Here is a 57671-nt window from a genome sequence, read left to right on the forward strand (position 1 = left end):
CCGGTAATATATTCACTGAATCCATTATAGGATGCCAGTCCATATATACCATACTCTGTCTTCTTTAGTATATCAAATGCCTTCGTATTTTGGTAGGCATCCAATACATGATCCGTGGCTTTTACACCTTTCGACATCGTGTAAGCTGTTTTTCCACCTTTCAGTGCTCTTCCTGCCCAACCTACTACAGGGATAAATCCAGCTGCTGCCAATGATCCTGCCGTCACACGTTCGGCAGTCGTTAATTTTTCACCAGTAACCGGATCTACTCCTGTCGATGCACGCTTGGCATCGTAATAACCGGTTATTTCACCTGTAAACGTACAGACTGTATCCCACGCTTTTTCGTACCATGGGCGATTTTCCATTTCCTCTATTTTAGCTTGTAATTCACGATTTTCCTGTAATTCCTCCTGGTACTGCATATAGGATGAAGTAAGCTCCTGTGCATCTTGCCTTGCTTGATGGACTTCACTTTGCTGATAGATGATTTCATTAAAATGAACGGGAGAAATTTCTCCACCCTGAGATGAAGCATGAAGCATTTCTTGTATTAAACCGACAATCACTTGTTCATGGAGAGATGACTGATGATAATGATCCAATAAGAGCTGATCAAATTCCCTTACTTTCTGTTTGGTTTGTTTCCGTTTATCCTCAGCATCTTCCATCCGTTCTTCAAAGTCACTCTTGGAAAAAACGTCTAATGAAACGAGGTCATTGATACGTGAAAAGATCGATTGCAAATTGGATTGCTGGGCATCGACCAGATTGAATGCCTTTGAAGTACTATTGGCAAGTTCTCTTTCCAAAAAGGGGACTTCCACCAATGTTTTTCCACCTAATTCGAAATCATCTGCCATTCCTTCTATTCCTTGAAAAAAAGCTATTTGCATATCAATGAAATCAAGCCAAGCTTCAATGACATCGATTTGCGCACGATAAAATCCTTTAATTGCATTAGCACTCTTCCCAGTAAAATCATTTAAATCAACAATTTGCTGAAAAGCAGTTCTTAATGTTTCTAGTTGTTCACTTAAAGCCTTATATTCCTGTGCCCTAGCTTCTACTGTCTCGACTAGCGATTTAGTTTCCAACGTTTCAGTTGAGCTCATCGCTTCCTCTCCCTTTCCATCTTTCTACCTTCCAATTGCTTCATCTTGTTCTTTTAGTTTTTTCACACTTTCTCTTGTGTCTGCCAGGTTTTTTTCTACCGTTTCAATATATTGAAATAAAAATTCATGAATCATTTCTTCCCGTTCCAACCATTCATTCGTGAATTTTAGTTCATTTTTACCATAAGTGTCAGTAGGCTTCGGTAATTCTAATTGGGATAAGCAATTTCTCGCATTTTCAAGTTGCGCCATAACAGAATGAAAATGGAGCTTGATTTCCGTTCCACCACCAGCAGTACTACTTAATCTTATGTTCATTAGAACAACCATCCTTTTAATTCGTTAATTTTTCGTCCGAATGCTTCCACAGCTTCTTCACCTTGATCCAATAATCGATCCGCCTGATAAGCAATCGAACTGGCAATATCCAGTGTATTTTGTTGAAGCTTTAGTTGACTTATTTCCCAATCTATCCGGTAGATGTAGTGATCATAATTACTAATCTTCGTTTTCATCACTTGATAAGCTTCACGGCGATCCTCGTCAAACTTATTGGCTTCTGTACCCTCCCATGAAAGATCTAAAGAAGGTTTTTCAATTTGTTTAATTTCGATGAATGCTTGATCCTGTTCAGCTTCTATGTCACGTTTCGCTTCTTTTAACCTTTCTATCTTTTGTTCTATATCCGCTGAACGATTAGAAATAATATAAAATGCATTACTTAAAAAATCAGAATCTGACAATCTGTACACCTCCGTAACATATGATAGAGTAAGACTATGATCAGTGGCCGACTGATCATTAGGGGGTTAGCCACGCTTTATTCCTTCAATTCACTTGAACTTTGAAGTGGAAGTTTTACGCACTATTAACACATAATAAACTATTCATCTAATAAATCATTATAAATAAAAAATAGCAGAATAATCCAGAGAATATATGTATTTTTTGGAAAAACAGATATATATTCCTATTTAATTATCATCTTTTTATTTTCTGTTACTTTCGAATCAGTTTTATAACAAAAAAAGCAGAGACGGTAATACCGATCTCTGCTTAAGAGGAAGACTTCCAACAAAACTTCAGGAAGTCATTATTACTCCATAAAGTCATAAGGTGAAAAATCTTCTTGACCTACTTCTACAGCAAGGAGTTGTTCATCTGCTGTTAATTTCTGCTCTCCTTCATTTTCTGCTTTATTTTCTTGTACTTGGAATAATTCATGTAAATAAGTAATAAGTGATGTATAACGTTGATTAGTATCTTCTGTTTGCACCCCTCGTAAAAATGCTGATTTATCACCACACATGACAAGCGATTGTTTAGCACGGGTAATCGCTGTATAAATCAAATTTTTGCGCAGCATCCGATTGTATCCCGGGATAATTGGCAAAATGACAATTTGAAATTCACTACCTTGTGACTTATGAATTGACGTACAGTAAGCATGCATCAGATTCATCAAATCTGCTTTAGCATAAGCAACTTCTTTGTCGTCAAAACTTACAACAACTTGTTCCTCTTGGTCAACATTCTCATCTTTTTCAAAAATGGCGACAACTTCGCCTATATCACCATTAAACACACCATCTTCTGGTTGATTGACAAGTTGGATGACTTTGTCCCCTTTGCGAAAAACAGTATCACCAAAACGCATTTCCCTTCTACCTTGTTGTGGCGGGTTGATCACTGCTTGGAGCTCTGTGTTTAACCGGTGAATACCTGCTTTTGAACGGTACATGGGAGCTAACACCTGAATTTGCCGTAAGTCCACTCCTTTGTCATGAGCTTTTTTCACTACTTGCGTTACAATATCAACGACCTGATAATCCGGGCACGTTAAAAAGTTAAAATCATTTGCTTTGGTTAAGCTATCTGGCTGTACATGATTGTTTTTGATTTCATGAGCAAGCTGAATGATTTTGGAGCCTTCCTTTTGCCGGTACACTTCCTTGAGTGAAACGGAAGAGACGACCTCGCTTTTTAACAGATCTGCAAGCACCTGTCCTGGGCCAACGGATGGCAGTTGGTCTTCATCTCCTACAATTACTACTTGCATATCATCTGGAATCGCACGAAACAATTGATAGGCAAGCCATATATCAACCATCGAAAATTCGTCAATAACGAGAATTTTTCCTTCCAGCTTATTATTTTCATCTTTATCGAAAGTCTCATTGCCATCCCAACCTAATAGACGGTGAATCGTCACACTGTCAATGCCTGTGGACTCTTTCATCCTTTTGGCTGCACGACCAGTTGGCGCAGTTAACACAAATGGATATTCTTCGTCTTCTTTATAATCATCTCGATCCAATGAAAGATCATGAATCTCAGCATAAGCATTGATAATTCCTTTAATAACCGTGGTTTTACCGGTACCTGGTCCACCAGTTAAGATGAATATTTTCTCTGATAATGCGGTTTCTAGTGCCTGATATTGCTCTTTTCCATAACTTAAAACTTCTTCTTCCTCAATAGAACCAACAATTTTTAACAATTCTGCATCCGTAAATGTTCGGTCTATTTTTTTGTCAGCAATTCGTTTTATTTGAGCGCAAAATCCTGTTTCTGAGTAGTATAGGGACGGTAAATAGACTTTTTTGTCCGTTACAATGATTTGTTTTTCTGTATTTAGCTCCACAATTTGAGCAGTCATTTTGTCGACATCGATCTGGTTTGCTTCCCCATCTAATAATTGATCCATTTCATATAATAACTGATCAATCGGTAAATAAACATGACCATCCTGAATACTGTTTTGCAGAATATAAACACACGCTGCTTGTAATCTAGTAGGATGATCAATCGGAATGTTATTCTCTTTAGCCATTTGATCGGCTCGTATGAAACCAAAGCCTTCCACTTCAAATACGAAAGCATACGGATTGGTTTGCAATGTTTCTAAAGTATTTTCTTTAAAAGCTGTATACATTTTCTGAGCCATTTTCAGGCCGAAACCATATTTCGACAATGCAATGACAATATGTTCAAACCCTTGATTTTCTTGCAGGATCTGATAAATTTTTTCCTGTTTGTCTTTCGCTAATCCTTTTACCTGAGCCAGAACAGATTGATCGTTCAGAATCTGGGATAGAGCTGATTCTCCTAATGTATCGACAATCCGTTCTGCTGTTTTTTTTCCGATACCCGGAAATAGATCACTTGATAAATAAGCTATCACGCCTTCCTTCGATTCAGGAAGAAAACGTTGATAGCTTTCCACTTGGAATTGACGACCAAATCGTTTATGATCAACAACCCTGCCATAGAACTCATATGTCTCACCAGGGTCTAAGCGCCGGAAATATCCTTTCACGACGACTTCTGTTTCATCAAATTGTTGATTAGTTTCGAGAATCTTGATCTTTGCAATGGAAAAATGCTCTTGTTTATTTTCGAATATAGTATGAATCATTTCACCTTTTATGAAATTTTTTTGTTCGGCTGGTTGGCTATTCTCCATTACAAAGACCTCCATTTCTTACTGGTTTTCTTCGAGCATTTTTTCAATTTGCTGTTTACCATTTCCTGCTAATAAGTGATCAGGTTGAATTTCAAGTGCTTGATGAAAATGCGCCAATGCCTGTTCAACATCTTCATCATATAAGGCGATAACCCCTAAATTATAGTGAGCATCACTATGTTCTTTTTGTAACTCCAATACTCTTTCAAAAGTTGATTTGGCAAAGTCCAGTTGCTCAGTTTGTGCTAGTGCCAGTCCATATTGAAATTGCACATCCACATCATCAGGGCTTAGTTCGCTTGCTCGTTGTAGATATGGAAGTGATAATTTAAACTGCTCATCGTATAAAAATGTCATTCCTAACATAAAATACGGATCCGCTTCTTCCAAGCCAAGACTAATTGCTCTCTGAAAATATTCTTTTGCCAAGTCATATTTCTCCTGTTCAAACTGAACATTTCCCAATCCATAATAAGCTGTTGCTGCTTTTTCATCGAGCTCTGTTGCCTTTTGATAAAATCGTTCAGCTCGCTCATAATCTTTCATATGTAAAAGTAGATTACCAAAATTGATATAATGAACGGGATCTTGTGGATTTTTTTCAATCGCATCTGTAAAGTATTGTGCTGCATCTTCTAGCTTGCCTTCTTTCATATACTGAATCCCTTGGTCCATTTCAGTCATGTTAAAACCTCCTGTTGTTATTTTAGCTTAATTGTGAATTAGCGTGCAAGCACTGTCTGCGGATTGATCGTATGATGACCAATTCTGTATCTGAATATCGCATTTGTCTTTTATCAGATTGATGAGAGACACTTTTTTGTGATTTGCTCTACTTTTGTCCTTCATCGAGCTTATGATGGACACTTTTTGTTGATTTGTTCCTCTTTTGTCCTTCATCGAGCTTATGATGGACACTTTTTGTTGATTTGTTCCTCTTTTGTCCTTCATCAAGCTTATGATGGACACTTTTTGTTGATTTGCTCTTCTTTTGTCCTTCATCAAGCTTATGATGGACACTTTTTGTTGATTTGCTCTTCTTTTGTCCTTCATCAAGCTTATGATGGACACTTTTGTTTTATCTTTTCACCTTTTTTAAGCGAAAGGGGACAGCACATTAATATGCTGCCCCTCTAAATCATCCTACATAATCTAAATATTTATCATCTTTAATAATCTCATCGATTGTTCCACCACCCAAGCAGATTTCATCTTGGTAAAAGACGACTGCTTGTCCTGGTGTAATCGCACGCTCTGGATTATCGAATATGACTTTAGCAGTACCATCTTCATTTGGATAAACAGTTACTCCATTGTCTTTCTGACGGTAACGGAATTTTGCCGTACAATGGAAAGCTTCTGTGGGTGCTTCATTAATCCAATTAATATCCGTTGCAATTAGTGCGTCGGAATATAATGCATCGTTATGGTAATCTGCTCCAACATAGAGTACATTGTCTTCTAAGTTTTTACCAACGACAAACCATGGACCACCTGGACCACCGATACCAAGACCTTGACGTTGGCCGATCGTATAGTACATCAGACCGTCATGCTCACCTTTTACTTCCCCGTCCAATGTCATGATTTTACCTGGTTGGGCTGGTAAATATTCACTAAGGAATTCTTTGAAGTTTCGTTCGCCGATAAAACAGATTCCAGTACTATCTCTTTTGTTCGCTGTAGCGAGTCCGTTTTCTTTGGCGATACGACGTACTTCCGTTTTTGGTAAGTTTCCTAGTGGGAACATAACTCTTTTTAACACATCTTCAGACAGTTGATTTAAGAAGTATGTTTGATCTTTATTATCATCCACACCACGTAACATTTCTGCACGATCACCAGTCTGTCTTACTTGGGCATAATGTCCTGTTGCGACATAATCAGCACCGAGTGAAAGGGCATGGTCTAAAAATGCTTTAAATTTAATTTCTTTATTACACATTACATCAGGATTCGGAGTTCTACCTGCTTTGTATTCATCTAAAAAGTAAGTAAATACTTTATCCCAGTATTGTTTTTCAAAGTTGACGGCATAGTATGGGATATCAAGTTGATTACATACCCGAACAACATCATCGAAATCTTCCGTTGCCGTACATACACCAAATTCATCGGTATCATCCCAGTTTTTCATAAAGATACCAACAACATCATAGCCTTGTTCCTTTAACAGAAGGGCTGTTACGGATGAATCGACACCACCACTCATACCGACAATTACACGTGTATCTTCATTTTTTTTCATTGTTGTCACCACCTTAGTTTGTGAGTCTTTGGACGATTTTCGCCACTTTCTCTGCTGCCTCTGCTATATTTTCCTGAGTATTCGCTAATCCGAAGCTGAAGCGAATCGAATTAGTCGTACAGCTACTATTTTCCGTATACATCGCGCTTAACACATGAGAAGGTTCAACTGACCCTGCTGTACAAGCACTTCCGCTTGACGCTGCTACACCACTCAAATCAAAATTGGTTAATAGCGCTTCTACATTGGTTCCCGGGAAGCTTACGTTAATAATGTTTGGTACGCGTTCACTTTTTTCACCGTTAAGTGAAAAATTGACATTTTGGTCACGGAGTATTTGCAAAAAGAGATCGCGATAGTCTTGATATTGTTGATATCGTTGTTCTCTTTCTGTCTGGGCAAGCTGAATTGCTTCTGTAAATCCGGCAATCGCTGCAACATTTTCCGTACCTGGACGACGTTTACGCTCTTGTTCTCCACCATGCTGTAAGGCTTGTAACGTTACATCTGGATGAACATATAAAAACCCTAAACCTTTCGGACCGTTTATTTTATGAGAAGAAACAGTTAACAAATCAACTTTAAGTTCCCCAACATCTATCGGTAACATACCATAAGCCTGAACAGCATCTGTATGAAAGTAGGCTTGATGATCCGCTAGCAATTCACCAATTTCTGCAATCGGCTGGATCACACCTGTTTCATTGTTTACCATCATGACGGTCACAAGTATGGTATCGTCACGCAAAGCATTTTTCAATTGTTCAAGATTAATTACACCGTGTTCATTTACATCTAAATACGTTACATCAAACCCTTGTTTTTCAAGATATTCAGCCGTGTGTAATGTTGCATGGTGCTCGATTTTTGTTGTGATAATATGTTTCCCTTTATCTTGATTGGCTAGCGCAACTCCGGTTATAGCGATATTATCTGCTTCAGTTCCACCACTTGTAAAAACAATATCCTTTTCGGTAGCTTTTATAGATTGGGCTGCAACCGATCGTGCTTTATCTAAAACCTGTCTAGCTTTCCGTCCAAATGAATGAATACTAGATGGATTACCAAAATTCTCTTGTAAGCTTTCTGTCATTGCCTCGGCAACTTTCGGGTGTACCGGAGTTGTCGCGGCATGATCTAAATAGATAGCTTTCATTACTTTCAACTCTTTTCTTTAAATGTAGAACATGTAAGGATCCTGTACACCTTTTTCCCCGTAAGTGGACAAGTCCTCTAATGTGGTTGTATCCAGTACATCTTTCACTGCATCACGAATTCTGATCCAAAGTTCCTGTTTGGCTGGCTCTTCCTCTTCAATTCCCTCAACCGGAGTGATTGGTCCTTCTAGAATTCGGATGATATCTCCAGCTGTTATCTCATTCGGTTCTTTTGCCAATACATAACCACCATATGCGCCACGAATACTTTTTACTAAGCTTGCATTTCTCAATGGGGCAACTAGTTGCTCTAAATAGTGTTCTGATAAATTGTTTTCTTTGGCGATACTTTTTAACGACATCGGGCCGTTGCCATTATTTTTGGCCAGCTCGATCATAATCGTAAGTCCATATCTCCCTTTCGTAGATATCTTCATGATTACACCTCATTTTTCCCCTTCAAATTATCTATATACAATGTTCGTCATTAGTTGTTATTATAGCATGAATGATATACTAATTGCAGAACAATTCATAGCAGGTAAAAAGAAACAACGAACGCAATTAGCTAAGTATTTCTCATCATTACATACTTGCCTATATTAAGAAAGCAACTAAAAAATGTCAAGTTGCTTGCTCTAGAAGTAATAGAAAGGATGTTACCATGGCAAATCAACCACTTGCTTTTCGAATGAGACCAAAAAATATAGATGAAGTAATTGGACAACAACACTTAGTAGGAGGTGGCCAAATGATCAGGAGAATGGTTGATGCAAACCGACTCCATTCAATGGTATTCTATGGACCTCCAGGCACAGGGAAAACCTCTATGGCAATCGGTATTGCAAATAGTTTAGGTATTCGCTATAAACTATTGAATGCAGCTATTGATAAGAAAAAAGATATGCAGATTGCTGTAGAAGAAGCAAAAATGTCGGGACAGCTTGTTGTTATATTAGATGAGGTACACCGACTTGATAAGGCAAAACAAGACTTTCTTTTGCCACATGTAGAATCGAATCTAATTACATTAATCGGTTGTACGACATCAAACCCTTATCACTCGATCAATCCTGCGATCCGTAGTCGTTCTCATATTTTTGAACTCTTTCGGCTTGAACCTTCAGATATTATCGAAGCATTAGATCGTGCGATTGCTGATGAAGAAAATGGTTTAGGGAAGTTGCCACTTGTGGTGGAGGAAGAAGCGAAAGAACATTTCGCTAATGCCTGTAATGGTGACTTGCGGGCTGCCTTGAACGGACTAGAACTAGCAGCCTACTCTACGCCTCAAACCGATGATCAGATCGTGATTGATTTAGCGAATGCTGAAGCTTGTATGCAAAAAAAGAGTTTCTCCCATGACAAAGGTGGAGATGCCCATTACGACGTATTATCTGCTTTTCAAAAGTCAATCCGCGGCAGTGATGTTGACGCTGCATTACATTATTTAGGACGACTAATCGAAGCTGGTGACTTAGAAAGTATTGCTCGGAGAATGCTGGTTTGTGCATATGAAGATATTGGACTTGCAAATCCGCAAGCTGGTCCAAGAGCATTAGCTGCAGTCGAGACCGCTGAACGTGTGGGCTTTCCGGAAGCACGTATCCCTTTATCTGTGGCTATTGTCGAGCTATGTTTGTCTCCAAAATCGAATAGTGCTTATTCAGCACTGGACGCAGCACTTGCTGATATTCGTAGTGGTGATACCGGTGAAATACCTGCACACTTAAAAGATGCGCATTATAAAGGAGCATCAGCCCTTGGTCGTGGAGTTGATTATAAATACCCGCACGCCTATGAAGGCGGCTGGGTTAAGCAACAATATTTACCCGACAAAATCAAACATAAACAATACTATCAGCCTAAGGATACGGGGAAGTTTGAAAAAAATTTACAACAAATATATCAAAAAATGAAAAAATAGTGTTTAATTCACTCCTTTTCTGGTCACAATAGCAAATAAGTTAATCTATTCGTACGATTATCAATCTATTAGAAAAGCAAAAAGCGCCCGATCAAAAATGTATGACCTGCGCCCGTTCAACACGGATGGATCGAAGTTGCCACGCAAAGTGGCGCTTTTAATCGATCATACATACGTAGGAGATAAAGGAATCACAGTGACGAAGGAACTGATGATGACTTGTCGCACAAAGCTGAAGGAAGGGCACTAGTTTTTGGGTGCTTGGAGCTAGACATCTCTGTTTGCTTAACTATCTATTAAAAAAATATATCAGAACCAAACAAGGAGTGAACATCCATGGCGAAAGTACGTCAAGATGCATGGTCACATGAAGATGACCTATTATTAGCAGAAACAGTATTACGACATATCCGAGAAGGGAGTACGCAATTAAGGGCTTTTGATGAAGTAGGCGATAAATTAAACCGCACTTCAGCAGCTTGCGGATTCAGATGGAATGCCGAGGTGCGACAAAACTATGAACAAGCTGTACAAATTGCGAAAAAACAACGGAAAGACAGGAAAAGAGCACTTGCCAAACAAAATAATGTTTATACACCTCCTAGTGTACAAACTAGTCAACAAGAAAATGAGACAAATAGAACGATTGAAGAAGAAGTATATTCGATGTTGAATTGGAATTCCAATCGTGAACAAGCTCAACCCGAAACTACTCCGGTTACTGAGTCTTATCAGGAAGAATATAGTATAGATCTAGATCAAGTTATTCGATACTTACAATATTTGAAGAAAGAGCAAAAACTAGCACAATCTTCAAAGGCCAGTAACCAAAAACTAGCGCAAGAAAATGAGCAACTACAAAACCAATTGGAAAATGAACAAAAAAGAGTAAAAGAATTAGAGAAGGAATTACAAACGATGAAGGAAGACTACCAAGCCTTTATGCAAATTGTTGAGCGAGCTAGAAAGATGGTAGTATTTGAAGAAGAAGAAGCACGTCCGATTCCAAAATTCCGCATGGATAAAAACGGAAACTTAGAACAAGTAGCAAAATAATGAAGCAAAGGCAGCTACCTTCAGAAGCTGTCTTTTATTTTTGTACTCGAAAGCTATTCTCGTAGTCACTTTTTCCTTTTTTAGCTTTCTTTTGTCTGTGAGAAACATTGGTTGTACTACAATTTTGTCTGCTATGTAAAATCGACTCTTTTCTAAAAAACTAATAAGAATATCTTCAATTCTAAATCACCACGAACCTTCATATCTGGTTCTATTCTCTTCTACATATAGAAAAGACACACCATGAAAATGGTGTGTCTGTTAATTTTAAATCGACAATCCCAATTGTGCCGTCGTAAGTGATGAAGTTTTGATCCCGCTCCTAGCAGGTGGGTGCCCTGTCCTATACTTCATGCTTCCGCTATTTTTCATATAAGTAAAGCGGCATGCACACCATATAAGAACGCCGGGCTCCCGATGTAATTGGTGTTCGGTCAAAACGTCAATAATCCGACGAACACATCAGGATTTTTGTTATCTTGTTGTTAACTACATAATAGCATATCGAATTTTGGAATTCAAGGGTATTACTTTACAATACCTTAACCATTTCTTTACATTTATTTTAATTTTAAATGTAATTCATTTAACTGTTTACTATCAACAGGACTTGGTGCCTCTGTCATTGGATCTGATGCTGATGCTGTTTTCGGGAATAAAATGGTATCACGTAAATTCGTGCGACCTGCAAGCAACATAATAAAACGATCAAATCCGAAAGCAATACCTCCATGTGGTGGTGCACCGTATTCCAATGCATCAAGTAAGAAACCAAACTGAGATTCTGCTTCTTCTTTCGTGAATCCAAGTTTTTCAAACATTTGATTTTGCATTTCACGTTGATAAATACGAAGTGAACCTCCACCTAGCTCATATCCATTCAATACTAGGTCATACGCTTGTGCACGAACTGCTCCAGGATCTGTATCCAATTTGTCAAAATCAGACTCAAACGGCATTGTGAATGGATGGTGAGCTGCATGGTAGCGCCCTTCCTCTTCATCATATTCTAATAGTGGCCAGTCTGTGACCCAGAGAAATTCAAATTTACTTTTATCAATTAAATCGTGATCTTTAGCCAACTTCAAACGTAATGCACCTAACGTGTCATATACGACTTGTTTTTTGTCAGCTACAAAGAACAGAATGTCCCCTGGATTAGCATCAAGCATGCTGCGGAATTGTGCTTGTTCTTCTTCTGAGAAAAATTTGGCAATAGGTCCTACTAAGGCTTCTTCTTCTACTTTCAGCCAAGCTAACCCTTTTGCACCATAGATTTTTGCGAAGTCTGTCATATTGTCCAAATCTTTACGAGAGTAATGTTCTGCTTTTCCTTTTAAGTTAAGAGCACTTACTTTCCCACCATTTTCAACTGCTTGGCGGAATACTTTAAAGCCAGAATCCTTCACTACTTCGGAAAGTTTCACTAACTCCATATCAAAACGTACATCTGGTTTATCTGAACCAAAACGCTCCATTGCTTCATCATATGGCATACGATGGAATGGCGTTTCAATATCTAAACCTTTCACATCTTTCATTACTTTTTTCATCATGTTTTCTGTCATTTCTAAAATATCGTCCATTGACATGAAAGATGTTTCGATATCAATTTGAGTGAATTCCGGTTGGCGATCAGCACGTAAATCTTCATCACGAAAACAACGAGCAAATTGATAATACTTTTCAAAACCTGCAACCATTAATAATTGTTTAAACAATTGTGGTGATTGTGGCAAAGCGTAAAAGTAACCTTCATGTACACGACTAGGCACTAAATAGTCACGTGCACCTTCTGGTGTACTTTTTGTCAGCATAGGTGTTTCCATTTCTAAAAAGTCTTCACTGTTTAAAAATTCGCGAATGGACTGTGTTGCTTGGTGACGTAACTTAAATGTTTCCTGCATTACTTCACGACGCAGGTCTAAATAACGGTATTTTAATCGAATATCTTCTGATACATCGATGTCATCTGTTAACGTAAATGGAGGTGTTTTTGCCTCATTTAACACATTTATTTCACTTACGATAACTTCAATATCACCTGTATCGATTTTTGGATTAACCGTTTCAGCATCTCTTTCTACCACTTCGCCTTTTACTTCAATTACATATTCACTACGGACACTGTCTCCAACCTCATGTGTTTGTTTACTGTTTTCAGCATTAAAAACGATTTGGACAACGCCAGATCGATCTCGCAAATCAATAAAAATAATTTCGCCAAGGTCACGACGTTTTTGTACCCAGCCTTTGAGTGTAACTTCTTGATTCACGTGATCTTTTCGTAAAGTTCCTGCTAAAGTTCGCATGATTCTCCCCCTTATAAAATCCCTTGCATGTGTTCTGTTAATTGATCTAAAGCAACTGTTTCTTGGTCACCAGTCTCCATGTTTTTTATGGCGATTTGATTATTAGCTAATTCATCATCGCCCAGAACTAGTACATATTTTGCTTGAAGACGATCAGCTGCTTTAAATTGTGCTTTAAATTTTTTTGCTTGATAATCCTTATCTACCTGAATACCTGCTTGACGTAATTCATTAACAATTGCTGCTACTTTTAGATTGGCAGCATCCCCTAATGATACAACATAACAATCCAGCTTGCTGTCAATTGGCAATTCAACACCTTCTGCTTCTAATGCCATCAGTAGACGTTCAATACTTAGCGCAAAGCCAATTCCAGGTGTTTCAGGTCCACCAAGATCTTGAACCAATCCATTGTACCGACCTCCGCCAGATAATGTGGTAATTGCTCCAAACCCTTCTGCATTACTCATAATCTCAAATGCGGTGTGGTTATAGTAATCAAGACCACGTACTAAATTTGGATCCACCTCGTATGTTATATTCATTGCATCTAAGTATGCTTTTACCTTTTCAAAATAAGCTTCTGATTCGTCATTTAAGTATTCTAAAATAGATGGTGCATCTTGCATTTTGGGATGTTCGCGGTCTTTCTTGCAATCTAATACACGTAAAGGATTTTGTTCTAAACGTGTCTGACAGTCCTCGCACAATTCTTCTTTCACTGGTGTAAAGTGATCGATTAACGCTTGACGGTGATTTTCTCTGCTTTCCTGATCACCTAGACTATTTATCACAAGCTTTAATGACTGCAAGCCTAATGTTTGATAAGCATTCATTGCTAATGAAATAACTTCAGCATCGATCGCGGGATCAGCACTTCCTAATGCCTCTACACCATATTGTACAAATTGTCGCATTCTGCCTTGTTGAGGTCTCTCATAGCGAAACATTGGTCCTATATAAAATAGTTTTGTCGGTTGATTAGGAGAACCAAACAACTTATGCTCAACAAATGAGCGAACAACTGAAGCTGTTCCTTCTGGTCTTAAGGTAATACTTCGATCTCCTTTGTCAAAAAAAGTATACATTTCTTTTTGGACAATATCTGTTGTATCACCGACACCACGCTGAAATAATTCAGTATGTTCAAAGATGGGTGTGCGAATTTCTTGGTAATGATAGTTATTGCTTAATTCCTTCAATTTTCCTTCGACATATTGCCATTTTTCCGTCACACCAGGTAACAGATCTTGCGTACCTCTAGGTGCTTTCATTAGATCTCCCCCTCACACATTCTCTAGATTAATGGACATAAAAAAACTCCCACCCCTAAAAAAAGGGACGAGAGATTACCCGTGTTGCCACCCTAGTTGAAGTATAATTACTTCCACTCAAACAGTTAACGCCTGTTACGTTCATACCTACTCTATTCGGTACAAAGCCTCCGGAATGTCTTTCGCGTAAGCCAGTCAGCAAGAATTCTTTCAGCCTCGGGAATTCTCTCTCTTTCCTACTGTTTCTTCGCTACTCTTTCCATCATTAGCTATAGTTATCTTTAGAATTTATTATATCATAATCGTTCGTGATTGTTTTTGTCAAGTTTGTTTTCGGTTTTTCGCTATTTTTTGGGTAGAGTGCAGAGGAATATCAAATTGTGCAGCAATTTCTGTTTGATAGTTCCTTTGCTGGAATTCATGATAATAGTGAGAATTTTTAGTGTATTGCTGATTCGTTGCTGCTTTTCTGTTATGTTTGTAATGCGTATGCATCCGTTGTTCTCATCCTTTTTTTACTTTTTGTTATGATTCCGGTAAGATAATAGTGATCATATGTCGAAGGAGCGGTAGCAATTGTGAAAAGAAAAATCTTTTTCCTGACACTCATTAGTTTTATTTTTATTTTTTCAATATCTTTACTTATTTATGCAAAGGATGCGCAAATTGAAGGAGAAAATTTAAATGTAAGAAGTGGACCTGGTACAGATTACGATGTAATTACAAAAGTAAATCCTCCTGAGCAGTATCCAATTCTCGAGGAATCTGGTGAATGGGCTAAAATCGATTTAGGAGATCAGCAAGGATGGATCCACCAGGATTATTTTTTGATTACAGAAGAGTCTGAATCGCAAAATGACAATGAAAATATGATGGAAGAAGAAAGCTCTGATAACGAAGAACAAGATGAAAAAAGCTCTGATTCCGTTATTAATTCAAAGGAAACTGACAGACAGATGGACAATAGCTTAGCAGGCAAAAAAATCGTCTTAGATCCTGGTCATGGTGGAAGGGATGTTGGTGCTATTGGTGCTTCAGGTGGCTTTGAAAGTAATTACACGTTAAAGACAGCACAAATATTACGTGAGAAGCTAGAAGAACACGGTGCGGATGTATATCTTACTCGTAGTAATAATCAATATGTGCCATTAACGAGCAGAACAACACAAACCAACCTTCTACAAGCTGATGTGTATCTTAGTATTCATTATAATAGTACCCCGGAGTTACCAGAGGTTGAAGGTATTGATACATATTATTTATCTGAACGAGATCAGCAACTTGCCGAGTATGTGCATAGTGGAATTATTAATGAAACTGATATGAATGACCGGGGGATTGAACAGCGGGATCTACATGTATTGCGGGTCAATCATCGCCCGTCACTATTATTGGAGCTTGGTTTTATTTCAAATGAAACAGAGGAAAGAAATATTCAGTCACGAGCATTCCTTGAAGCAATGAGTCGAGGAGTTTCAATAGGTCTAGAACAATATTTCAGATAATAAAAACGAGTTGATTATGCCAACTCGTTTTTTTATTATCCTTATCACTCTACTCCACTTTCAAGAATCATGGTAACAGGTCCATTGTTGGTCAGAGATACGTTCATAGTAGCACCAAATTGCCCCGTTTGAACGTTAATACCTTCTGCTCTTAATTTTTGATTGTATTGTTCATATAGTTTTTCGGCAACATCAGGTTTGGCTGCCTTCATGAAGTTCGGTCTTCTCCCTTTTCTTGCATCTCCATAAAGTGTGAATTGTGAAATTGAGAGCACACTTCCGTCTACGTCTTTAAGAGATAAGTTCATCTTTTGGTTTTCATCTTCAAAAATACGTAAGTTTATCGTTTTGTTAACGAGATAACTAACATCCTCTTCCGTGTCTTCATGAGTGACACCGACTAATGCGACATAGCCATTCTCTATTTGACCAACTACTTGATCATCTACTGTAACAGCAGCTTCCTTAACTCGTTGTAATACTACTTTCATGCTATTTCACTACCTGCCTTTTTACTGAATCGTTCGTTCTACTGTATAAACATCTTTAATTTGCTTTAAACGGTCGACAATCCGACGTAAATGATTAATATTATGAATCAGAATGGTTACATTAATAATCGCGATTTTATTACGATCAGAACGGCCGTTTACCGCAATAATATTTGTCTTTGATTCATTGATAACCTGTAGGACATTATTTAATAATCCACGACGGTCATATCCAGATATTTCTAGGTCAACATGATAGGACTTAGATTCAGATTCTGTATTCTCCCATTCAACAAAGATTAAACGGTCTTTTGCTTCGTTTACCTGCACATTTGGACAGTCCTTACGATGAACAGAAACGCCTCTACCCTTCGTAATATAGCCGACAATATCATCACCAGGTACCGGGTTACAACATTTAGACAAACGAATCAACATGTTGTCGACACCTTCTACCCGTACACCAGAATCTCTTTTTGATTTTTTCTTTATCGATTGGCCACTTGCATTGACTTCCTCAATCGTTTCTTCTATCTTTTTATCCTTTTCTTGCTGCTCACGAATTTTTTCGGTCAGTCTGGTCACGATTTGTGCTGCCGTAATGCCATGATAACCAACGGCTGCAAACATATCCTCTTCTGTACCAAAACTGAATTTTTCTAGGGCCAGATCAATATTTTCCTCTGTTAATACTTCCTTTGGCTCAAATCCTGCTTGTTTTAGCTCCTCTTCAACCATCTCGCGTCCATTGCTCACATTTTCATCACGACGCTGTTTTTTGAAAAACTGCTTTATTTTATTTTTTGCTTGCGATGTTTGCGTCATTTTCAGCCAGTCTTGTGAAGGTCCATAAGAATGCTTGGATGTCATCACTTCCACAATATCACCATTTTTTAATTGGTAATCAAGTGGTTCCATCTTGCCGTTGATTTTGGCACCAATCGTATGATTCCCGACTTCTGTATGAATTTTATAGGCAAAATCAATTGGAACTGAACCTCTTGGTAATTCAATAACATCACCTTTTGGAGTAAATACGTAAACCATGTCTGAAAAAAGATCAACCTTCAATGATTCCATAAATTCCTCAGCATCATTTGCGTCATTTTGCCACTCTAATATTTCACGGAACCATGCAAGACGGTCTTCATTTGACTGTTGAGTGGTATTAACCTTCTTACCTTCTTTATATGCCCAGTGTGCTGCGATCCCGTACTCTGCTATTTCATGCATTTCTTTTGTACGGATTTGTACTTCTAAAGGTGCACCCTTAGGACCGATCACCGTCGTATGCAGAGATTGATACAAATTTGGTTTTGGCATGGCAATATAATCTTTAAATCGTCCCGGCATTGGCTTCCAGCATGTATGAATAATACCTAAAACAGCGTAGCAGTCTTTAATACTGGATACAATAATACGTACTGCTAGCAGATCGTAGATTTCATTAAATTGTTTTTTCTGTAACATCATTTTCCGATAAATACTATATAAGTGTTTCGGTCTGCCAGAAAAGTCAGCTTCGATATTAACATCATTCAATTGTTTTTTTACTTCTTCCATTACTTCATCAATATAATGTTCACGCTCTTCGCGTTTTTGTTTCATTAAGTGAACGATACGATAGTACTGTTGAGGGTTTAAGTAACGAAGTGCCGTATCTTCCAATTCCCATTTAATAGCTGAAATACCTAACCTGTGTGCCAAAGGTGCAAAAATCTCTAACGTTTCATTCGAGATACGACGTTGTTTTTCTGCAGGTAAATGTTTTAATGTCCGCATGTTGTGTAATCTGTCTGCAAGCTTGATTAATATTACACGAATGTCTTTAGCCATCGCAATGAACATTTTGCGGTGGTTCTCAGCCTGTTGAGCCTCTTTTGACATATATTTTATTTTCCCGAGCTTTGTTACCCCATCAACGAGCATTGCAATTTCTTCATTAAATTCCGTTTCCAAGTCTTCTACAGTAATTGATGTATCTTCGACGACATCATGTAAAAAACCACTAGCTATCGTCTCGGGATCTAATTTTAAATCCAGTAAGATTCCAGCAACCTGAACAGGATGAATGATATATGGCTCTCCTGACTTACGAAATTGTCCCTCATGTGCTTTTTCCGCATAATCATACGCACGCTTGATAAAGCGAATATCTTCATCATTTAAATAACTTTTAGCTTCTTCAAATATATCCTCAGGCGCTAAAATTCTATCTTTTGCCATATAATCACCTTTTACTATTAGACTAACTACGTTATAAAACGTGTTTTATCTATCATACCAAAAATAAAGCAAATTTTCCTCCTATACCTTTCATTTCTCGACATTTTACTTCATTTATTTATTATGTACTAATTATTATACTTAACATCACTAACTATAGTGAACATTCGGTGGCAATTTAACACGCATTATCTGATTCGGAATGCATAGAAACTGCGAAGTATGAAAGTTCTGTTTGTTCGAAGTAGCGTAATAACTTTAGGCATAATTTTGATGATAACTACCACTCCGGCTGCTTACTTCCCTTCCCTGGATAATCATTTATCCTTGAAAGAGAAGGTTTTTCCTCGGAGCAGAGGCGGCGCTTCCGGGGATATCCTCTCCTTTTCCCTGGATATAGAAGATTTTCCCCGGAAGGGAAGACTTTTTCCTCGGAACAGGACCGCGCTTCCAGGGATATCTTTTCCCCTTCCCTGGACATAGACGATTATCCTCGGAAGGGAAGACTTTTTCCCCGGAACAGGACCGCGCTTCCGGGGATATATCCTTCCCTTCCCTGGTTATAATCGTTTATCCCCGGAGAGAATACTTTTTCCCCGGAACAGGACCGCGCTTCCGGGGATATATCCTTCCCTTCCCTGGTTATAATCGTTTATCCCCGGAGAGAATACTTTTTCCCCGGAACAGGACCGCGCTTCCGGGGATATATCCTTCTGTAGGGTTGTCTTCTTGCTGTCTATTAAAAAAGCATGAGTCCGATTTGTTGCTGAACTCATGCTCTAATAAGAACCTTATGACGTGACCATATAACTTATCTTCATTTGGCACACGTTATTCTTAGTATTCCATCAATGTTAATACATCATACCCCTCTAGTTTGTCACGTCCGTTTAAGTAGGATAGTTCGATCAAGAATGCACAGCCTACTACAATACCGCCAAGCTGCTCGACTAGATTAATTGTTGCTTCGATCGTTCCACCTGTTGCTAATAAGTCATCTGTTATTAACACGCGTTGACCAGGCTTGATTGCATCTTTATGAATCGTTAAGACATTCTTACCGTATTCTAAACCATAATCAACTTTTATTACTTCACGAGGAAGTTTTCCTTCTTTTCTAACTGGTGCGAATCCGATTTCTAATGCATAGGATACTGGACACCCAACAATAAAGCCTCTTGCTTCAGGACCTACAATGATGTCAACATCTTTACTTTTAGCATATTCGACAATTTCGTTAACTGCTGCTTTATAAGCTGGGCCATTGTCCATTAATGTTGTAATATCTTTAAAGCGAACTCCTTCTTTTGGCCAATCTTCTACAACTGTAATATACTTTTTATAATCCATGAACCATTTCCTCCTCATGTATCTCAGCATTCATTTGCTCAGATATCCATGTTTTTAATTGTGTATACGATGAATAAATTAATATTTCTTCTAGTTCCATCCATTTTTTTCGATCTTGATAAACCTGTGCTTCTGCTAAATCTTTTTTAGACGGTTGATCGGCTGGCACAATCAACCCTTCTTTACGAGTTACAAACTCCAGTTCATGAAAAACCTGGAACATAAATTTAATTTTTTCTAATTTCCAACCTTTATATTGGGCAAGTTTAGGAGCATCTACTTTGTAATCAAAATATTTACGCTTTAACATTAACTGATACAACCACTTAAATTCCTCTCTAGTTGGCAAGGCCCGAAAATAATCACTATCTTTTGTGGAGAAACATACGATCAACCGTTCAAATTCTACTTTTCGAACAAGCTCGCGAATGTCATCTAGTGATTTAGGTAGATCAAGTAAATATAGTGCTTCAATGGTTTGATTAAGACTTAATACTGTATCTTTATCACAGACAGGTATTCGATCGGAGTTATGACCTTGAAAGCTCACAAAGTAGTGGTTTTCCAAAGTATCCTCTAATTTTAGCTGCCAGTTCTTTGTTCCTCTATAGTCAAAAAGCTGCCAACTAGTCACAGCAATATCTTTTATCATCATTTGTGGTTTGCGGATCCCATTCCATTCGTTAACTTGCAGTTCCCCAACCATTTCGATTGGTGTCTGTTTAGCCAGGAATGGTACCTTCTCACCAAAACCAAATCCAATACTATCCATATGCACACCAGCATCGACAAATTTCATCTTTAGGTGATTTTTAGTTGCGCCAATTTGACTTATCTCAGAAGGAGTTGCCTCAATATGAAAAAGAGGTTTTGGATTAGCCATGCCAAACGGTGCTAGCTGGTCGATCGTTTCCAATAACGACATATCAATATCGCTGATCGATAATTTACCACTGACAAGCAACTGCGGTTTATAATCTGCATCTGTCAATTGCTCTTGTGCTAATCGATCTAATTTTTCTTCTAACTCTATAATATTTTCTGTTGGTAATGTCATTCCGGCAGCTTGAGCATGCCCACCAAAATGTGTAAATAAATCTCTGTGTTGCATACAATTTTGGAACATGTCAAAGCCTTCAATACTACGGGCAGATCCTTTTGCCTGATTTGTTTCCGGATCAATGGTAAGTACAATAGCTGGTCGATAGTATTTTTGAACCAGTTTAGATGCAACAATTCCCAGTACGCCTTGATTCCACCCTTCTTTCGCAACGATAATTACCCGCTTTTCCGCATCAGATGATTCGAATATTTCTATCGCTTCTTTTGTAATATCGGCAACAATTTTTTGTCTTTCCGTATTTAGTTCCTGAACATAATTAGCTAATTCTTCTGCTTCTTCAGGATCATCCGTTAACAACAAGTCGACAGCTAAATTTGCATCCTGTAAACGTCCAACTGCATTAAGTCGCGGTCCAATTCGGAATCCGATATCTTCCTCAGTAGCATTTCCTTCTATTTGGCACAGTTTTTTCAATGCTTTGATCCCTTTACGCTCAGAACGGGTTAGTGCTTGTAAACCATCATGCACGAGGATCCGATTTTCATCTTGCAAAGGAACTAAGTCTGCGATCGTTCCAATTACGACCAGATCGAGAAACTGTTTAGGAAAATATCCAAGTAAATGTTCCGCAAATTTAAATGCAACACCTACTCCTGCTAATTCCTTAAAAGGATAACTATCTGAACATTTAGGGTGAATAATGGCATAAGCTTCCGGTAATGATTCTTGCACCTCATGATGATCCGTTATAATAACATCCATACCTAATTCATTAGCAGCGGCGACTTCGTTTATTCCAGCTATTCCATTGTCCACCGTAATAATAAGTTGAAATCCTTGGCGATGTGCTTCACGAAATGCCTCTTCATTGGGACCATAACCTTCTGTAAATCGATTCGGTATATAATAATCACACATCGCGCCACTTTCACGTAATGCCTCGATCATCACTGTAGTTGAAGTCACACCATCGGCATCGTAGTCACCATAGACTAGAATACTTTCGCCTGCATCGATTGCTTGTTTCACTCGGTTCACAGCTTTATCAATTTGAGAGAAACCATTCGTATTATGAAGTAGTTCCAGACTTGGATTTAAAAAATTTTTGGCTTTTTCAGCTGTATCGATTCCTCTTTGTAACAATAGTTGTTTAATTACAGGAGAAACATTTACATCTGCTAAACTGTCCATATTTGCTTCGTCATTATTGTTATATGTAAAAATCCAGTTTGATTGACTCTCTAACATAAATTCACCCCTGACTCACTTATTATACAAAAGTGTATCAAGGGTAGCAAACAGAATTATTTTACTGTATCGTCGTTTTCTGCTATTTCAGTTGACGCTAATTCTTTTGGATCAGCTTCTACGACAGGATTTTCATGGGCTTTTAACTCATTTAGTTCTTTTCTAGCAATTTTTAATTCTTTTTGCAATCGAATCACACGAAACACTCCGACCGCAGCGGTAATAATAGCTCCCATTAAAACAGAAAATAAAATAACAAGAATAAGTGGTGCATGGCCAGTTCCAAACAGATAATTGACCTCAACAGCATCTACATTAATGACAGCAAAAATAGCGATAATAACTGCGAATACTACAGCAAAAATAATATACGTTTGTCCTTTCATATACTTATGCTACCTCCTCCATGTTGTCTCTTACCATAAGTTAAGTATAAAGAAATTAATATACAATGTCGATTTATGTTGTTATTCTAACAACATATCATCGATTCAACTTCGATCGCTTTACTATCCACTAACAACTTCCATCTCTTTCATTTAATTAGTTCTATCGATATATACCCGTCCTTCTTACAAAATAAACTAAGAAAAGCGAACCGATGATGACTTATCGGAGGGCGATTCGTGAAGTCGCCTAGTTTTTGGACGCTCGGAGCTAGACATCTCCGAAAATTTTATACTTTCTTGTCCTATTAAAAAGCTGAGCATCTTGAATAAGATGCTCAGCTTTATATTACACTTGTGGGCCGTCGTTATACTTTTTTTCTTGATAAACGATCGGCTTTTCTTTAATCGATTTACCACGCCATACCAACCAAATTTGTGCTGCAATGAATAGTGATGAGTAAGTCCCCGCAATTAAACCTACAATTAACGCAAATGAGAAGTTGGTAATAGCATTAGCACCGAAAATGAATAGCATTAAAGCAGCAAATATTACCGTTAAAACGGTATTGATACTTCTTGCTAATGTCTGCATTAAACTATGATTGATAATTTTAACAAGCTCGGCAAATGATTTGATTTTCTTCTTTTTCTTCAGATTCTCTCTAATCCTATCAAAGGTTACGATCGTATCATTGATGGAATAACCAACTATGGTTAAAATCGCAGCAATGATTGTAATATCAAATTCCAACCTTGTAATACTAAACAATGCGATAATAAAGAATGCATCGTGCAATAACGCCAGTATTGCCGTTAAAGCAGAATAGAATTCAAATCGAATGGTTACATAAATGATGATCCCGATCGAAGCATACAAGACAGCAAGCACCGCATTCTTGGCTAATTCTTGCCCCACAACATTTGATACAGTGTTAACGGTCGGTGCACTTCCGTATTTGTCTTCAAAATGACTTCTCACTTCGGAAACTTTGTCTTGCGATAACTCATCCGAGAAACGAGCTACAGCAATATTTTCATTATCACCAGATAACACTATTGGTGCACTTACTTCCAAGTCAAGTGCTTCAAACTCTGCTTCAATTTCTTCAGAAGTTAGTGTCTGGTCCGCTAATACTTCTACTCGAGAACCAGCTGTAAAATCTATTCCGAGATTTAATCGGAATATTGCCAAGCAAACAATACCGATTACGACTAAACCAATAGAAATGCTGAAAAATTTCTTACGGTGTTTGACAAAATCAAATTTTTTACCGAAGATTGTTGGTTCCACTTCTTCACCACTATTAATATCAAGAATTTGATCCTGTTTCACACCAAACCATCCAGGGCGTTTATTTAACATGTTGCTGTTAACCCAGAAGCCTAGGAATAATCTGGAGCCAAATACTGCTGTGATAAAGCTTAATACAATACTGACCATTAGTAGTGTCGCAAACCCTTTTACAGAGCTTGTACCAAAGGTAAATAGTACTGCTGCAGCAATCATCGTCGTAATGTTGGCATCAAATATCGTTGACAATGAATGTTGGTTACCTGCTTTAAAGGCTGCTTTAACTGATTTTCCTTCCTTAATTTCTTCCTTAATCCGTTCATACGTGATGATATTAGCATCAACTGCCATACCAACCCCTAGTACTAGGGCCGCAATACCAGGCAAAGTTAAGACACCATTCATTAATTGGAATACCAGTAACACCAGGTATACATATATACTTAATGTTATCGCGGCAATCACACCAGGAAAACGGTAATAGAAAATCATATATATAAAGATTAAAAGAATTCCTAATATACTGGCAAAAACAGTTTTATCTAATGCTTGTTTACCAAACTGTGCACCAACTGAATCTGAATACTTCTCTTCTAATTCAACTGGTAATGAACCTGCATTTAATAAATCAGCAAGTTGTTGAGCTTCTTCAATTGTAAAAGTAGAACTTTCAATCATAATATCGGTAGTTCGTAACACTCCATCAAAGGTTGGAGCAGATATTACCTTTGAATCCTCTTTCTGGATTTCTTCTTCGTATGTATCTCCTTCTTCATAATCCATCCAGATAACCACTTGATCGGAAAGGTCTGGATTTTCCATAATTTCTTTTGTGGTGTCACCGAAGCGATCCGCATCTTTAAATTGGACACTCACAATTGGTTGATTAGTGTCTGGATGAAAATCCTGTTTGGCACTACCTTCTTTTATATCCGAGCCATCTAAATATTTTTTATCGTTCACATCTCGGAATGATAATTGTGCAGTAGTAGCTAACATTTCCCTTGCTTCATCTTGATCTTGAACTCCTGCCAACTGTACACGAATGCGATTCGGTTCTTCAATATCAAAGCTGGGCTCACTAATACCAATCGCATCTACACGCCTTTCAAGAGTGGCAACGGTTGATTCTAATACACTTCTATCTACTTCTTGTTCTTCATCCAAAGGCTTCACATCATACAAGACTTCAAAACCACCTTGCAGATCAAGCCCTAGTTTCATTTTACTTGCTATATCCGTATATGTTGTTCCAATCGTTGCTCCCAATATTAGGACAATCAGAAAAAATGCAACGATTCTCCCTCTTTTTACCATATGTAAAGCCTCCCTAAGTTTTCACAACACTACTATATTACTATAAAAGTAAAACATGAGACAAGTAATGAAGGGAATACTAGTCTTTTTTTTCATTTCCTAATAAAGCATCAAGTGATTCCTGTAAATTATTATCTCTCCATGATTGTTGGGTTAAATATGTCATAAATATGTTGGGATGTAAATGAAAAATATCCTGAACCACTTCATGTAGTGTTTTATCAGGGTTACCTTTCCATACCTTATCTAGTAAACAGTTCCAAATATCTTCTGATGTTGCTTTCGAATAATCCAGTAATTGAAATTCATTGACCTTACTAGCTAGCACATCTTCCAGTTCATGCTTCCATAACGAAACTTGCTTTCTTACTGTCATGAATTTTTCCTCCATCCGTGATTAGAACTATACTATAATCCTTCATCATTTCATGCATGCTTAAACACGAAAAAATCTATCCGAAATTGTCATGCTTGTCCTCACCCCATGCATATACTTCATTGTATATGAAAATTTTCCATTTGAGAAGGTAGGTCGAGCAAAGTGACCAAACAAAATTTTTTACAAGGGACTATTATTTTAATCATAGCTGGAATGATCACAAGATTTTTGGGATTTATTAATCGAATTGTGGTCGCGAGATTAATGGGCGAAGAAGGTATTGGTTTATATAATATGGCGTTGCCAACCCTTTTTTTAATGTATACGATCTCGCAAATCGGACTACCTATTGCCATCGCAAAACGAGTGGCAGAAGCAGATGCTAAAAATGATCAGGCCAAGATCAAGCAAATATTAATTCTTTCCTTAACCATCACCATTTCGTTGAGTATTCTATCTTCTGTGTTGATGTTCTTGCTGATCCCTTATATTTCAAGTTATCTATTAACCGATGAACGTGTCTTTTACCCGATGATGGCGATTATCCCTATTATACCGATTAGTGCTGTCGGCTCGGTAATTCGCGGCTATTTCCAAGGTCGTCAAAACATGAAGCCGCAGAGCTACGCCCAAGTCTTAGAACAAATCGTGAGGATTGGGTTTGTCTTAATATTGGTAAGCTGGTTGGTGCCCTATGGAGTAGAATTAGCAGCATCTGGTGCAATGATAGCTGTTATTATTGGGGAAGCTGTTTCCTTACTGTTCATGCTAAAAATGTTCCAGATCAAGAAACGGATTAAATTACGGAAAAATATCTATCAATACTTAAAAACAGGTAAAGAAACACTACAGCAATTGTTTTCGATAGCAATCCCTAGTACAGCTAGCCGAATGGTCAATTCGATTGCTAATTTTCTGGAACCCATATTAGTTGCGCAAAGTTTAGCCTTGGCTGGTTTTCATGCAACTGTAGCCACCAAACAATATGGAGCGCTAACCGGTTATGCACTCCCATTATTATATCTGCCCACCTTTATCACACATTCACTCGCTGTTGCCCTAGTACCTAACATTAGTGAGGCAGAAGCTAAACAGCACAATAAATTGATTCACTACAGAATACATCAGGCTATTCGGCTTTCTTTCGCATCTGGAGCTATCGCTACCGTCTTATTAACGCTTTTTGCTGATGCCATATTGCAATATATGTACGGTACAAATAGCGCTAGCCTTTTTCTGAAAATAATGGCGCCATGTTTCTTGTTTATGTACATTCAGTTCCCACTGAATGCGTCTTTACAAGCTTTAGATTTAGCAAAACAAGCGATGTGGAATAATATCGCGTCAACAGTGATCAAATTTATTATTTTAATCAGCCTTGCCACCAATCCACAATTTGGGATTTATGGTGCTGCTATTGCCATGTGTGTTGGCGTCATCATTGGTACGGTATTTCATTTGATTACCTTATTCCGAGCCATTCGTTTTTATATACCGCTTAAAATGATAGGGAAGATGATCGTATTAACTGGTTTAACCTTCTGGATGGGTAAATTATTAATCCAAATATTTTCCTTTCAAACAGCTGATATGTTCACCTTTTTCATTATTTTCATTCTATTAATTGTTAGCTACCTTTTCTTTCTATTCTGCTTACAGTTTATTAGTAAAGATGAATTACAACAATTACGAAAAAAATAAGGCTGGGTCAAAAAAGTAATGAGGAAATCCGAACATAAATGTCTGCGTACAGATCCACTTCGGCAAAATAATTCGCTTTCCGTAGGCACGGGCTGAAGAAAAGCACTTCAAACAATGGATCTTCAGCTCGTTTGCTTGTGATAAGGAGTCTGCATATTTTGCTTACGCTTCGTTCAGTTTGTTCGGATTCTCGCTCTACCTATTTAGTTATGGCTTAGCCTCATTTTTTCTCGTTCTTTTCATCAATATACCATTCATCATTCACATCAATCGAACAGAAGGATACCTGCTTTACGTCGTTAAAGCCTCTTTTCTCCAATTCTTGGTGTAACCAGTTCTCACTTTCCCCTAGTTGATCTAAGGCTTGCTCTTGTATTCTACCATCTACGATTAATGGTAATACAAGCCCCTTTATCTTACTCCGTACATTAGCAAAATCTTTTTTTTCAATGATCGAGAGCTTACCGGACGGCTCCAGAATAGCATATGATACATCTTTAATACTTTCTGTTCCGTTTTCGCGAAGTTGTTGCATAAGGTCATCAAAATTGAAGCGATTTTTCTTCATCGCATATTCATCAATTTTTCCTTCCGTAATAATAATAGCTGGTTTCCCTTCAAACCATTGCCGAAATAGCGGACTTTTTAACGAAATCCATGCAGTTAAACGCTGAATGATAAGTAAAATTACCATTGGAATTAAACCATAACCAAAAAATAATTCTAAATCTTCTATTGTCAAAACTGCGATTTCGGCTATCATGATAAAAACTACAATATCTAATAGGCTCAATTCACCTACCTCACGCTTTCCCATTAATCGAAAAATCAGCACAATACTAAAATAATAAAGCAATGTACGAAAGATAATAGTAAAAATTTCTTCCATAGACAAACTAGCCACACCCTTTACAAGCGATGTGGCTAGTTTTCCCAATGCTCTTGGTAATATACTTACAGCGGTTGTTGAAATGGTATCAAATAACGAAAGTAAATATAGATTGTTGCAATGACCAAAGACAGGATAACAACTGGAATCCCGTAAAGCATAAATTTGAGAAATGCAATCGGCTTATTATGCGCATCTGCAAGCCCCGCTACGACAACATTAGAAGATGCACCAATTAGTGTACCGTTTCCGCCAAGACATGCACCAAGTGCCAATGACCACCATAATGGATCTAAATTTGACATTCCGTATGTTTCAAATTCTTTTATGACTGGAATCATAGCTGCAACAAATGGAATATTATCAACGACCCCTGAAAAAATCCCTGAAACCCATAGGATTAATAAAGCCGTATATGTCATATTCCCTTCTGTTAACCACATAATTGATCTGGCAAGCTCATCAATAATCCCTACTTCTTCTAAACCGCCAACAAGCATAAATAGACCAATAAAGAAAAATAATGTGACCCACTCGACTTGTTGAAAGACAGTTTCTGCTTCCACTTCTTTTTCACTAATTATTAAAAGAAGTATGGCACCACACAAAGCAATAATCGTTAAATCAATGTGAAAAACTGGCTGTAATAAAAAACCTGTAATGGTTAGTGTTAATACTGATAACGATTGATATAGCAGTGGAGTTTTAATTAAATAACTTGCTTCATTCATATTCATTAGCTCTTGTATTCTATGGTCATCTATTTTCTTCAGTTGTTTACGGAATAGAAAGCTGAGAATAACCATAATTAAGACAAACAAAAATGCAGCAATCGGTGCTGTGTGCTGTATAAATGAATTGAAAGTTAAGTGAGGAACAGCTTGGCCAATCATAATGTTTGGCGGATCACCAATTAATGTTGCTGTCCCACCAATATTTGCTGTTAATATAATCGTTATTAAATATGGTAATGATGGTATTTTTAGTAATCTTGTGATTGTTAGTATAACCGGAACAAATAATAACACAGTTGTCACATTAGCAAGTAATGCCGAACCTACCGCCGTTAAAAATCCAATTCCTACCATCAAAGGAATTGGCTTACCTTTTACTACTTTTGCTAACCAAATGGCAATGTACGTGAATACACCTGTTTTTTTCGTTATCGCTACTAATACCATCATTGCAAAAAGAAGTGCTACCGTGTTCCAATCAATATAGGATGTTACCGCATCTTCCCAGCCATAGACACCTGTTAATAGTAACAGTACACCACCAGCTAGGGCGACTAACGCTTGATTTATTTTTTCTGACATTATAAATATATAACTAATAATAAAAACGGCAACTGCGATGGTAACTGACATGAAATGTCCCCTCTCTAATCTTCATAGTAAGACAAGTTATATTACCATCTATATTCTTATTTTTTGGAACTATTCAAAAAAGCAGTTCTTCTATTTTGGAGGGACATGCATACATAATTAAAGAGGACTTTTAAATAATCAGGAGGTGTGATCGATGAAAACAGTTGTTGGCGTCTTGTATGGCTGGATCGGAATTTTTGTAGTAATGATTCTTGCCAGTGTTATTCTTACACTATTGTTACGTTTCACTTCTTTAGGCGAATCTACACTCGAAATGGCTACGTTATTTATCAGTTTTATTGCGTTATTTACAGGTGGATTAATCGCAGGATTAAAAGCAAAGCATAAAGGAATTCTTATCGGTACGATTACAAGTCTATTGTTTACGTTTGTCGTCTTTTGTTATCGTTTCCTTGGTTTACAGGCGGGTTTTTCAGTTGTCGAACTAGTAAACCATAGTGCATATTTATTGTTAGCGATAATAGGGGCAATTATTGGTGTCAACCTATCTTCCGAGGAAGAATCAGCCTAAAAAGATTCATTCGTAGTAGATACAAACTGCGAAGGAATGAAAATTTTGTAGAGTGAGGCCTTCTTCCATTCCTTCCATAAGGAGTGCTGGGATACCGCTCCGGCAGAATACTGCGCTTTCCGTGGGCTCGGCTTCAGCTAACTTGGTGAAGAAAGGCACTTCACCAAGTGGATCTTCAGCTCTCGCAGTTCCACAGGAGTCTCCGTATTCTGCCTCCGCTATTTTGGTTCTCTGATTATAGAAAGAAATGAACTCATGGGACTAAAATTTTCTGTTTTATTACAGTACTAATTGGCTGTGAATGCTCCTTTAGCATAGTCGTACCCTACACTACATATGGTGGAGGAATCGACTGGTTGATTTCGGATTAGTGTTGTGGAGCATTTCTTAACGAAGGCCGCCCACTTTCACTCCTGCGGGAATTGTTTGACCTGAAGATCCACTTTTTCGAGCGGTTTTTGCTCGAAAAAGTTAGCTGAAGGGCAAACCCCACGGAAAGGGAAGTGGGCAGCCAGAGTGGTAGTTATCATCACTATATATTTCAAAATTATCTCTTAATGCAGTACGAGTACCGGAGGAGAACAAATCCATGTCCAGTTACTGCGCAGCTTATGTATTTTGTGCAATATTTTAGTTTTGTAGAATAAAAAATACCATGACAGTTTGAAAGGCCATGGTATTTTTCCTTATTTTTAGCTTTGTTCTACTACTTCTCTTACTGCCGAACGATCGTATGTAAGTTTCGTTCCATCCCCAGCTAGAAGTACGATCTGATCTTCATCCAGTGCGTGTACAGTTGCATGGAATCCACCAATTGTGACGATCTTGTCACCTTTTTTCAATTCTTGTTGCATTTGACGGACCTGCTTTTGTTTTTTCTGTTGAGGTCTGATTAACAAGAAATAAAAAATCACAACCATTAAAATCAGTGGTCCAAAAGTTGCTAAAATTTCCACTCACTTCGCCCCCTTTCTAGAAGTTCTTTGCGTTTGGCTTGTTAAAACCATATTGTTCAAAGAATTCCTCTTTAAAATCACCAAGTCGGTCTTGCTTAATCGCTTCACGGACTTGCTCCATTAATTTTAACAGAAAATATAGATTATGATAAGTAGTAAGTCTAAAACCAAATGTTTCATTTGCTTTGACTAGGTGTCGAATGTAAGCCCTTGTGTAATTTTTACATACATGACAATCACAATTTGGATCTAATGGTGAAAAATCTCGAGCAAATTTCGCATTTCGAACAACCAATCGCCCCTCAGATGTCATACATGTTCCATTACGAGCAATCCTTGTCGGTAACACACAGTCAAACATATCTACACCACGAATCGCACCATCAATCAACGAATCAGGTGATCCTACCCCCATTAAATAACGAGGCTTGTCTGATGGTAATAATGGTGTTGTAAATTCAAGCACTCGATTCATCACATCTTTCGGCTCCCCTACTGATAAACCGCCAATTGCATAACCAGGAAAATCTAAGGATGTTAAGTCTTGAGCACTTAATCGACGTAGATCCTCATATTCTCCACCTTGAACAATACCGAATAATCCTTGGACATCTTTTCGCTCATGTGCTGCTAGGCAACGCTCTGCCCAACGGCTAGTACGTTCAACAGACTTTTTCATATAGTCATGTTCTGCCGGATATGGCGGGCATTCATCAAAAGCCATCATAATATCCGAACCTAATGCATTTTGGATCTGCATCGCTTTCTCCGGTGATAAGAACAGTTTCTCACCACTTAAATGATTTCTAAAATGAACCCCTTCCTCTTCAATTTTTCGTAAATCGCTTAAACTGAAGACTTGAAATCCCCCAGAATCAGTGAGAATCGCACCATCCCAGTTCATAAATTGATGCAGTCCACCAGCTTCTTTCACAATATCTTCTCCTGGTCGTAACCATAGGTGATATGTGTTAGATAAAATAATATTCGCACCCATCTCCTCTAATTCCTCTGGACTCATTGTTTTCACTGTCGCCAAAGTACCAACAGGCATAAAAACGGGTGTTTCAAATGTTCCGTGTGGCGTGTGCACTTTCCCAAGCCGAGCACCAGTTTGTTTACAGGTTTTAATATGTTCATATCTTATAGCTGTCATAATGGTTTCCTTTCCTTACAAAATTAGCATGGCGTCACCAAAACTGAAAAATCGGTAACGTTCAGCTACTGCTTTGTTGTAAGCTGCTAAAATAAAATCGCGGTCAGCTAACGCGCTTACTAACATAATCAAAGTTGACTTCGGTAAGTGGAAATTCGTGATTAAGCCATCAATCGCTTTAAATTGATATGGAGGATAAATGAAAATATCGGTCCAACCATTTCTTTCCTCAAAATTTCCACCAGTATCCCGAGCAATTGTTTCTAACGTTCTTGTGGAAGTTGTTCCAACAGAGATAATTCGATCTTCTCTTCTCTTTACTGCATTTAATTGTTCAGCAGTCTCCTGTGTCATTTGATAAAATTCTGCGTGCATTTCATGTTCTTCGATATTATCTACACTTACTGGACGAAATGTTCCCAAACCTACATGCAACGTAATAAAAGCAATTTCCACACCTTTTTGCTTGATTTGCTCTAATAACTCTTCTGTGAAATGCAACCCTGCAGTCGGTGCAGCTGCTGAACCTTTCTCTTTTGCATAAACGGTTTGATAGCGATCGCGCTCATCTAATTGTTCCTTAATATATGGTGGGAGTGGCATTTCTCCTAATTCATCCAATACTTCATAAAAAATACCTTCATATTGAAAACGAAAGACTCTTCCACCATGTTCTTTCGTATCAACACACGTTGCAGTAAGTTTTCCTTCACCAAAACTAATGGTAGTACCTACTTTCACTTTTTTTGCAGGCTTGACGAGCACTTCCCAATTATCACCTTCCAATTGGGTTAATAATAAGACTTCTACTTTTGCACCTGTATCTTCCTTCACACCATACAATCTTGCAGGTAATACTTTTGTATTATTTAATACTAAACAGTCACCTGGTTTTAAAAAATCCAAGATATCGTAAAAATGATGGTGGGTAATTGAACGATTTTCTCGATTTAAAACCATCAAGCGCGAACTTGCGCGATTCTCTAATGGAGTCTGAGCAATTAGCTCATCTGGTAAGTCAAAATCAAAATCTTCTATTTCCATTTTTCTTCTCCTTCTATTTGAATCGTCCGATAATAGCAAAAATCACCGTTAAAATAATACTGATCACAATCGAAGTCATAATCGGGAAATGGAAAGAAAAGTTTCCTTTTTTAAAACTGATATCTCCTGGCAACTTCCCAATCATTCCCCATAACAGACCAACGATAATAAAGACAACCCCTATTACAATAAAGATTTTGCCAAAATCCGTCAAGCTTCAGGCACCTCCCGCTCAAAATGCGCATATGCTTTTGGTGTCACTAATCTTCCTCTTGGTGTACGCTGGATAAAGCCTTGTTGTAATAAGTATGGTTCATAGACGTCTTCAATTGTTTGCGATTCCTCACCGATGGATGCTGCGATCGTATCTAATCCAACAGGACCACCTTTAAAACCATCCATCATCGCTAATAACAACTTATGATCAATATGGTCAAGCCCTTCTTGATCGACTTGTAACATTTGCAGAGCCTTCTGTGTAGTCTCTATTGATATACTAGCTTCTCCTTTAACTTGTGAAATATCGCGAACTCTCTTTAATAATCGATTGGCAATACGTGGTGTACCACGGGATCTCCTCGCTACCTCTAACGCTGCAGCTTTATCAATTTCCACCTGAAAAATATCGGCAGTTCGTTCGACGATGGCACAAAGGTCCACCACTTCATAAAATTCTAATCGTGACAACACACCAAAACGATCACGCAATGGTGCCGACAGTAACCCAGCACGTGTTGTTGCCCCTACTAAAGTAAAAGGAGGTAGATCTAATTGAACAGAACGTGCGCTTGGCCCTTGCCCAATGACGATATCTAAACAAAAGTCTTCCATTGCCGGATATAGAATTTCTTCTACCGCTCGAGGTAAACGATGAATTTCATCGATAAAAAGAACATCGCCAACTTCCAATGAAGACAAAATAGCTGCCAAATCCCCTGATCGTTCAATTGCAGGCCCTGACGTCTGTTTAAACTGTACCCCCATTTCATTTGCGATTATCTGCGCCATTGTAGTTTTTCCTAGCCCGGGAGGTCCATATAATAAGACGTGATCTAAGGCTTCATTCCGCATTTTAGCTGCTTCGATAAAGATCGACAAGTTTTCTTTTGCTTTATGTTGCCCAATATATTGTTTTAAAACTTTCGGCCGGAGACTGAGCTCTTCTGTTATATCTTCTTCTTGAATTTCACCTGAAATGATCCGCTCTTCCATTATGAAGCTCCTTTCTCCTTATTTCATTAATAATGCTAACCCTTTTCGTATATATGTATCCGCAGTATCACTCTGTTCTTTCGTTAATACCGGTTTAATATGATTAATTTCCTTTTCCGAATAGCCTAGTGCTTTTAGCGCTTCAATTGCCTCTGTTAATGCCTGATTACTTTCAGGTGTTCCATCTGTATGTTGTTGCGCCATATTTTCAGCTTGATAGTCAAAAGGAAGTTTTCCTTTCAGATCAAGAATCATCTGTCGCGCTGTTTTCTTTCCGACACCTGGAAAACTTGTTAAAAACTTTTCATCTTCTTGTTCGATTGCAACAACAAAGTCCTGCACAGAAGTTGTGGCCAGAACAGCTAATGCGCCTTTTGGTCCGATTCCGGAAACATTAAGAATCTGTGCAAACAAAGTCTTTTCTTCCTGATTTTGAAACCCGTATAATATTTGAGCATCTTCTCTTACATAATGATACGTATACACCTTTTGCCTTTGACCAACTTGTGCTTGGAAACGATAAGGATTCGGACATATCACTTCATATCCAATACCGTTTGTATCTAATATAATAGTTTGCTCCGTTATTTCCGCTACTTCCCCATTTATATATGCAATCATATCATGAACTCCTCTTTGATCCAATTCTATTTATAATTTACAATCATACGTTCGTATTAATCTTAGCTTATCTCAGGTCGTTTATCAAGGTAAGCAAGAGCAAAATAAATGAAAGCGCTTGTTTGTGTGTGATAAAGTAAGAGAATGACTTTATTATAAAAGGATGGACTACTATGTCAAACAATCGTCAAATGTTATTTTTGAAAGCGTTAACGCTTGTTAACGCCAGTCACAAAGGCCTTATACTACCATTTTTACCATTATTTTTGAGTTTTAGAGGTTTCTCTTCTGTTGAGATTGGAACCATTTTAGGTATTGCTCCCATGGTAAGTATTGTAGCACAACCTTTTTTCGGTTACATCAGTGATAAGTATAAGACCATTAAAGGATTACTTTTAATATTATATTTTGCAGTCATCGCTATTAGTTTCAGTATTTTTTTCAGCACTTCATTTATTATTGTTTTTATTTCTTTTGTTGCCTTTCACTTTGTAATGTCACCTGCTGGCCCGTTACTAGATAGTATGGCCATCAAAAGCTTAGGTTCGAAAAAACGTGATCAGTACGGTAAAATTCGTCTTTGGGGATCTGTCGGATTTGCGTTTACTGCAGTAGTTTCAGGACCTATTCTAGCAATGATTGGTATTGATAACATTTATATTTTATTTTGGATTCTGATTTTGCTATTAATCTCTCTAACCTTGTTTCTAAAAGATAATAACCAGGCAGCCGACAAAGTTTCTTTGCAAGGAGTCAAGCAAGTATTAACGAATAAAGGATTTATAATCTTTTTGTTTTTGTGCTTTCTCGTTATGATTCCGCACCGAATGAACGATACCATGCTTGTTCTTCATTTAGAAGATTTAGGAGCTACTACCTTTTTAGTCGGATCTGCCTGGGCGCTGGCTGCTTTTAGTGAAGTACCTGTCTTTTATTTCTTAACACAGAAGATCCTGCAATTTCACCATTTATTTCTACTTGGTGTTGTTGCTATGTTTTTTACAATCCGTTGGTTATTGTATGGCTTTATTGAATCTGCTGAATGGATTGTGTTTTTCCAAATATCACAAGGACTCACATTTGGTTTGTTCTGGCTCGTTGCTTTACAAACTGCCGTGAGCTTTGTCCCCAACCATTTACGTAGTACTGGCCAAGCATTACTAATGTCGACGTGTTTTGGATTAGGTGGTGCGGTAGGAGGTACTGCTGGGGGAGCTATCCTAGACAACTTTGGTTCTCAAACCATGTATCAATTAATGGCAGCTATGACTTTTTTAGCGATGATTGGTATTTTTACTTCCTATAAATTGAAACAATCATCAGTGGAAGGATGAATAATAGTTAAGCTTATCAGGGTGTTTACTTAAGCGTTGTTGTGGGGGGCATATCAAAAAATAGTTGAACGATGATTTAGCATCGTTCAACTATTTACTGCTTCCACATCTTGATAAGATCGAAATGTTTCTAGCACTTCTAAATAATCTTTCTTAGAATTAATTTTAATACCTTCTTGTAATTCTTCGTACAAGTGTGATTCTAATTCTTCGGTATCAATTTGATAAAAGGATTGCACAGCTGCTTCATGTACTGGAACACCTTCAAAGATTGTCAATTGTCCATCTTTAATACCAAAGTATCCATTTGCTTTCAGGTATGGTGAAATATCATCCACTTCTTTTCGAAAACGAATAAAACCATCGCTCTGCTCCATCACTTGCCACTCTTGGTATTCAGACCAGAAATCTTGCATAGAAGCGATGGTTTCTTGGACATTCTCTGTTTCTATATGTCCATCTATATATTGTTTCTCTAAAGTTAGTTCAATTGTTAGTGGGTCTTGTGACATGACCATTACTTCTTCCTGTAGTTCTTCGGATTTTTCTTGCTCTAAAAATGATTGAAAACTAATGACCCCAATTATTAAGACAACGACAACATTTAATAATAACCATAGTTTGCCCATAATAAATGACCCTCCAATCGAGCTTTGTTATTATTAGGGTGTCCAATTTTAGAAAATATAACCACAATATAAAGGAAAAGGACAGATTGTTTAAATCATTGTATCCGGTAATACAAATCGAGTTTTAAAAAATGTTGTTCGTGCTTATAGTAGGGGAATTTTTTAGTAGCAACTCAACCATGATAACGGATCCTCTTCACTCGAAACTGAGGGTTAATTTATACAAACAAAAAGACTGCCCTTATGGGCAGCCTTTTGTTTATTATATTTGTTCCATAATTGCTTCATCTGCGTCCATATTATGGTGGACTTCTTGGACATCTTCCATATCTTCGAGCATGTGGACCAGCTTGACCATTTTGTTACCGTCACTTTCATCCACTTGTGAAAGTGTTTGAGGTATCATGGTGATTTCTGCTGTTTCCAATGTAAAACCACTTTCTTCCAATGTTGATTTTACATCCTGAAAATCTTCCGGATCAGTGTAGATTTCATAAGCACCTTCCACGGTTTCCATTTCTTCTGCACCAGCTTCAATTGCTTCTAACATTACAGTATCTTCATCTGCATCTGTTTTACTTTGATCAATTACTAGGTAACCTTTACGATTAAACATGAAAGCTACACAACCATTCTCACCAAGATTACCACCATTTTTACTAAACGCATGTCGTACCTCAGATGCAGTCCGATTTTTATTATCTGTTAATACTTCCACCATTACAGCGGTTCCACCAGGACCATATCCTTCATAAGTTAATTCTTCATAATTAGCTCCGTCTAAGTCCCCAGTTGCTTTTTTAATCGCTCGATCTATGTTCTCATTCGGCATGTTGTCAGACTTTGCTTTTTCTACTGCAAGACGTAAGCTTGCATTCATTTCTGGGTCTCCGCCACCTTGTTTAGCAGCTATATAAATATCCTTAGCATGTTTCATAAAAATTTTACCACGTTTTGCATCTTGTGCATTTTTTCTTCTTTGGATATTTTTCCACTTAGAATGTCCTGCCATGCTTTCTCACCTCTCATAATCTATCTCAGTCTCCATTACTTACTTTATCATAACTATCAGAAATTGAAAATAACGATGCAAAACAGATTCATCGGATGCAAGTTTTTTTATTGTGAAATCAAGCTTCATTATTGCGAAATAAGAAAAACCGGGAAAGCCCACCCGGTCCTATCCAAAGTAGTTATTTTGACATGAATAATAGGCGTAATAACCGCTGCGGCTTGCCCACTTCGCTTTCCGTGGGGCGTGTCTTCGGCTAACTTTTGTAAAGAAGATCGTTTTACAAAAGTGGATCTTCAGATCACCCTGATCCAACAGGAGTCGAAGTGGGCGCCTACGCTAATTAATGCTCTACAATGAATGTACTCGCTGACATTCCAATTTTATTACATAGGTTAAGAAAGCTCGAGAAGTTAGCAGTCACAAACGTTGTAGCGATGGTTTCCTGTACAAGCTATTTCAAAATGGCTACTCTGCTTACAAATGCGTTGATACCGCTGATTATATACTTTCCTATATTATAAAAAAGGCTGTTGAGAAAAAATTTCTCAGCAGCCTTGGCAATTATGATTATTATCGATTTCCTCCACATCCACAGTCCTTTTTATTCGGTTGCCCGTAAGGCATTCCTTGTTGAGGATATGGCTGATATGGCATCTGTTGTTGGCCTTGCATTCCATATGGCATTGGCATTAATGGATAATTCGGCGCGCCAGGTTGTGGGATCATTGGTTCCCCTGGCATTGGTACTGGCATATTTGGTTGTTGCTGCATTGGCATTTGTTGCATTGGTTGTTGTTGATTTGGCATCATTTGATTTTGGGGCATTTGTGATGGTCCCCATGGCATTTGCTGTCCTTGGTTATCTGATGGCATTTGTGCTTGATACCATCCTTGATGCGGTTGGGTAGATGGACCAGTTTGTTGTGGTAGCGATTGTTCCCCCATTACTTGTGGCTGGAAACCTTCTGGAAACGGATATTGTGGCATATGCCCTGTATGTCCCGTGTGTCCATAGCCATAAGGGATACCTTCCTTTGAATAACATGGTGCGTGCATTGGCATTGGTTGTGGATGATGATGATGTGGTGCCATCGGTTTGTGCTTTGGTTTCTTATGATCCTCCACTCCTGCTACGTGGTCATCATCTTCAGGCATTTGCGTTGGATGAATATGTGTTTCGAAATTGTTGGTTAGCTGTGTCCACTTTAAGTCTTGTGATGCCTGAGATGGTGCTGGTTGTACAGGTTGTGGTGGTTGCTTATTAAAATGAATTGGTAATGAAGGCATTTCTTTTTTCAATGGTTCCCATTTTTTGTCTTCATCCTCTTCAATCGCAGGTAAAATTTGACTTGGAGCCTCCGGTTTTACCTCCTGTTTGTCTTTTTTGTCCGTTGTACCAGGTTGGACTTGTTGTTTCTTATCAGATGGTGCTGGTTGCTGTTTACTATCAGCTGCAGTTGGAATCTTTATCTTCATTCCTGGCATAATCATATCAGGATTTGAAATTTGCGGGTTCGCTGCTATCACTTCATTTACATTAACACCATATTTTTGCGCAATTTTCCAAAGAGTTTCATCTTTTTGCACAATATGAATTTTCAAAGCAATTTCTCCTTTCTGTATGATAAGTATGGAAGGGCATTTGTCTCGGTCTAATCCATCTTCTTTAACAACATATGCAAAATGCCTAAAATGTTGAATAAAAAAAGAAGGATATCTTTTTTTATAAATATCCTTCGATCAACTTAAATACAATCTTGTCACATTATAAGCTTCCTTGCAGCATTCGGTTTAGAGCTAGTTTGGCGTTTTTAGCTATTTCATTAGGAACGCTGATTCGATTTGTATAATTTCCTTCCCATACTTCTTCTAATGCCCATGTTAAATGAGGCAAATCAATACGATTCATTGTTAAGCAGGGACACATAAATGGATTTAAGGAAATGATTTTTTTATCTTGATGGCTATTTATTAAACGATTTACTAAGTTCATTTCTGTACCGATTGCCCACTCACTTCCAGCAGGCGCTTGTTTGATGGTTTCAATGATATATTTCGTCGAACCAGCAAGATCTGCTTGTTGTACAACTTCATACTTACATTCCGGGTGAACGATAATCGTCATATCGGGATGATTTTTACGAACTTGCTCGATATTTTTCGTAGTAAAATTTTCATGTACGGAACAATGACCTTTCCATAAAATAACACGGATATGCTCTACTGAATCACCTGCAAATTCCAATTTGCTTGCGATCGGATCCCATACTGCCATTTGATCTAACGGAACACCTAACTCTACTGCAGTATTCCTCCCTAAATGCTGATCAGGCAAGAATAACAGCCGTTGTTTTTGCTTAAATGCCCATTGAACCATTTGTTTCGCGTTAGATGAGGTAACTGTAGCACCGCCATGTTGTCCCACAAATGCTTTAATGGCAGCTGTAGAATTGACATAGGTTAAAGGCAAAAGCGTATCACCGAACAAGGCAGTTAATTCTCTCCAAGCTTCCTCAGTCTGCTTATCATCTGCCATATCTGCCATCGAACAACCGGCACGCATATCCGGTAGTATTACCTTTTGATTAGCATTTGTTAAAATATCAGCTGTTTCCGCCATAAAATGAACACCACAAAAAACAATATATTTCGCCTTTTGTTGTGCAGAAACTTGAGCTAGTTGCAAAGAATCTCCACTTGCATCAGCAAATTGGATCACTTCATCCTTTTGATAGTGATGTCCTGGAATAAATAAGTCTTCTCCCATATCTTTTTTTATCATTGTGATTCTTTCTATCATTTCGTCATGACTCATGTGTTGATACTTATCTGGTAACTGTTGATGTGTGGTAAATAGTGTTGCTAGATTCATTTTGCTCCCCCCGTAATGTTAAAGCTGATATCTAAAGCTTGTGCTGAATGAGTAATAAACCCAAGTGAAATCGTGTCCACTCTCGTATCCTTATATAGGTGGATATTATCGACAGTGATATTACCTGAAGCTTCTGTCATGATATCTTTTGGCACTAGTTCAATCAGCTCTCTTATTTGCTCTGGCGACATATTATCGAACATGATCACATCTACACCTGCTGCAATCGCTTCTTCCAACTGCTCCTTGTTTTCGATTTCTACTTCGATTTTGATCACATGACCTGTAAAGGCTCTTATTTTTTCTACAGCTTTAGTAATCGAACCCACTGCTGCAATGTGATTGTCCTTTAACATCACCGCATCATCTAATCCGAAACGATGATTGACTCCACCACCACAACGAACTGCATATTTTTCTAACATACGTAATCCTGGTGTTGTTTTTCGAGTATCGGCAATTTTTATCTGATCATTAGCTAAATGACAAATTGCTTGAGAAGTAACAGTCGCAATACCACTCAATCGTTGCAAAAGGTTTAGAATAACTCTTTCTGACATTAATAATAATGGATACGGACCAGAAACTTGTGCAATTACATCGCCTTTCTTTACTTGTTGACCATCTTTTTTAAACAGATCCAGTTTGATCGTTTCATTAAAAAGATGATAAGCCTCGTCTAATATCACTTCCCCAGCAAAAACACCTTGCTGCTTAGCAATAAATTCACCTACTCCTGTTGGTGATACTTGATCGAAAATACGATCGCTTGTGACATCTCCTCTCCCGATATCTTCTTGAAAAAAATGGTTTAGCTGTTGCTTTACATATAATCGATTCATACCGTTACTCCTTGTTTGGCTAATTGATAGGTTATCCTTTTATTCTCCCATTGTTCACTTTTATATGGATAATCCAGTCGGTAATGAGCGCCTCTGCTTTCCATACGTTTTCTTGCTGCCTTTGTTACGAGCTGGGCAAGCTGTAAATGATGCTGCATTAGAATTTGATCCCGCAATGTAGTATATCTGCTTAAGTAATTGTCTTGGATAAGTGTAAATTTCGCTAACCATTCCAGCATTTCGTTTAACCCTGATTCGCTTCGATTAATGCCCACATGGTTGGTCATTTGTTTACGTAGGGCAAGTAGATCAGGATGATGGAATGTGCGATGTAATGGTTGGACTAGCGATATACTACTGGAAGGCACACTGGATTGTGTCTTTAAATAATCTGCTAATCTCGTTGCAAATACCATGCCCTCTAACAATGAATTACTTGCCAAACGATTAGCACCATGGACGTGTGTACATGCTACTTCCCCAATTGCATACAACCTTGGGATATTCGTCCTTCCTTGCAAGTCAGTTTCTACCCCTCCCATCGTAAAATGTGCTCCTGGTTTTACCGGTATTAGTTCTTGCTGCCAATCTATGTTATTTTTTTCACATACTGATTTAATAAAAGGAAATTTAGTTTGAAAGTTTTTGATTTGATGAATATCCAAATATAGCTGATTTCCTTTCGTTAATTCTGTCATCATAACACGGGCTATAATATCCCGAGGTGCTAGATTTTCCAATGGATGCGCACCTTTCATAATTTCTCGACCATTCTGATCCACCAAAATGGCTCCTTCTCCTCGAACTGCTTCTGAAATCAAGTCATTGTAAGGAGCTTGTGTTGCTAGCATAGTCGGATGAAATTGGACAAACTCCAGATCTGAGACTCTAGCTCCAGCACGATAAGCAATCGCTATACCATCACCGGTAGCACTTGGATCATTAGATGTTGTTTCATAAAGCGCACCAAAGCCTCCAGTTGCCAATACGATATGATCTGCAGTATACGTATGCAATTGATTATCTTGATCCATCGTAATAATTCCTTTACACTCGTCGGCTTCTATAACACAATCAACCGCAAGTTGCCCTTCAATAATCGTTATCTTTCCTTGCAATAATTGCTGATAATAGGAAATAAGATAGTTACCGGTTTGATCCCCTCCTGCATGAATGATTCTTCGCTCACTATGGGCGCCTTCACGACCTAATAAAAGTTCACCATGTTGGTCACGATCTGCTGGAAAACCTTGTTGAAGCAGACTTTTCACTACCTGTTTTCCCTCTTTCACTAATGTTTCTACTGCTTTCTGATGATTATGGAAGACACCTGCTTTTAAAGTGTCTTCTGCATGTAATTGCCATTGATCCTTGGCAGAAACGGCAGCAGCTATTCCTCCTTGGGCGCGTACAGAGTTACTATCGTTTGTTGTATTTTTCGTCAGTATTGTCACATCACTATGCTGCCATAACTCACTCGCAAGTACATATGCAGCAAGACCGGAGCCGACAATAACAATTTTTTGTCGTTGCAAACAAAACACCACACTTTACAGTTGTCTTTACAGATATCTTTACATATAATAAATGATATGACAAGTATTTTTTTACGCGATCATCAATTATTAAATAAGACTGCCATTAGTAAGCGAATGATATCAAGATGTTAGGCCCATTATTCCTGCTTTGCTTCTTTGAATGATGGTAGTCTTATGGAAATTCAGTGACAATTGTTTATAGCACTAAACTTCTAAGGAAAGGACGATAGGATGATTTATTGTGATTATGCCGCTACATCTCCCATGTCAAATCTAGCATTGGATGTATATCAAGAGGTAGCAAAAGATTATTTTGGAAATGCTAGCAGTTTACATGATATAGGTGGGAAAGCAAAAGATATATTAGAAAATTCAAGAACTATGATAGCAAAGCTTTTAAATACAGATGCACGACAAATTGTATTCACGAGCGGGGGAACGGAAAGTAATCTGTTAGCTATCGACACATTACTAAGAACTAGTCATTTAGAAAAGAAAAAACATATCGTTACAACAGAAGTCGAGCATAGTTCTTTATATTACTACATGAAAGAGTTGGCCAATCAAGAGAATGTAGAGGTCACTTTTCTAACAGTAGATCATAACGGGCAAATTCGGCTATCTGATCTAGATAAAGCCATTAAGCCTAACACATGTCTTGTCTCTATCCAACATGTAAATGGCGAAACAGGTGTTATCCAGCCAATAAAGGAGATTGGACAAAGGTTACAAAAACAGGCTATCCCTTTTCATAGCGATATGATTCAATCATTTGGTAAAATAGATATAAAGCACTTGATACCGTTTGTTGATTGTATAACGATTTCAAGTCATAAAATATTCGGTCCTAAAGGAGTTGGAGCAATATATTTCTCTAATACACTCTCACTAAAATCTCACCCTGTTTCAACTAATCATGAACACAACTTAAGACCTGGAACAGTTAATGTGCCTGGAATAGCAGGATTTGCTGCGGCAGCTTCAGAAACAATAAACAATCTCGTACAAAATCAAGATCACATCCAATACATACGAGATCTTTTTATTCAGAACTTGAAAACCGAAGGAATTCCATTACAACCGATTGTATCCATCAAACAATGTCCAAGTATTGTTGGTTGTATCAGTGATTTTGTACAGGGTGATTATGTCATGCTAGAATATAATCGACATAGTATTGCAATTTCGACAGGTAGTGCATGCAGTATTGGAGCAACAGAAGTTCCTAAATCCATTCAACCGTTTATTAGCGATTATGATGAAGGAAAACGGTTTGTACGATTTTCTTTTAGCCATCAGACAACGGAAAAAGATATTCATGAAATCATCAAAGCATCGAATCGAATATTTAATCGAATCAAGGAGGAGAGACAAGGTTATGACAAAGAAATTAACGGGTAAAGCAAGGCGCGAAAGCCTGCTGACTTGGTTACAAAATAGCCAAACACCGCTTACTGGAACAGAACTGGCTGAAAAGGCAAATGTAAGCAGGCAAGCCATCGTACAGGATATTTCCTTATTAAAAGCTCATAATCACCCGATTATTGCTACAAGTAATGGTTATTTATATATGAAAGCTGAAAAAGAAAAAGTAGATTTTCGTCGTGTTATCGCGTGTAAACATGACGGAAAAGATACTAGAGAAGAGTTATATACGATCGTAGACTATGGCGCGACTGTAGAAGATGTCATTATCGAACATCCGATTTACGGTGATTTAAAAGCTTCTTTAATGATAAACAGTCGCATTGATGTTGATCAGTTTGTTCAGAAAATCGAAGAAAAAAATGCTCCATATTTGTTGGAGTTGACCGATGGGATTCATAACCATACCATAGTTGCAAATGAAGAGCGGAAGTTGGATCAAGCATATGAGGCGTTAAAAGAGAAAGGATTTATTGTAGAATAGCAGCTATATTTAATATAGCACATGCAGATGAGTGGATAGTTTGAGTGTTTTTAGCTTAGGTTGTCCGCTCTATTTTTTTGAAAAGTTAGTTGAGGTCGGGCCCACGGTAAGCGAAGTAATTATTCGGAGCGTTGTAAATTACACATCAAACATGTCAAAATAACCACTTCGTTTAACACGGTCATTTCGCTGATTTTATGCTTTCTTTCCATAAAAAAACGCCTGCGATTATACCGCAAGCGTTACACCGTTTCCGCTGTGTAAATAGTAAGGATAACTGCCTAATACTGATACTTTACAGCCTAACGATTCCATTTCTGTTATAGCATTAGGAATCAGAACATCATCCATTTTTTGTTCAATGTCTATTAAGAAGTAATAATTACCAAGACCTGTTTTCATTGGTCGTGATTCAATTTTGGATAAATTCAAGTTGCGCCATGCAAACGCAGATAGGACTTGATGTAATGCCCCAGGCTGGTCTGATGGTAGGGTAACCGTTACGGTTGTTTTAAATCCTTTTTCCTCCATTTTATTAGAAGTTAATTCTGTTTGATTTTTATGCAAGACAACGAATCTCGTATGATTATTATCAAAATCGTGGATGTCTTTTTTCACAATCGATAAACCATATTCTTTCGCTGCAAGATGATTGGCAATTGCAGCTATATTCTGTTCAGGGTGCTCACTGACAAATTCTGCAGCTGCTCCTGTTGAAGTCATCGACTGTGCCGGTACCCTCACTAATTCCTTACGTAAAAAGCTATGGCATTGCGCAATCGCATGAGAGTGAGAATAAATAGCATCCATTTCTGTCCATTTATCAACATTATCAGGGTGTACCATTAAATGCTGACGAATTGGAACAATTACTTCACTTACAATTTTTACATCCTGCGCTTGGATTAAATAGTCCAAAGTTATATTAACCGTACCCTCTATCGCATTTTCCAGTGGTAAAACAGCATAGCTTACTTCATTGTTTACTACAGCGTCGATACATTCAGGAATGGTACTATACCCTTTTTTTACGTCTCCATTAAACATGGAATCTACTGCGATTTTAGTGAAAGTTCCTTTTGGACCTAAATACCCGATAGTTTCCTTCATATAGCTTGCTCCCCCTATGTTATGAAACACCTGAACTTAATATTTCTACTTGATTGACAAAATCAATCTGTTTTAAATCATTTAAGAGCTGATCGATCTCAACTGTCATTCCGTTTGTATTTAAAGATAACGTAACATTTGCTTTTCCTTGAATCGGTATCGTTTGGTGAATCGTTAATATATTGCATCCCGCCTGTGCCACAACAGATAAGAGGTGAGAAAGCACCCCTGTTTGATCTTGCAAATGGAAAAACAACGTAATCATCTGCTCTTTTACCATATGTTGAAACGGAAAGACAGCGTCCCGATATTTATAAAAAACACTACGCGACAATCCGACTTGACGTGTAGCTTCATGAATCGAATCCACTTCATAACTTTCCAACAATTTTTTTGCTTCCAATGTTTTTTTCATTCCTTCTGGTAAAAAATCTTCACTTACCAGATAGAACTTTTCATTTTTCGCAGACATCCACATTCCCCTTTTTTATACCAACGGATGGTCTTGCTACTAAGCATACTATCTATTATTCCATAAACTCGAATTCATAATCAAGCAGGCGAACTGTATCACCGTCTTTTGCTCCACGTTCCCTTAACGCATTGTCTACACCCATTCCGCGCAGTTGTCTGGAGAAACGTTGAACAGATTCATCACGACTGAAATCAGTCATTTTGAATAGCTTCTCAATCTTTTCTCCATATAATACATAAGCACCATCAGGGTCACGAGTTATCGAGAATGCTTTATCTTCTTTTTCAAAACGGTAAACTACGCGATCTTCTTGTTCTTCAACTGGTTTATAATTTTTCGGAATTTCATCTAGTTTGTTCGCTACAGCAAATAATAGATCACGGATTCCTTCCTTAGTAACCGTTGAGATCGGAAAGATTGGATAATCTTCATCTAACTGTTCTTTAAAAAAGGCGAGCTGTTCCTCTGCCTCTGGTAGATCCATCTTATTAGCAGCAATGATCATTGGACGTTCTAATATTGTTGGATCATATTGTTCCAGTTCTTTATTAATCGTAATAAAATCATCGTAAGGATCTCGGCCTTCTGTTGCTGCCATATCTATTACATGTAAAATCACTCGTGTACGTTCCACATGTCGTAAAAATTGGTGACCAAGTCCAACACCCTCGTGTGCCCCTTCAATCAATCCAGGTAGGTCTGCCAAAACAAAACTTCGTTGATCAGCCGTATCGACAACTCCTAAGTTAGGTTGTAATGTCGTAAAATGGTAGTCCGCAATTTTCGGTCTTGCCGCACTAACGGTTGATAATAAGGTCGATTTCCCAACACTTGGAAACCCTACTAAACCAACATCAGCTATCAATTTTAATTCGATCTGAATATCGCGCTCTATACCTGGCTCGCCATTTTCTGCGATTTCCGGGGCAGGATTTCTAGCAGATGCAAAACGAATATTTCCTCGACCACCTCGGCCACCTTGTGCAATGACTGCCCGTTGTTTATGTTCAATTAAATCAGCGAGCACTTCTCCTGTATTAACGTCCCTTACAGTGGTACCTGGTGGTACAGACAATACTAATGGCTCTGCATTTCTTCCATGCATGCCTTTCCCCATTCCGTTCTCGCCACGGTTCGCTTTAAAATGTTTTTGATAGCGAAAGTCCATTAGAGTATTTAAGCCTTCATCAACTTCAAAGATAACATCTCCGCCATCTCCTCCGTCGCCACCAGCAGGACCACCCATCGGTACATATATTTCACGCCTGAAAGCAACAATACCATTGCCACCGTCGCCTGCTTTCACATATACTTTGACCTGATCGACAAACATGCTGTCTCACCTTCTTTCGTTATTCTTGCCACTCTATCCTTAACATCTCTTCTGTTGTCACTTTTTCAATAAAGGATAAAGATTCTAACTCTTGTTTAATTGCATCAATATCGGTCCAATTCTGATCAAATGTTAAGTGAATATGTATAGTATGGTCTACTTTTTTGAAAATAAGCGTACCGATATATTCCTCATATTCTTTTTGATAAGAAGGTAATAATTGAAATATTTTTTGTATTTTAGTTAGTAATGCTTCATCATCAATGATAGCTGGTTGTCCGTCAACAAATGATTGAAAATGAAGCTGAAACGTTTCCGAACGCCAATTTAATTGATACAACCATACCATTGTTTTTGGTATATTTAATCGATCCAAACCGCGTTCCTGATTAGATCTTTCCATTACTTCGGTTATTTTACTTTGTATTTTATCTAATTTCCCCATTTGAGCATAGCCCAAAATTAGTTGCAAATCATTAAGCCAATCATGACGATAATGGCGCAACATTTCGACTACATCTTGTTCCTTCAACGTGTTCACCCCTCACACAATAAGCAAATTATAGCATAGAAATACAGAAGATTCATCTATATAATGGTATATCCTTGACGACGTAGATACAAACTGCGAAGTAGCGAAAACTGTTTGTTGGAAACTAAATGCACAGTCACCTATGAAGTAATTTTGACATATATCGTGATCATAACCGCCACTCCGGCCGCCCACTTCCCTTTCCGTGGGGTTTGCCCTTCAGCTAACTTTTTCGAGCCAAAACCGCTCGAAAAAGTGGATCTTCAGGTCAAACCATTCCCACAGGAGTGAAAGTGGGCGCCTTCGTTAAGGTATGCTTCACAACACTTATCCGCAATCACCAGTCGATTTCTCCACCATCTTTAGCATAGAATACGACTACGCTAAAGAGATATTCACAGCCGATTAGCACTGTAATTAAACAGAAAATTTTAGTTCCATGAGTTCATTTCTTTCTATAATCAGAGAACATAAATAGCGTAGGCAAAATACGGAGACTCCTGTGGGATCAGCACGAGCCGAAGATCCACTTGGTAAAGTGCTTTTCTTTACCAAGTTAGCTGAGGCTGTGCCCACGGAAAGCGCAGTATTCTGCCGGAGCGGTTTGCATGCACTCTCTAAGTCAAGAATGATGGTAGAGAGCAATTCCTTGTCCTCGTTACTGCGTAGTTTATGTATCTTGTGAATTTTTTCTATTTGTAAGTTCAAAATAAAAGGCTCTAACCTTGAAAGATTAGAGCCTTTTTTATTTCCTTATGCAGGATATACACTTACTTTTTTACGATCGCGTCCTTGGCGTTCGAATTTAACCACACCGTCTGTTTTAGCATATAGTGTGTCATCTCCACCACGGCCTACGTTTACACCTGGGTAAACTTTTGTACCGCGTTGACGATAAAGGATTGAACCACCTGAAACGAATTGACCGTCTGCACGTTTAGCACCTAAACGTTTAGACTCAGAGTCACGACCGTTTTTCGTACTACCTACACCTTTTTTCGTTGCGAAAAACTGTAAATCTAGACGTAGCATGTTGTTGCACCTCCTTAATTTTCAAAGATGGATATATATTGACCATATTCCCGCTCAACGGTTTGCAAGGAAACAACCATACCTTCAAAGAGTAATGAAACTTTTTCTAAAAGTTGCTCATCCAATGATTCAGGAATGGTAACTTTCAAATATCCGCCTTCATCACCGGCTTGGTCTATATCCAAATCAATCTCACATAGCGTAAATACTGCATTGACAGAACCAAAAGAGATAGCGGAAACAGCGGCGCAAACTAAATCATGCCCCTCTGGACCACTTCCAGCGTGCCCTGTCAGCGTAAATGATTTTATATACGTTTGTTCACGCTCAATTGTCACGTTAATCATACAAACAAAACCTTATGCATTGATTTTCTCAATGGTAACTTTTGTGTATGGCTGACGGTGACCTTGTTTACGTGAATAGTTTTTCTTTGGCTTGTACTTAAATACAGTGATTTTCTTTTGACGGCCTTGTTTTTCTACTTTCGCAGTTACAGAAGCTCCGTCAACGTATGGAGTACCAAATTTTGCATCGTCTCCACCTACTGCAAGTACTTTGTCAAATGTTACTGATTCACCAGCTTCAGCAGCTAGTTTCTCAACAAAAATTGCTTGACCTTCTTCTACTTTAACTTGTTTTCCACCAGTTTCAATAATAGCGTACATTCTCTTGCACCTCCTCATAGACTCAGACTCGCCATACAGGTAGCTTATCAAGCTTTAAAACCTGTTCTGCGCGGTTGTAGCAACGGGTGCTACATAAACAACAAAACGATCTTACCATATATCAAAGCAACTTGTCAATGACTATTTCCTGATGGTCAGCAATATACAGATTAATTAACTCCTTACTGCCCGAACGAATTATCTGATAATCAGAAATGCTTTCATCCGTATAATAATACACTTCCATTTGCATGTTAGATAAGAGTTCATCAGTTAACTCTTCTTTCCAAAAGGCATACAGGTCTGGGTGAATGATAAGCAATAAACATTCCGTATTTCGATTCCACTCTAACAGTTCACGTTCCAGCTGATAGCCGATCGTTTCCAATGCTAATACAGGTTTCTTATTTAATTCCCAATTAGTCATCAGTTCCAAGAGCCCAGTTCTTTCTCTTTTTCTCGTCATTTCCAACAAACCCAACTTAGTAAATCCGAGCACCTCTGTACGTACCGGATCTTCTCGTAACGCTTGTTTCATCTGTTGTAAAATGACAGCCTCTTCTTTTTTTGCCATTTTCAGAAAGTCAATCAGAATAATTCCCGATATATTACGTTTTCGAATTTCTTCGATACAATATTTTACGGAACGTTGATTTATGTGATAGATGGTATCTTGTTTGTTATGACGACTTGTAAATTTACTGCTGTCAATATCAATCACTGTCAAGGCCTCGGTTTGTTCCACTGTTAATGTAATACCATCCTGTTTATGAACAACTGGCTGAATAGCTTCTGTTAACCAGCTGCTTACATCTTGACCAGCAATTTGATTTGCCTCTTTCCTAATCCTCATTTTATTCGCTAGGTTAGGAAAAGCTGCCTTCGCTTTTTGAAGCGTTTGACGTTCATCGAAAGTAATATCTTGAAAAGATTCATTTTGATATTGATTTATCATTTGATCAGGAATCATTGGATATTGAAAAAGGAAGTATGGTGCTTTATTTTGTGATGCATCACTATCTAATTTCCGCCAGAGATGTCTGCTATTATTTAATTCAGTTAATACTTGCTCTGTTTCAGCATTCGCTATGTCTGTTCGTAATATAACTCCTTCATTCATAGAAAGTTGTTCCATTAAATAACTTTTCCATTTTTCTGATATTGTTTGCGATAATTTTTTAGAACTGGCTACATAGTTACCATGCGGTAAATAAATAATTCGTTGTCCTGTAAGTGTTATATTAGCTGTAAGCCTTGGTCCTTTCTCTTGATAAGCCTCTTTGATAACCTGAACAATAATACTTGCTCCATCTGTTAAATAAGAGGAGAGCTTGTCATTTACGCCCAAAAATGGCACTTCGCTTTTGGGCAGAAAACCAACCTTCTTCTCACCAATATCAATAAATGCGGCATCAATACTTTCGTCAACGTTTCGCACTTTTCCTTTATAGATTGAACCTAGGCGAGCGTTTGTTGACTGTCGGTCAATAAAAATATCGATACATTGCTTTTCTTCAAAAAGCATGCCGATTTTTTCTGAACTACCTGTATAAAAGTGTAATTTCTTCATGTTCAACCTCTTTCTATCCTGTAAGCAACTGGCCTACCACTAAGTGAATATTTTTCTGATCGAAATAACTTTGCAAACAATCTCGTTCTGATAACCAATAAACCTTTCCATCTTGATCATATACTTTGATACGGTGAAAGGTGTCTCTTTTAAACAAACGAAACAAATCCAATAAACTGATCGATGCAGACACTTCTATTTCTCTTTGTTTCCGAAATTTAGTGGTTTCACTATACCTACTCCATAAAAAACGCCACCATTTAAAATACCTTCGTTTCCATTCTAATCGATTTTCCCAAATTAAAAAAATCATAAGTAAGACAAAACTTAAAGAAAGCCATGCCTGACTATATACATAGAAACTTACAAAAACAATCGTCACAACCGATATCATAATCATCCATTTATGAGAAACTTGAAAGGAGAAAAAAGAATCCAAACTAAGCTGGACGAGTTTCCCACCATCAAGCGGCCATATTGGTAACAGATTTCCAACCAATATAAAAGTATTATATTGATATGCTAGTACTAAAGTGGATTCTGGAAGCAAGGAGCCAGCATCAAGCATATAGATAATGAAATAGATCCAAATATGTTGTAATGGTCCGGCAATCGTTACTAGAAATTCTTCACGTATTGGTCTAGTTCCATACTCATCTGTTTCCATCACTCCACCAAAAATCCACAAAAAAATGCGCCGGATTCGCCACTTGAAAACGCGAGCGCATATATAATGTCCTAATTCATGAATAGAAACAATCAAAAAAATAATGAAAAATTCCACTAACATACCAGTAAATATAGCAACAAGTAAGAAAAAAAATAAAATAGGGTGAATATGAATAGGAGGTAGCTTAAGGCTGCTCATCAACATGCATCACCCGAATCGGATCTAAAAATTCCCGGTTCTTTTCAATCGCAAAGTACATTGCTGTATTGGTCTCAGAAGGTTCATAGCTACCTATTTTTTGATTAGCTCTAATCGATTGATAGGAATGAACATCAATATTGGTTAAGTTTCCATAAATGGATTTGCTACGATCAGCATGCTGGACAATCACTGTTTTTCCTGTTTCACGATCATTACCAGCGAATAAAACAGTGCCTTCGTCTACAGCAATCACTTCTGTTTCTTCATCAGATGAAATTAAAATACCTTCACCATTTTCTTGAAATGTCTGGTTAACTTGACCAGAAACAGGTAATGCAGTAGGTGCGGCAGTTTCCGCTTTATCAAGATCTGCTTCAATAGCAAATGGTGCACCAAATCGAGCTTGATACCATGCGTTTACACTTGCAAAAGGAAATTCTTCTGTCATCGCGTAATTTACCCAGTTCCTTGGTTGTTCAAGCCATTGTTGATTGGAAGCCGTTGAAAACACCGTAATAAAAAAGATGATGGCTGCAACAATACTTTTGACAAGAAACGGTTTAAAGTAGGCTTGGTCACTATTGTTTGGATAGCCCCCGAAAGTCGGAGAATACCCATGTCGTTCTTCATCTTCCATGTGAGCCTGATTTACATAACTATTACGCTTGAAATCTGATAAGCGTGTTGAGGTGATTTTCCTTTTAGATTGTTTTCTTTTCGTAATATTTTGGCGTATTTGTGATAGATTATCTTTTTTCATCAGCATCCATTCCTTTTTTCCAACGTTTGTACAATATATGTGGACAACCATCATAATATGAAAAAGGAACAAAAAAACTTTTAAAGGCTTTATCAAAAATCACATTAGTACAAATAGTAAACAAGAAACGTTGATACATACTGCGAACTAGCTTAGTTGCAAAGTTAACAGGACTTCTCTTACAGGGATATCTCTTTCTGTTCCGAGGATACCTCTTTCCCTTCCCTGGATATCCTTTGCTGTTCCGGGGATAGGCCCTTCTCTTCCCTGGATATAGTCGTTTATCCTCGGGAGAGAAGATCTTTTCCCTGGAAGAGAAGCCTTTTTCCTCGGAACAGATCGGCGCTTCCGGGGGATATCTCTTTTCCATATCTTCGTTACTTCGCAGTTTATGTATAATATGTTATAGAACTGACCGGAAAATGATGTTAAAAAAGAGTTTACCTGATAGGAGGTAAACTCTTTTTTATAGGTTATTTTTTTATTCCGAATGCTTTTTTTACTTTGTCTAAGAATGATACTTTTTCCTCCAACGAGAGTAGTGGAACTGATTCGCCCAGGATTCTTCTTGCAATATTACGATAAGCGATAGAAGCTCGTGTGTTAGGTTGAAAGGCAACAGGTTCGCCATGATTAGATGCTTTGATCACATCGTCGTCATCTGCAACAATTCCTAATAAATCTATTGACAACACTTGGATTATTTCATCTACATCCAGCATATCACCATTTTTTACCATATGATTACGAATACGATTAATGATTAAATGAGGAGGTTCCATATCTTCTTGTTCTAATAAACCGATAATCCGATCAGCATCCCTTACGCTTGATTTCTCAGGAGTTGTCACAACAATCGATTTATCCGCCCCAGCAACCGCATTACGATAACCTTGCTCAATACCTGCCGGGCAATCAATTAATATGTAATCATAATCCGGCTTCAATTCTTCAATGATTTCCACCATACCTTCAGGAGTTAGCGCGGATTTATCACTGGTTTGTGCAGCCGGTAATAAATATAAACAATCAAAGCGTTTGTCTTTAATTAAGGCTTGAGAAATTTTACATCTTTTTTCCAGCACATCCACAATATCATAAATGATACGATTTTCAAGACCCATAATCACATCTAAATTTCGCAGCCCGATATCTGTATCTATTAAACAAACTTTCTTATCTAGTAATGCTAATGAAGTTCCTAGATTTGCCGTAGTTGTCGTTTTACCGACACCACCTTTACCAGAAGTAATAACGATAGCTTCACCCATTCATAACTCTCCTTTCAAAAGCATTTAAGTCTGGACGTGATCTTGCGATAGTACTGATACGGTCCATTACAATTTGTTCACCCTTTGAATCAATAAAGCCGCATTCCATAGGGACACCTTCTGAGTCAGCATCGGGTGATCTGCTAATTACTTCCGCTATCCGCAATTGACTTGGGGCCATATGTGCAGCAGCTATTACAGCATCTCTATTACCGTCTGCTCCAGCATGTGCAATTCCTCTTAAATTACCCATCACAAATATATTACCAGTTGCAACTATTTTACCGCCAGGATTCACATCCCCAACCAATAATAAGTCACCATTGATTTCTAATACTTGTCCAGAACGAATAATCTTATTATGTAAATTGACATCTGTTTCTTCTTTCCATTGTAACGCTTCTTCTTTTAAAATAACATTCGAAGCTATCTTGTCAACAACTAACTTATTATGCTTGCGAATAACTTCTCGTAACGTTTGTTCTTGCTGATTCGTCACATAACGGTTTCCTAATTCAATTTTCACGGTGATCAATGGCTCATCCGTCGCCATATGCTTTGTGGAAAGAATTTCTTCTAATTCCTCGAGCAGCTCATTCCATGCACATTGATCATTCATAAAAAGGGTTAGACCATCTCTTGTTCCCTTTATTGTAATCCATTTATTTGATGCCACTTCAATTCAACCCCTTAAAACATTCACTAACCGTTATCAATCTGCTCGTTCAAACTTAATGTACGACCATTTTGTTAATTTTTTTGCAAAGATAACATATATGAGCAAGCCAAAAATTATATTCCATATACTTGTCGGAATCAACCTGTTTTGCCAATATATACTCCAACTGTCAACATGTACTTGAATAATATTATAAAGGAAAAAGATCAAAATGTCTGTAACCACAACTCCTACAGTCGTCATCAATACAGCAATCAAAAAGTTTGACTGTAATAGCTTCATTAATACTCTTGCTGCGTATAATACTGCTGTATAAGCAAATACATAAACACCGATCACATCCGTATAGACAATATCTATAATCAAGCTAAACATAATCGACAGTGCAATGGCATAATATGTAGATTCTTTCTCAAAAAAGATCGTGACATATAACAGAAATATAAAAAGGAAATGTGACACATTTATCCATTCATCTTTCAGAATTGGCAGAGAAACTTGAGCTAGTGTACCTTCTAATATCACTAATAAAAAACAGATGAGAGCAATAAGAAAAGGGATCATCCGTTTCATGATTCATCCTCCTCTGTTTGCTCTTCTACTTCTGCTATTTCATCTACTGTCGTCATCGATCGATCGATGACAATAACATGGTTTAAATCCTCCAAATCAGCTGAAGGTTTTACATGGGCTATACTTGTCAATTCATAACGATCAGCTTCTACATCAACGACTTCACCAATTTCAAGCCCTTTCGGAAAGATCCCGCCAAGTCCTGAAGAAAATACGTACTGGCCTTCTTCTAAATCCTCGTCATTATCATTCATTTCTAACAATAGTAACTCTGATTCTTCATCATAGCCAACAATAAATCCAGAACTATCTGTCTCTTTATCTTCTTCATATACATTTACCGAAATTCGATTAGTTCGGTCAAATCCGTTAAGCAATAAAACGGTGGACGTAAACGGTGAGCTAGTTTGAACTTTCCCGATCATCCCTTTTCCGGTTATCACTGACATATTTGGCTGAACACCATCCTGTGTTCCTTTATTAATCGTGATTTGCTTAAACCATTGATCCTTGCTCCTTGCAATTACGGATGCCTGAATGGCTTCAAAATTTTGCAGGAAGTCTGACTCTGATTTATCCAAAACTTCTTTTAATTCATCGATTTCTTTCGTCAACTCTTGGTTTTCATATTCTAGCTGTCTTAATTCGTCTAAACTTGATTTTAATTGTTGGTTTTCACGATAGACATTGCGGATTTCCTTAACATTATTTGCAACGCCGGTTGTGAACGCAATCGGCTTATTAATCACTTCCTGCGCCCAACCAACACTGTCATGAATAAAATCTTCAATGATAGTTAGATCCGTTCTTTCTCGTAACGAAAAACCGATCAAACCAACAATGATAATTAATGATATCATTAAAATAAACAGTCTTTTCTTTTTATAAAACATCATAACACCTTCTTAATCTGATAAGCGCTGCACCCCTACATTTGGATGTGATCGAAAATGCTCGATATATTCCAAGGATTTCCCTGTACCGATAGCAACACTATCTAACGGTTCATCCGCAACAAATACCGGCATTTTTGTTTCATCACTAATTACTTCATCTAAATCTTTTAAAAGTGCTCCCCCTCCGGATAACACAATACCTCTATCCATAATATCAGCTGCAAGTTCTGGTGGCGTACTTTCTAAAGTATTTTTCACCGCTTCTACAATGGCATCCACTGTATCTTTTAATGCAGATGCAATCTCAGAAGCACTTACACTAATTGTTTTTGGTAATCCTGTTAATAAGTCACGTCCACGAATATCCATTAGCTCTTTCTCAGATGAAGCTTTCGCAGATCCTATATCCATCTTTAATGATTCTGCTGTACGTTCACCGATCATCAAGTTATACGTTCTTTTGACATACT

The 57671-nt window shown here is 37.9% G+C and carries 55 protein-coding genes, 1 other RNA gene and 2 other annotated features (1 of these 58 running past the window's edge); of the genes, 8 read left to right on the plus strand and 48 right to left on the minus strand.

The features are described from left to right. From GHT08_RS15060 to cymR, 8 genes are all read right to left on the minus strand, one after another. The coding region (locus GHT08_RS15060; RefSeq protein ID WP_163582249.1) for a ribonuclease YeeF family protein at positions 1–1115 on the minus strand (1115 nt) is incomplete at its 3' end. Positions 1116–1139: 24 nt separating this feature from the next. Continuing rightward, on the minus strand, positions 1140–1433 hold the full coding sequence (locus GHT08_RS15065; protein WP_163582251.1) for a YwqI/YxiC family protein: 294 nt from the start codon (positions 1431–1433) through the stop codon (positions 1140–1142). Further along, complete coding sequence (locus tag GHT08_RS15070; RefSeq protein WP_163582253.1) at positions 1433–1858, minus strand: YwqH-like family protein; 426 nt, start codon at positions 1856–1858, stop codon at positions 1433–1435. The genes GHT08_RS15065 and GHT08_RS15070 overlap by 1 nt, the downstream gene beginning before the upstream one ends. 353 nt (positions 1859–2211) lie before the next feature. After that, positions 2212–4581 carry an SF1B family DNA helicase RecD2 gene (gene recD2 / locus GHT08_RS15075; protein ID WP_163582255.1) on the minus strand — a complete coding sequence of 790 codons (2370 nt, stop codon included), beginning with the start codon at positions 4579–4581 and terminating at the stop codon, positions 2212–2214. An 18-nt stretch (positions 4582–4599) separates the two neighbouring features. After that, positions 4600–5265, minus strand: coding sequence for a tetratricopeptide repeat protein (locus tag GHT08_RS15080; RefSeq protein WP_163582257.1), 666 nt, complete (start codon positions 5263–5265; stop codon positions 4600–4602). A 454-nt stretch (positions 5266–5719) separates the two neighbouring features. Beyond that, positions 5720–6829, minus strand: coding sequence for a tRNA 2-thiouridine(34) synthase MnmA (gene mnmA, locus GHT08_RS15085; RefSeq protein WP_163582259.1), 1110 nt, complete (start codon positions 6827–6829; stop codon positions 5720–5722). A gap of 13 nt (positions 6830–6842) precedes the next feature. Continuing rightward, positions 6843–7985, minus strand: a complete 1143-nt coding sequence (locus GHT08_RS15090; protein ID WP_163582261.1) for a cysteine desulfurase family protein — start codon at positions 7983–7985, stop codon at positions 6843–6845. A gap of 18 nt (positions 7986–8003) precedes the next feature. After that, positions 8004–8423: a cysteine metabolism transcriptional regulator CymR gene (gene cymR, locus GHT08_RS15095; protein ID WP_018931487.1), complete on the minus strand. Its 420-nt coding sequence runs from the start codon at positions 8421–8423 to the stop codon at positions 8004–8006. A gap of 227 nt (positions 8424–8650) precedes the next feature. Between cymR and GHT08_RS15100 the strand changes: the two genes are divergently transcribed. After that, positions 8651–9913 (plus strand): replication-associated recombination protein A, encoded by a 1263-nt coding sequence (locus tag GHT08_RS15100; protein WP_163582263.1) that lies wholly within the window; start codon positions 8651–8653, stop codon positions 9911–9913. 336 nt (positions 9914–10249) lie between these two features. Then, positions 10250–10969: an RsfA family transcriptional regulator gene (locus GHT08_RS15105; protein WP_163582265.1), complete on the plus strand. Its 720-nt coding sequence runs from the start codon at positions 10250–10252 to the stop codon at positions 10967–10969. A 274-nt stretch (positions 10970–11243) separates the two neighbouring features. Here the strand turns inward: GHT08_RS15105 and ssrS are convergent. The 4 genes from ssrS to GHT08_RS15125 all read right to left on the minus strand — a co-directional run bounded on the left by ssrS (position 11244) and on the right by GHT08_RS15125 (position 15050). Further along, positions 11244–11441: non-coding RNA, 6S RNA (gene ssrS / locus GHT08_RS15110), on the minus strand. An 88-nt stretch (positions 11442–11529) separates the two neighbouring features. Continuing rightward, positions 11530–13281, minus strand: a complete 1752-nt coding sequence (gene aspS, locus GHT08_RS15115) for an aspartate--tRNA ligase (RefSeq protein ID WP_163582267.1) — start codon at positions 13279–13281, stop codon at positions 11530–11532. An 11-nt stretch (positions 13282–13292) separates the two neighbouring features. Beyond that, entirely contained in the window at positions 13293–14555 is a 1263-nt protein-coding gene (hisS, locus tag GHT08_RS15120; RefSeq protein ID WP_163582269.1) for a histidine--tRNA ligase, read from the minus strand. Positions 14556–14615: 60 nt separating this feature from the next. Further along, positions 14616–14830 (minus strand) — a binding site (T-box leader). Between the two features lie 46 nt (positions 14831–14876). Further along, the gene (locus GHT08_RS15125) at positions 14877–15050 is read right to left on the minus strand and encodes a hypothetical protein (protein ID WP_163582271.1); all 174 of its coding nucleotides are present in this window, start codon (positions 15048–15050) and stop codon (positions 14877–14879) included. An 83-nt stretch (positions 15051–15133) separates the two neighbouring features. Between GHT08_RS15125 and GHT08_RS15130 the strand changes: the two genes are divergently transcribed. Next, the gene (locus tag GHT08_RS15130) at positions 15134–16060 is read left to right on the plus strand and encodes an N-acetylmuramoyl-L-alanine amidase family protein (protein WP_163582273.1); all 927 of its coding nucleotides are present in this window, start codon (positions 15134–15136) and stop codon (positions 16058–16060) included. A gap of 44 nt (positions 16061–16104) precedes the next feature. On the opposite strand, the gene dtd is transcribed toward GHT08_RS15130, so the two are convergent. The 7 genes from dtd to GHT08_RS15165 all read right to left on the minus strand — a co-directional run bounded on the left by dtd (position 16105) and on the right by GHT08_RS15165 (position 25811). Beyond that, on the minus strand, positions 16105–16551 hold the full coding sequence (gene dtd / locus GHT08_RS15135; protein WP_163582275.1) for a D-aminoacyl-tRNA deacylase: 447 nt from the start codon (positions 16549–16551) through the stop codon (positions 16105–16107). A 21-nt stretch (positions 16552–16572) separates the two neighbouring features. Then, positions 16573–18777 carry a RelA/SpoT family protein gene (locus tag GHT08_RS15140; protein WP_163582277.1) on the minus strand — a complete coding sequence of 735 codons (2205 nt, stop codon included), beginning with the start codon at positions 18775–18777 and terminating at the stop codon, positions 16573–16575. Positions 18778–19614: 837 nt separating this feature from the next. Beyond that, positions 19615–20127 (minus strand): adenine phosphoribosyltransferase, encoded by a 513-nt coding sequence (locus GHT08_RS15145; RefSeq protein ID WP_018931477.1) that lies wholly within the window; start codon positions 20125–20127, stop codon positions 19615–19617. Beyond that, on the minus strand, positions 20117–22438 hold the full coding sequence (gene recJ / locus GHT08_RS15150; protein ID WP_163582279.1) for a single-stranded-DNA-specific exonuclease RecJ: 2322 nt from the start codon (positions 22436–22438) through the stop codon (positions 20117–20119). Before recJ ends, GHT08_RS15145 begins: the two co-directional genes overlap by 11 nt. Positions 22439–22494: 56 nt before the next feature. Continuing rightward, positions 22495–22824, minus strand: coding sequence for a LapA family protein (locus GHT08_RS15155; RefSeq protein ID WP_163582281.1), 330 nt, complete (start codon positions 22822–22824; stop codon positions 22495–22497). A gap of 349 nt (positions 22825–23173) precedes the next feature. Further along, the gene (gene secDF, locus GHT08_RS15160) at positions 23174–25435 is read right to left on the minus strand and encodes a protein translocase subunit SecDF (RefSeq protein WP_163582283.1); all 2262 of its coding nucleotides are present in this window, start codon (positions 25433–25435) and stop codon (positions 23174–23176) included. Positions 25436–25514: 79 nt separating this feature from the next. Continuing rightward, positions 25515–25811, minus strand: coding sequence for a post-transcriptional regulator (locus tag GHT08_RS15165; protein ID WP_163582285.1), 297 nt, complete (start codon positions 25809–25811; stop codon positions 25515–25517). Positions 25812–25976: 165 nt separating this feature from the next. Between GHT08_RS15165 and spoVB the strand changes: the two genes are divergently transcribed. Then, positions 25977–27515 carry a stage V sporulation protein B gene (gene spoVB / locus GHT08_RS15170; RefSeq protein WP_163582286.1) on the plus strand — a complete coding sequence of 513 codons (1539 nt, stop codon included), beginning with the start codon at positions 25977–25979 and terminating at the stop codon, positions 27513–27515. Positions 27516–27735: 220 nt separating this feature from the next. On the opposite strand, the gene GHT08_RS15175 is transcribed toward spoVB, so the two are convergent. Beyond that, positions 27736–28404, minus strand: a complete 669-nt coding sequence (locus tag GHT08_RS15175) for a DUF421 domain-containing protein (RefSeq protein ID WP_163582340.1) — start codon at positions 28402–28404, stop codon at positions 27736–27738. Positions 28405–28469: 65 nt separating this feature from the next. After that, on the minus strand, positions 28470–29771 hold the full coding sequence (locus tag GHT08_RS15180; protein WP_163582288.1) for an ArsB/NhaD family transporter: 1302 nt from the start codon (positions 29769–29771) through the stop codon (positions 28470–28472). A 154-nt stretch (positions 29772–29925) separates the two neighbouring features. Between GHT08_RS15180 and GHT08_RS15185 the strand changes: the two genes are divergently transcribed. Further along, positions 29926–30303, plus strand: coding sequence for a TIGR04086 family membrane protein (locus GHT08_RS15185; RefSeq protein ID WP_163582290.1), 378 nt, complete (start codon positions 29926–29928; stop codon positions 30301–30303). Between the two features lie 692 nt (positions 30304–30995). On the opposite strand, the gene yajC is transcribed toward GHT08_RS15185, so the two are convergent. From yajC to ruvA, 6 genes are read right to left on the minus strand one after another with little or no spacing between them, the layout of a single operon-like run. Then, complete coding sequence (gene yajC, locus GHT08_RS15190; RefSeq protein WP_018931468.1) at positions 30996–31259, minus strand: preprotein translocase subunit YajC; 264 nt, start codon at positions 31257–31259, stop codon at positions 30996–30998. A gap of 16 nt (positions 31260–31275) precedes the next feature. After that, positions 31276–32415, minus strand: coding sequence for a tRNA guanosine(34) transglycosylase Tgt (tgt, locus tag GHT08_RS15195; protein ID WP_163582292.1), 1140 nt, complete (start codon positions 32413–32415; stop codon positions 31276–31278). Positions 32416–32430: 15 nt separating this feature from the next. Next, on the minus strand, positions 32431–33459 hold the full coding sequence (queA, locus tag GHT08_RS15200; RefSeq protein ID WP_163582295.1) for a tRNA preQ1(34) S-adenosylmethionine ribosyltransferase-isomerase QueA: 1029 nt from the start codon (positions 33457–33459) through the stop codon (positions 32431–32433). 13 nt (positions 33460–33472) lie between these two features. Further along, positions 33473–33673, minus strand: coding sequence for a DUF2905 domain-containing protein (locus GHT08_RS15205; protein WP_018931465.1), 201 nt, complete (start codon positions 33671–33673; stop codon positions 33473–33475). Continuing rightward, the gene (ruvB, locus tag GHT08_RS15210) at positions 33670–34671 is read right to left on the minus strand and encodes a Holliday junction branch migration DNA helicase RuvB (protein WP_018931464.1); all 1002 of its coding nucleotides are present in this window, start codon (positions 34669–34671) and stop codon (positions 33670–33672) included. Before ruvB ends, GHT08_RS15205 begins: the two co-directional genes overlap by 4 nt. A gap of 18 nt (positions 34672–34689) precedes the next feature. Further along, positions 34690–35292 (minus strand): Holliday junction branch migration protein RuvA, encoded by a 603-nt coding sequence (ruvA, locus tag GHT08_RS15215; protein WP_163582297.1) that lies wholly within the window; start codon positions 35290–35292, stop codon positions 34690–34692. Between the two features lie 173 nt (positions 35293–35465). Between ruvA and GHT08_RS15220 the strand changes: the two genes are divergently transcribed. Beyond that, positions 35466–36626 (plus strand): MFS transporter, encoded by a 1161-nt coding sequence (locus tag GHT08_RS15220; protein WP_163582299.1) that lies wholly within the window; start codon positions 35466–35468, stop codon positions 36624–36626. An 86-nt stretch (positions 36627–36712) separates the two neighbouring features. On the opposite strand, the gene GHT08_RS15225 is transcribed toward GHT08_RS15220, so the two are convergent. The 6 genes from GHT08_RS15225 to nadB form a co-directional block, all read right to left on the minus strand. Next, positions 36713–37255 (minus strand): BofC C-terminal domain-containing protein, encoded by a 543-nt coding sequence (locus tag GHT08_RS15225; RefSeq protein WP_163582301.1) that lies wholly within the window; start codon positions 37253–37255, stop codon positions 36713–36715. 262 nt (positions 37256–37517) lie between these two features. Continuing rightward, positions 37518–38267 carry a YebC/PmpR family DNA-binding transcriptional regulator gene (locus GHT08_RS15230; RefSeq protein WP_163582302.1) on the minus strand — a complete coding sequence of 250 codons (750 nt, stop codon included), beginning with the start codon at positions 38265–38267 and terminating at the stop codon, positions 37518–37520. Positions 38268–38840: 573 nt separating this feature from the next. Beyond that, complete coding sequence (gene safA / locus GHT08_RS15235; protein WP_163582304.1) at positions 38841–39872, minus strand: SafA/ExsA family spore coat assembly protein; 1032 nt, start codon at positions 39870–39872, stop codon at positions 38841–38843. A 163-nt stretch (positions 39873–40035) separates the two neighbouring features. Then, entirely contained in the window at positions 40036–41142 is a 1107-nt protein-coding gene (gene nadA / locus GHT08_RS15240; RefSeq protein ID WP_163582306.1) for a quinolinate synthase NadA, read from the minus strand. After that, positions 41139–41984 carry a carboxylating nicotinate-nucleotide diphosphorylase gene (gene nadC / locus GHT08_RS15245; RefSeq protein ID WP_163582308.1) on the minus strand — a complete coding sequence of 282 codons (846 nt, stop codon included), beginning with the start codon at positions 41982–41984 and terminating at the stop codon, positions 41139–41141. The genes nadA and nadC overlap by 4 nt, the downstream gene beginning before the upstream one ends. After that, on the minus strand, positions 41981–43519 hold the full coding sequence (gene nadB / locus GHT08_RS15250; protein ID WP_163582310.1) for an L-aspartate oxidase: 1539 nt from the start codon (positions 43517–43519) through the stop codon (positions 41981–41983). Before nadB ends, nadC begins: the two co-directional genes overlap by 4 nt. Positions 43520–43753: 234 nt before the next feature. Between nadB and GHT08_RS15255 the strand changes: the two genes are divergently transcribed. Together GHT08_RS15255 and GHT08_RS15260 are read left to right on the plus strand one after the other, a co-directional pair. Beyond that, entirely contained in the window at positions 43754–44923 is a 1170-nt protein-coding gene (locus tag GHT08_RS15255; protein ID WP_163582312.1) for an IscS subfamily cysteine desulfurase, read from the plus strand. After that, positions 44901–45431 (plus strand): transcription repressor NadR, encoded by a 531-nt coding sequence (locus tag GHT08_RS15260; RefSeq protein WP_163582314.1) that lies wholly within the window; start codon positions 44901–44903, stop codon positions 45429–45431. Before GHT08_RS15255 ends, GHT08_RS15260 begins: the two co-directional genes overlap by 23 nt. A 228-nt stretch (positions 45432–45659) precedes the next feature. On the opposite strand, the gene pheA is transcribed toward GHT08_RS15260, so the two are convergent. From pheA to GHT08_RS15335, 15 genes are all read right to left on the minus strand, one after another. Next, positions 45660–46541 carry a prephenate dehydratase gene (gene pheA / locus GHT08_RS15265; RefSeq protein WP_163582316.1) on the minus strand — a complete coding sequence of 294 codons (882 nt, stop codon included), beginning with the start codon at positions 46539–46541 and terminating at the stop codon, positions 45660–45662. A 19-nt stretch (positions 46542–46560) separates the two neighbouring features. Then, the gene (locus GHT08_RS15270; protein ID WP_163582318.1) at positions 46561–47013 is read right to left on the minus strand and encodes an ACT domain-containing protein; all 453 of its coding nucleotides are present in this window, start codon (positions 47011–47013) and stop codon (positions 46561–46563) included. Positions 47014–47068: 55 nt separating this feature from the next. Then, the gene (gene obgE / locus GHT08_RS15275; protein WP_163582320.1) at positions 47069–48349 is read right to left on the minus strand and encodes a GTPase ObgE; all 1281 of its coding nucleotides are present in this window, start codon (positions 48347–48349) and stop codon (positions 47069–47071) included. Between the two features lie 19 nt (positions 48350–48368). Further along, positions 48369–48881 (minus strand): Spo0B domain-containing protein, encoded by a 513-nt coding sequence (locus GHT08_RS15280; protein ID WP_163582322.1) that lies wholly within the window; start codon positions 48879–48881, stop codon positions 48369–48371. Between the two features lie 753 nt (positions 48882–49634). Then, on the minus strand, positions 49635–49913 hold the full coding sequence (gene rpmA / locus GHT08_RS15285) for a 50S ribosomal protein L27 (RefSeq protein ID WP_163582324.1): 279 nt from the start codon (positions 49911–49913) through the stop codon (positions 49635–49637). Positions 49914–49927: 14 nt separating this feature from the next. Further along, the gene (locus tag GHT08_RS15290) at positions 49928–50260 is read right to left on the minus strand and encodes a ribosomal-processing cysteine protease Prp (protein ID WP_163582326.1); all 333 of its coding nucleotides are present in this window, start codon (positions 50258–50260) and stop codon (positions 49928–49930) included. A gap of 12 nt (positions 50261–50272) precedes the next feature. Next, positions 50273–50581 (minus strand): 50S ribosomal protein L21, encoded by a 309-nt coding sequence (gene rplU / locus GHT08_RS15295; RefSeq protein ID WP_018931446.1) that lies wholly within the window; start codon positions 50579–50581, stop codon positions 50273–50275. A 14-nt stretch (positions 50582–50595) separates the two neighbouring features. Next, positions 50596–50667, minus strand: a sequence feature (ribosomal protein L21 leader region). 35 nt (positions 50668–50702) lie between these two features. Beyond that, positions 50703–52151, minus strand: a complete 1449-nt coding sequence (locus GHT08_RS15300) for a ribonuclease E/G (protein WP_163582328.1) — start codon at positions 52149–52151, stop codon at positions 50703–50705. Between the two features lie 13 nt (positions 52152–52164). After that, positions 52165–53019 (minus strand): site-2 protease family protein, encoded by an 855-nt coding sequence (locus GHT08_RS15305; protein ID WP_163582330.1) that lies wholly within the window; start codon positions 53017–53019, stop codon positions 52165–52167. Beyond that, positions 53006–53782 carry a M23 family metallopeptidase gene (locus GHT08_RS15310; RefSeq protein ID WP_163582331.1) on the minus strand — a complete coding sequence of 259 codons (777 nt, stop codon included), beginning with the start codon at positions 53780–53782 and terminating at the stop codon, positions 53006–53008. Before GHT08_RS15310 ends, GHT08_RS15305 begins: the two co-directional genes overlap by 14 nt. A gap of 473 nt (positions 53783–54255) precedes the next feature. Beyond that, positions 54256–55053: a septum site-determining protein MinD gene (gene minD / locus GHT08_RS15315; RefSeq protein WP_153836169.1), complete on the minus strand. Its 798-nt coding sequence runs from the start codon at positions 55051–55053 to the stop codon at positions 54256–54258. After that, entirely contained in the window at positions 55046–55729 is a 684-nt protein-coding gene (gene minC / locus GHT08_RS15320; protein WP_163582333.1) for a septum site-determining protein MinC, read from the minus strand. The genes minD and minC overlap by 8 nt, the downstream gene beginning before the upstream one ends. Positions 55730–55765: 36 nt before the next feature. Further along, positions 55766–56305 (minus strand): rod shape-determining protein MreD, encoded by a 540-nt coding sequence (gene mreD / locus GHT08_RS15325; RefSeq protein WP_163582335.1) that lies wholly within the window; start codon positions 56303–56305, stop codon positions 55766–55768. Next, positions 56302–57198, minus strand: a complete 897-nt coding sequence (mreC, locus tag GHT08_RS15330; RefSeq protein WP_163582337.1) for a rod shape-determining protein MreC — start codon at positions 57196–57198, stop codon at positions 56302–56304. Before mreC ends, mreD begins: the two co-directional genes overlap by 4 nt. A gap of 12 nt (positions 57199–57210) precedes the next feature. Continuing rightward, positions 57211–57671: the 3' portion of a rod shape-determining protein gene (locus GHT08_RS15335; RefSeq protein ID WP_153836166.1), read on the minus strand. The gene runs 580 nt beyond the window's last position; only the last 461 of its 1041 coding nucleotides appear in the window; the start codon falls outside the window, past its right edge; the stop codon is at positions 57211–57213.

This window comes from Gracilibacillus saliphilus (genome assembly GCF_010994085.1).
Lineage (GTDB): Bacteria > Bacillota > Bacilli > Bacillales > Amphibacillaceae > Gracilibacillus > Gracilibacillus lacisalsi.

Excerpts from the sequence above, each read along its gene's own strand:
- hisS (WP_163582269.1), bottom strand. The coding sequence starts at position 14,555 with ATGAAAGCACCTAGAGGTACGCAAGATCTGTTACCTGGTGTGACGGAA.
- mreD (WP_163582335.1), bottom strand. The coding sequence starts at position 56,305 with ATGAAACGGATGATCCCTTTTCTTATTGCTCTCATCTGTTTTTTATTA.
- recJ (WP_163582279.1), bottom strand. The coding sequence starts at position 22,438 with ATGTTAGAGAGTCAATCAAACTGGATTTTTACATATAACAATAATGAC.
- GHT08_RS15165 (WP_163582285.1), bottom strand. The coding sequence starts at position 25,811 with ATGACAGTAAGAAAGCAAGTTTCGTTATGGAAGCATGAACTGGAAGAT.
- ruvB (WP_018931464.1), bottom strand. The coding sequence starts at position 34,671 with ATGGAAGAGCGGATCATTTCAGGTGAAATTCAAGAAGAAGATATAACA.
- GHT08_RS15065 (WP_163582251.1), bottom strand. The coding sequence starts at position 1,433 with ATGAACATAAGATTAAGTAGTACTGCTGGTGGTGGAACGGAAATCAAG.
- GHT08_RS15270 (WP_163582318.1), bottom strand. The coding sequence starts at position 47,013 with ATGTCTGCGAAAAATGAAAAGTTCTATCTGGTAAGTGAAGATTTTTTA.
- queA (WP_163582295.1), bottom strand. The coding sequence starts at position 33,459 with ATGGAAATAGAAGATTTTGATTTTGACTTACCAGATGAGCTAATTGCT.
- GHT08_RS15255 (WP_163582312.1), top strand. The coding sequence starts at position 43,754 with ATGATTTATTGTGATTATGCCGCTACATCTCCCATGTCAAATCTAGCA.
- cymR (WP_018931487.1), bottom strand. The coding sequence starts at position 8,423 with ATGAAGATATCTACGAAAGGGAGATATGGACTTACGATTATGATCGAG.
- aspS (WP_163582267.1), bottom strand. The coding sequence starts at position 13,281 with ATGCGAACTTTAGCAGGAACTTTACGAAAAGATCACGTGAATCAAGAA.
- mnmA (WP_163582259.1), bottom strand. The coding sequence starts at position 6,829 with ATGAAAAAAAATGAAGATACACGTGTAATTGTCGGTATGAGTGGTGGT.
- GHT08_RS15225 (WP_163582301.1), bottom strand. The coding sequence starts at position 37,255 with ATGGGCAAACTATGGTTATTATTAAATGTTGTCGTTGTCTTAATAATT.
- GHT08_RS15260 (WP_163582314.1), top strand. The coding sequence starts at position 44,901 with ATGACAAAGAAATTAACGGGTAAAGCAAGGCGCGAAAGCCTGCTGACT.
- secDF (WP_163582283.1), bottom strand. The coding sequence starts at position 25,435 with ATGGTAAAAAGAGGGAGAATCGTTGCATTTTTTCTGATTGTCCTAATA.
- rpmA (WP_163582324.1), bottom strand. The coding sequence starts at position 49,913 with ATGCTACGTCTAGATTTACAGTTTTTCGCAACGAAAAAAGGTGTAGGT.
- GHT08_RS15220 (WP_163582299.1), top strand. The coding sequence starts at position 35,466 with ATGTCAAACAATCGTCAAATGTTATTTTTGAAAGCGTTAACGCTTGTT.
- ruvA (WP_163582297.1), bottom strand. The coding sequence starts at position 35,292 with ATGATTGCATATATAAATGGGGAAGTAGCGGAAATAACGGAGCAAACT.
- GHT08_RS15305 (WP_163582330.1), bottom strand. The coding sequence starts at position 53,019 with ATGAGCAGCCTTAAGCTACCTCCTATTCATATTCACCCTATTTTATTT.
- rplU (WP_018931446.1), bottom strand. The coding sequence starts at position 50,581 with ATGTACGCTATTATTGAAACTGGTGGAAAACAAGTTAAAGTAGAAGAA.
- GHT08_RS15155 (WP_163582281.1), bottom strand. The coding sequence starts at position 22,824 with ATGAAAGGACAAACGTATATTATTTTTGCTGTAGTATTCGCAGTTATT.
- pheA (WP_163582316.1), bottom strand. The coding sequence starts at position 46,541 with ATGAAGGAAACTATCGGGTATTTAGGTCCAAAAGGAACTTTCACTAAA.
- minD (WP_153836169.1), bottom strand. The coding sequence starts at position 55,053 with ATGGGTGAAGCTATCGTTATTACTTCTGGTAAAGGTGGTGTCGGTAAA.
- recD2 (WP_163582255.1), bottom strand. The coding sequence starts at position 4,581 with ATGGAGAATAGCCAACCAGCCGAACAAAAAAATTTCATAAAAGGTGAA.
- dtd (WP_163582275.1), bottom strand. The coding sequence starts at position 16,551 with ATGAAAGTAGTATTACAACGAGTTAAGGAAGCTGCTGTTACAGTAGAT.
- GHT08_RS15090 (WP_163582261.1), bottom strand. The coding sequence starts at position 7,985 with ATGAAAGCTATCTATTTAGATCATGCCGCGACAACTCCGGTACACCCG.
- GHT08_RS15185 (WP_163582290.1), top strand. The coding sequence starts at position 29,926 with ATGAAAACAGTTGTTGGCGTCTTGTATGGCTGGATCGGAATTTTTGTA.
- tgt (WP_163582292.1), bottom strand. The coding sequence starts at position 32,415 with ATGACAGCTATAAGATATGAACATATTAAAACCTGTAAACAAACTGGT.
- mreC (WP_163582337.1), bottom strand. The coding sequence starts at position 57,198 with ATGTTTTATAAAAAGAAAAGACTGTTTATTTTAATGATATCATTAATT.
- GHT08_RS15300 (WP_163582328.1), bottom strand. The coding sequence starts at position 52,151 with ATGAAGAAATTACACTTTTATACAGGTAGTTCAGAAAAAATCGGCATG.
- GHT08_RS15230 (WP_163582302.1), bottom strand. The coding sequence starts at position 38,267 with ATGGCAGGACATTCTAAGTGGAAAAATATCCAAAGAAGAAAAAATGCA.
- GHT08_RS15145 (WP_018931477.1), bottom strand. The coding sequence starts at position 20,127 with ATGGATTATAAAAAGTATATTACAGTTGTAGAAGATTGGCCAAAAGAA.
- GHT08_RS15175 (WP_163582340.1), bottom strand. The coding sequence starts at position 28,404 with ATGGAAGAAATTTTTACTATTATCTTTCGTACATTGCTTTATTATTTT.
- GHT08_RS15125 (WP_163582271.1), bottom strand. The coding sequence starts at position 15,050 with ATGCATACGCATTACAAACATAACAGAAAAGCAGCAACGAATCAGCAA.
- GHT08_RS15100 (WP_163582263.1), top strand. The coding sequence starts at position 8,651 with ATGGCAAATCAACCACTTGCTTTTCGAATGAGACCAAAAAATATAGAT.
- GHT08_RS15180 (WP_163582288.1), bottom strand. The coding sequence starts at position 29,771 with ATGTCAGTTACCATCGCAGTTGCCGTTTTTATTATTAGTTATATATTT.
- nadC (WP_163582308.1), bottom strand. The coding sequence starts at position 41,984 with ATGAATCGATTATATGTAAAGCAACAGCTAAACCATTTTTTTCAAGAA.
- GHT08_RS15290 (WP_163582326.1), bottom strand. The coding sequence starts at position 50,260 with ATGATTAACGTGACAATTGAGCGTGAACAAACGTATATAAAATCATTT.
- obgE (WP_163582320.1), bottom strand. The coding sequence starts at position 48,349 with ATGTTTGTCGATCAGGTCAAAGTATATGTGAAAGCAGGCGACGGTGGC.
- GHT08_RS15310 (WP_163582331.1), bottom strand. The coding sequence starts at position 53,782 with ATGAAAAAAGATAATCTATCACAAATACGCCAAAATATTACGAAAAGA.
- GHT08_RS15105 (WP_163582265.1), top strand. The coding sequence starts at position 10,250 with ATGGCGAAAGTACGTCAAGATGCATGGTCACATGAAGATGACCTATTA.
- nadA (WP_163582306.1), bottom strand. The coding sequence starts at position 41,142 with ATGAATCTAGCAACACTATTTACCACACATCAACAGTTACCAGATAAG.
- GHT08_RS15140 (WP_163582277.1), bottom strand. The coding sequence starts at position 18,777 with ATGGCAAAAGATAGAATTTTAGCGCCTGAGGATATATTTGAAGAAGCT.
- GHT08_RS15080 (WP_163582257.1), bottom strand. The coding sequence starts at position 5,265 with ATGACTGAAATGGACCAAGGGATTCAGTATATGAAAGAAGGCAAGCTA.